Annotated in this window: 48 protein-coding genes, 1 tRNA gene and 1 other annotated feature (1 of these 50 running past the window's edge); of the genes, 22 read left to right on the top strand and 27 right to left on the bottom strand. The window is 62.9% G+C overall.

Annotated features, from left to right (window positions below; all coding sequences use genetic code 11):
• From GGD90_RS11980 to GGD90_RS11965, 4 genes are all read left to right on the top strand, one after another.
• Window positions 1-25, top strand: the end of a protein-coding gene (locus tag GGD90_RS11980; protein WP_153116842.1) for a reverse transcriptase family protein. Its footprint begins 1,157 nt before the window's first position; the window shows 25 of its 1,182 coding nt (coding positions 1,158-1,182); its start codon lies off the left edge, out of view; it ends in the stop codon at window positions 23-25.
• A 6-nt stretch (window positions 26-31) separates the two neighbouring features.
• Window positions 32-253: a cold shock domain-containing protein gene (locus GGD90_RS11975; RefSeq protein ID WP_153116843.1), complete on the top strand. Its 222-nt coding sequence runs from the start codon at window positions 32-34 to the stop codon at window positions 251-253.
• A gap of 1,609 nt (window positions 254-1,862) precedes the next feature.
• Window positions 1,863-2,615 carry a hypothetical protein gene (locus GGD90_RS11970; protein WP_153116844.1) on the top strand — a complete coding sequence of 251 codons (753 nt, stop codon included), beginning with the start codon at window positions 1,863-1,865 and terminating at the stop codon, window positions 2,613-2,615.
• A 545-nt stretch (window positions 2,616-3,160) separates the two neighbouring features.
• Complete coding sequence (locus GGD90_RS11965) at window positions 3,161-3,547, top strand: hypothetical protein (protein ID WP_153116845.1); 387 nt, start codon at window positions 3,161-3,163, stop codon at window positions 3,545-3,547.
• Window positions 3,548-3,730: 183 nt separating this feature from the next.
• On the opposite strand, the gene GGD90_RS11960 is transcribed toward GGD90_RS11965, so the two are convergent.
• Window positions 3,731-4,711: an IS5 family transposase gene (locus tag GGD90_RS11960; RefSeq protein ID WP_153116846.1), complete on the bottom strand. Its 981-nt coding sequence runs from the start codon at window positions 4,709-4,711 to the stop codon at window positions 3,731-3,733.
• A 244-nt stretch (window positions 4,712-4,955) separates the two neighbouring features.
• On the opposite strand from GGD90_RS11960, the gene GGD90_RS11955 reads away from it, so the two are divergent.
• From GGD90_RS11955 to msrA, 4 genes are all read left to right on the top strand, one after another.
• Window positions 4,956-5,897 carry an IS1595 family transposase gene (locus tag GGD90_RS11955; RefSeq protein ID WP_233448575.1) on the top strand — a complete coding sequence of 314 codons (942 nt, stop codon included), beginning with the start codon at window positions 4,956-4,958 and terminating at the stop codon, window positions 5,895-5,897.
• 1,443 nt (window positions 5,898-7,340) lie between these two features.
• Complete coding sequence (locus GGD90_RS11950; protein WP_153116848.1) at window positions 7,341-7,967, top strand: outer membrane protein; 627 nt, start codon at window positions 7,341-7,343, stop codon at window positions 7,965-7,967.
• A 300-nt stretch (window positions 7,968-8,267) separates the two neighbouring features.
• Window positions 8,268-9,077: a M48 family metallopeptidase gene (locus tag GGD90_RS11945; RefSeq protein ID WP_153116849.1), complete on the top strand. Its 810-nt coding sequence runs from the start codon at window positions 8,268-8,270 to the stop codon at window positions 9,075-9,077.
• A 288-nt stretch (window positions 9,078-9,365) separates the two neighbouring features.
• Window positions 9,366-10,694 (top strand): peptide-methionine (S)-S-oxide reductase MsrA, encoded by a 1,329-nt coding sequence (gene msrA / locus GGD90_RS11940; protein ID WP_153116850.1) that lies wholly within the window; start codon window positions 9,366-9,368, stop codon window positions 10,692-10,694.
• 3 nt (window positions 10,695-10,697) lie between these two features.
• Here the strand turns inward: msrA and GGD90_RS11935 are convergent, their stop codons facing one another.
• The 4 genes from GGD90_RS11935 to GGD90_RS11920 all read right to left on the bottom strand — a co-directional run bounded on the left by GGD90_RS11935 (window position 10,698) and on the right by GGD90_RS11920 (window position 14,299).
• Window positions 10,698-11,234, bottom strand: coding sequence for a DNA-deoxyinosine glycosylase (locus GGD90_RS11935; RefSeq protein WP_153116851.1), 537 nt, complete (start codon window positions 11,232-11,234; stop codon window positions 10,698-10,700).
• A gap of 25 nt (window positions 11,235-11,259) precedes the next feature.
• Window positions 11,260-13,188 (bottom strand): molecular chaperone HtpG, encoded by a 1,929-nt coding sequence (htpG, locus tag GGD90_RS11930; protein WP_153116852.1) that lies wholly within the window; start codon window positions 13,186-13,188, stop codon window positions 11,260-11,262.
• Between the two features lie 136 nt (window positions 13,189-13,324).
• A complete protein-coding gene (gene greB / locus GGD90_RS11925) occupies window positions 13,325-13,894 on the bottom strand; it encodes a transcription elongation factor GreB (RefSeq protein WP_153116853.1) in 570 nt (189 codons plus the stop codon).
• Between the two features lie 84 nt (window positions 13,895-13,978).
• Window positions 13,979-14,299, bottom strand: a complete 321-nt coding sequence (locus GGD90_RS11920; RefSeq protein WP_153116854.1) for a hypothetical protein — start codon at window positions 14,297-14,299, stop codon at window positions 13,979-13,981.
• A 125-nt stretch (window positions 14,300-14,424) separates the two neighbouring features.
• Between GGD90_RS11920 and mfd the strand changes: the two genes are divergently transcribed.
• From mfd to prmB, 6 genes are all read left to right on the top strand, one after another.
• Window positions 14,425-17,910 (top strand): transcription-repair coupling factor, encoded by a 3,486-nt coding sequence (gene mfd, locus GGD90_RS11915; RefSeq protein ID WP_153116855.1) that lies wholly within the window; start codon window positions 14,425-14,427, stop codon window positions 17,908-17,910.
• Between the two features lie 125 nt (window positions 17,911-18,035).
• Window positions 18,036-19,241 (top strand): succinyldiaminopimelate transaminase, encoded by a 1,206-nt coding sequence (gene dapC / locus GGD90_RS11910; protein WP_153116856.1) that lies wholly within the window; start codon window positions 18,036-18,038, stop codon window positions 19,239-19,241.
• Between the two features lie 4 nt (window positions 19,242-19,245).
• Window positions 19,246-20,085, top strand: a complete 840-nt coding sequence (gene dapD, locus GGD90_RS11905; RefSeq protein ID WP_153116857.1) for a 2,3,4,5-tetrahydropyridine-2,6-dicarboxylate N-succinyltransferase — start codon at window positions 19,246-19,248, stop codon at window positions 20,083-20,085.
• Between the two features lie 51 nt (window positions 20,086-20,136).
• On the top strand, window positions 20,137-21,312 hold the full coding sequence (locus GGD90_RS11900) for a PilT/PilU family type 4a pilus ATPase (protein WP_153116858.1): 1,176 nt from the start codon (window positions 20,137-20,139) through the stop codon (window positions 21,310-21,312).
• Between the two features lie 6 nt (window positions 21,313-21,318).
• The gene (dapE, locus tag GGD90_RS11895) at window positions 21,319-22,470 is read left to right on the top strand and encodes a succinyl-diaminopimelate desuccinylase (RefSeq protein ID WP_153116859.1); all 1,152 of its coding nucleotides are present in this window, start codon (window positions 21,319-21,321) and stop codon (window positions 22,468-22,470) included.
• Window positions 22,463-23,365, top strand: a complete 903-nt coding sequence (prmB, locus tag GGD90_RS11890) for a 50S ribosomal protein L3 N(5)-glutamine methyltransferase (RefSeq protein WP_153116860.1) — start codon at window positions 22,463-22,465, stop codon at window positions 23,363-23,365. The genes dapE and prmB overlap by 8 nt, the downstream gene beginning before the upstream one ends.
• Before the next feature lie 48 nt (window positions 23,366-23,413).
• Here prmB and GGD90_RS11885 read toward each other — a convergent pair whose 3' ends face one another.
• The gene (locus tag GGD90_RS11885) at window positions 23,414-23,812 is read right to left on the bottom strand and encodes a hypothetical protein (RefSeq protein WP_153116861.1); all 399 of its coding nucleotides are present in this window, start codon (window positions 23,810-23,812) and stop codon (window positions 23,414-23,416) included.
• 280 nt (window positions 23,813-24,092) lie between these two features.
• On the opposite strand from GGD90_RS11885, the gene ompR reads away from it, so the two are divergent.
• Both ompR and GGD90_RS11875 read left to right on the top strand, forming a co-directional pair.
• Window positions 24,093-24,809, top strand: a complete 717-nt coding sequence (ompR, locus tag GGD90_RS11880; protein ID WP_153116862.1) for an osmolarity response regulator transcription factor OmpR — start codon at window positions 24,093-24,095, stop codon at window positions 24,807-24,809.
• Window positions 24,806-26,167, top strand: a complete 1,362-nt coding sequence (locus tag GGD90_RS11875) for an ATP-binding protein (protein WP_153116863.1) — start codon at window positions 24,806-24,808, stop codon at window positions 26,165-26,167. Before ompR ends, GGD90_RS11875 begins: the two co-directional genes overlap by 4 nt.
• 16 nt (window positions 26,168-26,183) lie before the next feature.
• Here the strand turns inward: GGD90_RS11875 and GGD90_RS11870 are convergent, their stop codons facing one another.
• From GGD90_RS11870 to ispD, 3 genes are read right to left on the bottom strand one after another with little or no spacing between them, the layout of a single operon-like run.
• Window positions 26,184-27,395: an HD-GYP domain-containing protein gene (locus GGD90_RS11870; RefSeq protein ID WP_153116864.1), complete on the bottom strand. Its 1,212-nt coding sequence runs from the start codon at window positions 27,393-27,395 to the stop codon at window positions 26,184-26,186.
• Between the two features lie 44 nt (window positions 27,396-27,439).
• On the bottom strand, window positions 27,440-27,940 hold the full coding sequence (ispF, locus tag GGD90_RS11865) for a 2-C-methyl-D-erythritol 2,4-cyclodiphosphate synthase (protein ID WP_153116865.1): 501 nt from the start codon (window positions 27,938-27,940) through the stop codon (window positions 27,440-27,442).
• Window positions 27,937-28,638: a 2-C-methyl-D-erythritol 4-phosphate cytidylyltransferase gene (gene ispD, locus GGD90_RS11860; protein WP_153116866.1), complete on the bottom strand. Its 702-nt coding sequence runs from the start codon at window positions 28,636-28,638 to the stop codon at window positions 27,937-27,939. The genes ispF and ispD overlap by 4 nt, the downstream gene beginning before the upstream one ends.
• An 18-nt stretch (window positions 28,639-28,656) precedes the next feature.
• On the opposite strand from ispD, the gene GGD90_RS11855 reads away from it, so the two are divergent.
• The 3 genes from GGD90_RS11855 (at window position 28,657) to GGD90_RS11845 (ending at window position 31,191) form a co-directional block, all read left to right on the top strand.
• Window positions 28,657-29,925, top strand: a complete 1,269-nt coding sequence (locus tag GGD90_RS11855) for an MgtC/SapB family protein (protein WP_153116867.1) — start codon at window positions 28,657-28,659, stop codon at window positions 29,923-29,925.
• Between the two features lie 15 nt (window positions 29,926-29,940).
• Window positions 29,941-30,738, top strand: coding sequence for a hypothetical protein (locus GGD90_RS11850; protein ID WP_153116868.1), 798 nt, complete (start codon window positions 29,941-29,943; stop codon window positions 30,736-30,738).
• A 240-nt stretch (window positions 30,739-30,978) separates the two neighbouring features.
• Window positions 30,979-31,191, top strand: coding sequence for a DUF465 domain-containing protein (locus tag GGD90_RS11845; RefSeq protein WP_153116869.1), 213 nt, complete (start codon window positions 30,979-30,981; stop codon window positions 31,189-31,191).
• Between the two features lie 108 nt (window positions 31,192-31,299).
• On the opposite strand, the gene GGD90_RS11840 is transcribed toward GGD90_RS11845, so the two are convergent.
• The 11 genes from GGD90_RS11840 to GGD90_RS11790 form a co-directional block, all read right to left on the bottom strand.
• On the bottom strand, window positions 31,300-32,175 hold the full coding sequence (locus GGD90_RS11840) for a DMT family transporter (protein ID WP_153116870.1): 876 nt from the start codon (window positions 32,173-32,175) through the stop codon (window positions 31,300-31,302).
• A gap of 130 nt (window positions 32,176-32,305) precedes the next feature.
• Complete coding sequence (locus GGD90_RS11835) at window positions 32,306-33,316, bottom strand: inorganic phosphate transporter (RefSeq protein ID WP_184415141.1); 1,011 nt, start codon at window positions 33,314-33,316, stop codon at window positions 32,306-32,308.
• Between the two features lie 12 nt (window positions 33,317-33,328).
• Window positions 33,329-33,967: a DUF47 domain-containing protein gene (locus GGD90_RS11830; protein ID WP_153116872.1), complete on the bottom strand. Its 639-nt coding sequence runs from the start codon at window positions 33,965-33,967 to the stop codon at window positions 33,329-33,331.
• Between the two features lie 272 nt (window positions 33,968-34,239).
• Complete coding sequence (locus GGD90_RS11825) at window positions 34,240-35,367, bottom strand: MFS transporter (protein WP_153116873.1); 1,128 nt, start codon at window positions 35,365-35,367, stop codon at window positions 34,240-34,242.
• Window positions 35,368-35,371: 4 nt separating this feature from the next.
• On the bottom strand, window positions 35,372-37,003 hold the full coding sequence (locus tag GGD90_RS11820; protein ID WP_153116874.1) for a PepSY-associated TM helix domain-containing protein: 1,632 nt from the start codon (window positions 37,001-37,003) through the stop codon (window positions 35,372-35,374).
• Between the two features lie 25 nt (window positions 37,004-37,028).
• The gene (locus GGD90_RS11815; protein ID WP_153116875.1) at window positions 37,029-37,316 is read right to left on the bottom strand and encodes a hypothetical protein; all 288 of its coding nucleotides are present in this window, start codon (window positions 37,314-37,316) and stop codon (window positions 37,029-37,031) included.
• Entirely contained in the window at window positions 37,317-37,577 is a 261-nt protein-coding gene (locus GGD90_RS11810; RefSeq protein ID WP_153116876.1) for a hypothetical protein, read from the bottom strand.
• Window positions 37,578-37,590: 13 nt separating this feature from the next.
• A complete protein-coding gene (locus GGD90_RS11805) occupies window positions 37,591-39,999 on the bottom strand; it encodes a TonB-dependent receptor (protein WP_153116877.1) in 2,409 nt (802 codons plus the stop codon).
• A gap of 104 nt (window positions 40,000-40,103) precedes the next feature.
• Window positions 40,104-41,219: a FecR family protein gene (locus tag GGD90_RS11800; RefSeq protein ID WP_153116878.1), complete on the bottom strand. Its 1,116-nt coding sequence runs from the start codon at window positions 41,217-41,219 to the stop codon at window positions 40,104-40,106.
• A gap of 97 nt (window positions 41,220-41,316) precedes the next feature.
• On the bottom strand, window positions 41,317-41,871 hold the full coding sequence (locus tag GGD90_RS11795; RefSeq protein WP_153116879.1) for an RNA polymerase sigma factor: 555 nt from the start codon (window positions 41,869-41,871) through the stop codon (window positions 41,317-41,319).
• A 354-nt stretch (window positions 41,872-42,225) separates the two neighbouring features.
• Window positions 42,226-42,318 (bottom strand) — tRNA-Ser (locus GGD90_RS11790).
• Window positions 42,319-42,353: 35 nt separating this feature from the next.
• Between GGD90_RS11790 and mltF the strand changes: the two genes are divergently transcribed.
• Window positions 42,354-43,745 carry a membrane-bound lytic murein transglycosylase MltF gene (mltF, locus tag GGD90_RS11785; protein WP_184415139.1) on the top strand — a complete coding sequence of 464 codons (1,392 nt, stop codon included), beginning with the start codon at window positions 42,354-42,356 and terminating at the stop codon, window positions 43,743-43,745.
• Window positions 43,746-43,839: 94 nt separating this feature from the next.
• On the opposite strand, the gene serS is transcribed toward mltF, so the two are convergent.
• The 5 genes from serS to GGD90_RS11760 form a co-directional block, all read right to left on the bottom strand.
• On the bottom strand, window positions 43,840-45,153 hold the full coding sequence (serS, locus tag GGD90_RS11780) for a serine--tRNA ligase (RefSeq protein ID WP_153116881.1): 1,314 nt from the start codon (window positions 45,151-45,153) through the stop codon (window positions 43,840-43,842).
• Window positions 45,154-45,155: 2 nt separating this feature from the next.
• A complete protein-coding gene (locus GGD90_RS11775) occupies window positions 45,156-46,439 on the bottom strand; it encodes a replication-associated recombination protein A (RefSeq protein ID WP_153116996.1) in 1,284 nt (427 codons plus the stop codon).
• 94 nt (window positions 46,440-46,533) lie between these two features.
• Window positions 46,534-47,163, bottom strand: a complete 630-nt coding sequence (lolA, locus tag GGD90_RS11770) for an outer membrane lipoprotein chaperone LolA (protein ID WP_153116882.1) — start codon at window positions 47,161-47,163, stop codon at window positions 46,534-46,536.
• A complete protein-coding gene (locus GGD90_RS11765; protein WP_153116883.1) occupies window positions 47,163-49,496 on the bottom strand; it encodes a DNA translocase FtsK in 2,334 nt (777 codons plus the stop codon). Before GGD90_RS11765 ends, lolA begins: the two co-directional genes overlap by 1 nt.
• A gap of 133 nt (window positions 49,497-49,629) precedes the next feature.
• Window positions 49,630-50,304: a Crp/Fnr family transcriptional regulator gene (locus tag GGD90_RS11760; RefSeq protein WP_200383657.1), complete on the bottom strand. Its 675-nt coding sequence runs from the start codon at window positions 50,302-50,304 to the stop codon at window positions 49,630-49,632.
• Between the two features lie 291 nt (window positions 50,305-50,595).
• On the opposite strand from GGD90_RS11760, the gene GGD90_RS11755 reads away from it, so the two are divergent.
• Both GGD90_RS11755 and GGD90_RS11750 read left to right on the top strand, forming a co-directional pair.
• Window positions 50,596-51,684, top strand: a complete 1,089-nt coding sequence (locus GGD90_RS11755; RefSeq protein ID WP_153116884.1) for a tyrosine-type recombinase/integrase — start codon at window positions 50,596-50,598, stop codon at window positions 51,682-51,684.
• A 258-nt stretch (window positions 51,685-51,942) separates the two neighbouring features.
• Complete coding sequence (locus GGD90_RS11750) at window positions 51,943-53,172, top strand: IS3 family transposase (protein WP_153116998.1); 1,230 nt, start codon at window positions 51,943-51,945, stop codon at window positions 53,170-53,172.
• Window positions 52,228-52,344, top strand: a sequence feature (AL1L pseudoknot). Its footprint overlaps the gene before it by 117 nt.
• Window positions 53,173-53,442: 270 nt before the next feature.
• Here the strand turns inward: GGD90_RS11750 and GGD90_RS11745 are convergent.
• Both GGD90_RS11745 and GGD90_RS11740 read right to left on the bottom strand, forming a co-directional pair.
• Window positions 53,443-54,804, bottom strand: a complete 1,362-nt coding sequence (locus tag GGD90_RS11745) for an HlyD family type I secretion periplasmic adaptor subunit (protein ID WP_153116885.1) — start codon at window positions 54,802-54,804, stop codon at window positions 53,443-53,445.
• Between the two features lie 67 nt (window positions 54,805-54,871).
• Window positions 54,872-57,671, bottom strand: a 2,800-nt coding sequence (locus GGD90_RS11740) for a calcium-binding protein (RefSeq protein ID WP_325065988.1), incomplete at its 5' end; no start/stop codon positions are given.

Raw genomic sequence — 57,671 nt, 5'->3', positions numbered from 1 at the left:
CCTAAGAGAGCTTTCCGAGGAATAGTCTGCAATGCACGAACAACCGAGAGAGGCTGGCGTTGTTAAAGTCTTCTACCCTCTTAAAGGATTTGGATTTATAACCCGAGAAAAGGGACGGGATATATTTTTTCATTTCCTAGATATTGTTCTTGACGATCGCGACGCTTCTTTGTTTGAAGGCGATAAGGTTGAATTTTCCATAGGAGAGCGAAACGGAAAGCCGAAAGCGCTTATGGTAAAAAAAATCGGATAGGAAACGATACTCTTGCACCTAGACTAGCCAATGGCACACCGTTATTTCACAATGAATGAAACTGCTGTAACGGCGAGAGGATGGCTTTCGTCGAAGTCGGCTGGTCGCGGGCGATCTATTTAAGGCGTGACTCCAGGATTTAAGGCTCGCCGAGCGTAGTGCACGCAAAACAAACACCCCTCCGAAAAGGGGTTTTTGAGAGAAACTGCCGAGAGTTCGGCACCAATGAATATTTTCTCAGGAGCGAAGCCAATCAATCCTTGCTAAGGACCGACGGCATCGCCGAGAGCAGTACCACTGCTCTCTGAAAAACACGCGAGTCTCCTCGCATGCAGTGTCGACCAACCCCCGCCAAGGGGTTGTCGAAGCTCATCTCGCCGCCAAGCGGATGAGTTTTGCTTGCTGCCGACGGTGCCACCGTCAGCCGTCCTACTTTACGTTGTGTCGTCTTCACAACTCGATCCGGGATTGACCCCAGACGTCACAGTCGAAAAGACTCGCTCATACACTCTCAGGATTTTTCGGAGTCGTTACCTCCGCACCGTCGGGTACCACCCCAACGATCCCCCGAGCGCATTTCGCACCGCTTAGACGATTTCTTACGTACATGCAGACCGCTGCCGACTCACCTCATGCGTTCAAGTTACGGGCTGGTTACCGTGTTTCGGGCGGGAGAACCGGGGAGGCCCTGCCTTACTCCTGCACTTGAATGATTGCATGCGGCTTCCATCGTGTTCCAGGCACTGTAGGCCCTAAACAGCTCTTGCACTTTCTGGAAGCTCCCGTTATTCACGGGTTCATTTACAGGTTTAAGCTCTCAGCGCGGCTTGTGGCTCGACGGGTGCCCCCGTTTCACCAACACGCTCGCCCGGCCGGTCTGGCGCACTTGCACCATCCTGCCGAGGCATGCCTTACGGTCATGCGGTATCGCAGCCATCCTGTCCAGCATCGGTTACGCGGTTGCCCGCGTCACCCGAGAAGAGACTCTCACTCTTTTATCATATCGTCAGGACCTGGAGGCATTTCCGCCCCCGATCCGGCTCGCGTTCGCACCGGCCTCCCCAACCTTCTGATCGGGGCGGTATGGGATAAATCAGCGAGATTGGCCGGAAAGAATCTTCCGGGATTAGTTCGCTGACTCCCCCTCGCACCGCACGAGCTCCATTACGAGCATGCGGCGCCACACAACTAGCCTTTTGGCAAAGGCTCTTCGCACTGCGAAGATAGAACGAGACAGCGAGGGCGTTGGCGCGCCCCTGCTGTCAAGCAAGCTTGACTCGGTGTTGGCGCACCGTCGCCGCACTTTTGTCTCTCACAAAAGTGTGACCTTGCGAGCGTATAGCGCGTTTGGCGCCGACCTGTCGCGTCGCGGTCGCGACGGGTGAGGAGTCGGCGCCGGTCGCGCCGACCGGCGGTCGTGTCTCACGCTACAACCCAGTTCATTGTTCACTGAGACGCCAGTCGCATTGAATTGGCGCCATCGGTGTTCCAGCCGCCGTGAAAGGCGTCGTCGCCACGCCCGACTCATGCCAAAGCCATTGTCGCGCGCCAGCGCTGATCTCTCGCGCTATACGTCTGCACGAGCAACGACACGCTGGAGTTTCCACTGATGGACAAGCCAATCCGTATTCCCCGAAATCAGACGGCGCTGATGCAGCACATCCAGCGTCAGGTGCGTCACGGCCATTTCTTCTGGTGCGCTGACCGGATTCCACGGGAAAAGCTCGCCCGCTTCATTCTGAAATGGTCAGACTACGCCCTGCGTGCCGACGCGCCGGCGCGGGCGTATCGCAAGCAGTGCGGCCGTGCCAGCGTGCATCTGTGCCTGAGTCCGGCGCCGCGGCAGGTAGAGGCGGCGGCACTCGACAGCGAGGAGGCCGCAGGTGGCGCTGCCGACACGATGACGACTGCGCAGCCCGTCGCGTGGTGGATGCTGTCGACGGCTGGCAAGGCGGGCTTGGCCGAAGGGACGGCGGCCCCTGCTGCCGTGTTCGACAGCCGAACCGCACGAGGACGGCTGCGCTATCTCCACTATGAACTGGTGCAACTGGCGAAGGTGGTGAAATCCGGCGGGAAGTCGAAGACGGTGACGACATCGACCTGGCGCCTGACGCCGGAACGGTATCTTGCCTGGGAGGCGCTGCTGATTGAGCGGGCGAAGCAGCGCGACACCCAAGGGCTGATGCAGGCGGTCGATTGCCTGCGAGCGATGCCCATGTTCAGCGGGATCCGCGCACAGGTGGTGAAGCTCATCGCTGAAGCCGACAAGATGCTCGGGAAGCTCGGATGTGCGCCGCTGGCGGTGCAGACCTTGCCGGTGATGCGGATGATTGCGCTTTGGGATGAGCGGGCAGAGGTCTGAACTGGTGTCGCACGGGAGACACTTCACGCGATTGTCATGATATCGATACGCGTGGTCGTCGAACCGCTTGGCGACATGGCCGCGATGAAGCGCTGCGGGAGTGACTAGCGCCTCGCCGACGAACAACCGCGATGCAGCGCTTGTGGCCGTTGGGCTAGAATATCATATTGACAAGTGTTGGCCGAACGACGGGCGCCCGCCTCCGCGATGGTCGTTCGAGCTCAATTACGTCGCCACTCGTGGTGCGGCATAGCTGGCGCCATGAAGTCTGGTCAGCACGAGAACCAATAGAAGTTAGCGTCGTTCGACGCTTAAGCCGTGAAGGAAACGATAGCTCCACCTTACGCAACTGGCCGAGAACTTTGGTGGAGTTTAGATGAGCTGATCAACTTTTGATCGTCACTTTTCACGGATAGAATCCGGGGTTTTGTCGCGCATTGGCGCCTCCGTCCGAATAGTCTTGAAAATATTATTATATATTTCCAAAGCCCATGGGGTAAAAATTGAGATACGAATACCGGCACCAAACCAAGACGCGCAAGATATTGACCATTAAAAAAATCCAGGGATTGCCTAAAGATGTCCTCCTGAAGTTTTCAAATCTGCACATTCGATTTTACAAATCAGCGAAATTCCCAGGGTACTTTTGGTGCGGACTGGCCATACCCAAACTTAAGGACGATGAGGGCTATGTCCTTGAATTGCAATTTGACCCCATCCATTCCGATGAAAATGATTTAGATTTTTCAGTTTACGAAACCCCTTTTCAAGAAAGATCAATAGACAACATCACGGATCACATTTTATGTAAGTTTGAAGAAAGAACAGAAATGGGAAGGCGAATGATTTTATTGAACATGTCGATAAAAGGAACGCCTTTTTATGGTTACGTTCTCTTGGGAAGCGATCTATACAACCAAAAAGTTTTATAATAAATAACTCGATGAGATTTCGTGGTTTTACATCTAGGGAAGTGCTGAACAAATGCTCAATCTGAGCAGGTCAGCCACGCGGATAGCGCAGCCGCCTGTTTTCTATGCAATTTCTCGGTCAATCTGCTGATTCTTGACCGCGACTCCATGCTTTCCTGGCCCATTTCTCCCAATTTCCCGCACTCAGGACGCAAGGGCACCGTTGATCGCCATCAGCCGCTTCTTGACGATGAGCAGGTTGGCCAAGCCGAACAGCGAATACAGTTGCGCCGTGCTCTTCTCCAGGCCGCGGTAGCGCGTTTTCCGATGGCGGAAGAGATTCTTCACGATATGGAAGGGATGTTCCACTTTTGCACGGATGCTTGCCTTGGCTTTCTCGATTTCGTTGCACAGGCGGCCGAACGGCGAGTCCGGCAGCATCCGGCGCTTGCCGGGCTTCATGGCGATCTGCCAGCGCACCGACTTGCCCTGGTTCTCCTCACGCTTCTCGACACCGGTATAGCCGGCATCCGCATGCACCGCCGTCTCTTCCCCGTGCAGCAGCGCGTGCGCCTGGGTGACGTCATTGACGTTGGCCGCCGTACCGACCAGCGTATGCACGACGCCACTGTCGGCATCAGCGCCAATGTGCGCCTTCATGCCGAAGTGCCACTGATTGCCCTTCTTCGTCTGGTGCATCTGCGGGTCGCGTGCCTGTTCCCGGTTCTTCACCGAGGGCGGTGCGGCGATGATCGTCGCGTCAACGACACTGCCTTCCTTGAGCAGCAGTCCCTTTTGGGCCAGGTGGCCGTTGATGGTGGCGAAGATCGTCTGGGTGAGATTCCGCGTTTCGAGCAGCCGGCGGAACTTGAGCAGCGTCGTCGCATCGGGGGCCGACTCGCGCGCCAGGTCGATGCCGACAAAGCGGCGGATCGCCTGGCTGTCGTAGAGGGCGTCTTCAGCCCCCTCGTCGGAAAGCCCGAAGCATTGCTGGGCCACGTACAGTCGCAGCATCCGCTCCAGGCCAATCGGCGGACGACCCCGCTCTCCTTTCGGATAGAACGGTGTCAGCGCAGCAAGCAGTTCTGGCCACGGCGTCAACGCCTCGATCTCAGCCAGAAACCGGTCGCGGCGCGTCTGTCTCTTCTTGGCTGCGTATTCAAGTTCGGAGAACGTCGTTTGCATGGGCGTTCAAGCTCTGGGGCGATGATGGCATTGTCTCAAAGGCGGACTGCCGAGGGCAGGCGGCGGCGCGGGGTGGTTAAATCAGTGTTTCCCTAGCAAAACAGAGCATCTAACAGCCTCGCTGCACTTCTGTTGTTCGAATAAGGTTTTATATTGGCTCTGTTCGCATCGCCTGTTGAAGGCTCACGCCACGAGCCTCGTGAAGAGGAAGCTGTTGCCTGTATCGAAAGAACAGGAGACGGCGATGCGAACAGGGGAATGGCGGGAATGGGTGCAGCGGATCGGTCGGCTGAGCCGGGAAGATCGATTGGCGCTCAGGGGCGAACTGGCTGCACGGGACTCACTCGACGTAGCACTTGAAGTGATCGAAGCCCCCGGAACACGGTGTTGCCTGCACTGTACGGGCACGCAGGTCGTGCGCAACGGCCACGCCAATGGTTTGCAACGCTACCGTTGCCACGACTGTCGGAAGACCTTCAATGCCTTGACCGGAACAGCACTGGCCCGGCGGCATCATCGGAGCAAGTGGCTGAATCAGTCCGTTGCGCTTACCCAGGGGCAGAGTTTGCGACAGGTCGCCCGACAACTCGGGATTGCCCTGAGCACAGCGCATCGCTGGCGTCATCGCTTCCTGCGTCAGCCCGGCGTAGAGCGCATCGCCGCGCTGCACGGCATTGCCGAAGTGGACGAGACCTATTTCCTGCACTCCTACAAGGGGCAGAAGCGATTACCTCGCAAAGCCCGCCACCGCGGCGGGAAGGCCTGCACCCGCGGTCTGGCGCCGGATCTCGTGCCGGTCCTGGTCGCCCGTGACCGATCCGGGCAGACCGCCAATCTCATTTTGCCCTCGACCCGGGCGGCCGACATGGCCTCCGCTTTACGTCCGCTCCTACCCACCGACACGGTGCTTTGCACCGACGGCAGCAGTGCCCTGGCAGCGGCCGCGCGTTCGCTGGGTGTTGAGCACCATGCCATCAACGTGTCGGCAGGCAGTCGGGTGCGCGACGCCTGGCACATCCAGAACGTCAATGCCTTCGACAGCCGCCTCAAGGGCTGGATGGCGCGCTTCAAGGGCATCGCCACCCGCTATCTCGCGCACTATCTTGGCTGGTTCCGCGCCCTCGACCGCTCCGGCTGCCTCGCCTCGACTCCCGCTCTGTTCCTGACTTTAGCGGTGCAGCATTGAGCGATCAGCAGCCGATGCGAACAGAGCCTTTATATTGCCTCAGTCAGAAAAATGACATCGACGAAGCAGGTGGACAAACAGGTCTCTTGGTTCGACGCCTACGCTATAGCTCTCCTGTCGCGCCGTTCCGTAGCCACCCTAACATCGAAACCTGCAACTGCGGTAAAGCAACGCCGATCCCATTTCGACTGAGTATGGAAGACATAAGAATCACATGAACGACTGGCTAGTGCTTTTTGTCGCAATTGCCGTCTCTTTCTTTCTCTGGGGGAGGCCTTTCCTAAAACGGCAACGGAAGGTCCGTGATACATACGAGGCCGCATGGAAACTGTACGAGAAGGAGTGTGGTTTCCTGCCGATTTCGGAACCATTCAGCCAAGGGGAGAATCGCGGCGTCTGGGTTACGCGGATCGCACTGGAGCTTCGACATAATAATGGTCGATTAGGAGTTGCGGTAAGCAACGGTAGTCGCAATGGATTGGCAGTCCACGAACTAAACAAAGACGGCAGCTTCTCGAAAAGAGGACCGTACTTTACGAAAGCTTTTGGCCGGTGGACACAGACGGGCAACCGGCATGTAGTAAGGTTCATACGAGCCAAAGGGGGTTACTTCAAATCTTCCAACCCAAACCAAGGAGGCGGGGAGATACATGAACAAGCGCTAAATTTGATTGAACCTAATACCCAGAGAAAGCAAAAATTTCATAGCGTGTTCGATTTTGCAAAGAGGTGCGATCCAACAATACTCGACGAGTATCGGCGTAGGACTGCTCACTACAAGCAAGTCAGCGGCATCCCCAACTCAGGCAGTTGATCCTTTTGCGCAGAAAGACGAGCTGTCTTTGCGTCTAAGCCCCTACACTCTGCGTTCGGTAATGCGTCGTTCCGCATCTGTGCGAACCTTTTATAGTGTTGGCAGTGGACTACGATGGACGTAGATCCCGCTGAGGCACCAAGTCCGCCCCTCAGCGATTCGCTCCTCGAACTGGCCTCCCCCCGACTTTTTTGCTATCATCATTGTCGGCGAGAGGGCAGACAAAGAGGGTACAAACGACCCGCTGACGAGTGCCGCATAGCTGTTGATTTTAAACGTATTTTTAACAGTGCCGCGGTTTCCCGTCCACTCCGCCAAAATCTTGCAAGCCATTGATTATCAATCGATAAAATGGCAGCAAGTATCCAAAGGGTACAGAGAAATGGTACAAACCGCGGTCCGCAAGGACAAGCGATGCGGCCCTGTGTCACCCGCAAGGACAACACCCACTATTCCCGTCAGGCCGTACTGGTCGAGCCCTACTCCCGCGAAGGCATCCGGCACGTCCCGCTGACCGCGCTCACGTTCGAAATCGAGCACCAGTGCAGCTTGCTGCATACCATATACATAATTTACGATTCGGTCCGCAGAAACTCCTGCGCTGACTTATTAAAACCCAAGGAAACGCAATGAAACAGTTCCACCGCCTCCACCTCGCCAGCCTGTCTCTCATGATTTTCAGCGTCTCGCCGGCCATCGCTGGCGATGCCAACTTCACCGGTTTCACACTTGGCGCGACGGCCGGACTGGCGCATAACGAAATCAGCTACTCAGGCTATATCGACGGCAAGTCCAGTTCCAAGAACGACTGGGTCGCCGGGCTGAATGCAGCCTACGGCTTCGCTCTGGGAGAGTCGGTGGTGTTGTCCGCCGGAGCATCATATGCAATCAACGACACGAAGTTCGGGCAGGTGACTTATCCGGACGGTGCGCAAACGGTGAGCGTAAACGGCAAGCTCAAAGACCACTGGACGGTATTCGTCGCGCCGGGATATCGTTTCGCGCCGCAATGGCTCGGCTATGCGAAGGTGGCCTATCACGAGGCCAAAAGCGACTTCACCGACACGCTGATGGGGTCGGGAACGACGAAGCACCACGGAGTCGGTTATGGCGTTGGCGCGGCCTACGCTGTGTCACGCAATATCGAAGTCAGCGCTGAGGCGCAGCAAGTTCGCCTGAGCAGCGCCAGTTTCGCTCTCTCCAGCGGCAAGCCTACGGTCACGGAGTTCAATCTCGGCGTGAACTATCGCTTCTGATCCAAGTTTTCGCTGCACGGGTGGCACCACGACCCGCCCCTCCCCGTCAATCCCCGCCTTGATGCACGGAAAAAGCCCGTAATGACGGGGACGGGCGCCTAGAGAGTCAACTGGTAGCAGGAAGGGCTCGGTACAGGCATTGAAACGCTCTGCGGAGCGCCAGACGCGTGCGGGAACTTGCCTGGAACACCGCAACAAGCAGATCCGCTGCTTGCCATACGCAAAAACGACGACAACAATGCGCGTTCATTTTTTTGCGAAGGCGCCAGTCGCATTCGCGCAACTCGTCGGGATCGCCAGATGAATTTCCGTCCACTTTCAACAGGCAGCCTGTTCGTCGCAGCCTGCTTTCTGGCTATTCCCTGTTTCGCTCAGGAAGGAGTAGACGTCGGCAAACCGTCCGCCCTGCGCAAGCTGGTACCGGCAGCGCAGCTGGAACGTCAGGCAGCCCAGGAATACGATCAGCTCAAGCGGCAGGCAGCTGAAAAAGGTGCGCTGGCGCCGGACAACCACCCGCAGCTGATCCGTCTGCGCGGCATCGCCAAGCGCATCCTGCCGTATTCGACGCGTTTCAATCCGCAGGCCAGGGACTGGCGCTGGGAAGTCAATCTGATCGGCTCGAAGCAGCTCAACGCCTTCTGCATGCCGGGCGGCAAGATTGCCTTCTACTCGGGACTGATCAGCCAGCTGAAGCTGAGCGACGACGAAATCGCGGTGGTGATGGGCCACGAGATCGCGCACGCCCTGCGCGAGCACGCGCGCGAACGCATGGCCAAGGGACAGCTGACCAATCTCGGCGCGGCCCTGCTCGGCGAATTCATTGGCGGTGGCAAGTATTCCGGCGCTTTCCGTGCCGGTGGCGACCTGATGAACCTGAAGTTCTCGCGCGACGACGAAGGCGAGGCCGACATCGTCGGTCTCGAACTCGTCGCGCGCGCCGGCTACGACCCGCGCGCCGGCGTCAGCCTGTGGCAAAAGATGGCAGCAGCGAGTCGCGGCGCGCCACCGGCGTGGCTGTCGACACACCCGGCCGGCGACGACCGTATCCGCGAAATCGAGCGCCACCTGCCTGAGGTGATGCCCTTGTACGAAGCCGCGAAACGCGGCTGACGCCAGGCAGCGCTGCCAGAAACCGCTCGCTCTTCTTTCCCGCTTTCTTGCCGGAACAAGGAACCTGCCGACGCGCAAGCGGCCAAACAGCCGTTGCCGCAGCATCGCCGTCCATCCGGACGCCAGACGTTGCGCGCCAAACCGGGGCAAACGATTAGCCGCCCTGCCCTTTACAGCGGAAGCAGATTTGACGGCCGCGGCAGCAAGCTTTCCGGCGTGGCAGTCCGCGCAGTCCCCGGACTGTCGAAAGGTATCGCAATGCTCACAGGTTCAGTCCTCAGGAAAATCATGATCGCTTTCATCTCGAGTTTGCTGCTCGGCGCCTGCAACGATGGCGAGTCGGCAGCCGCAGGCGCTCCGGCCAGCGCCAAACCCGCCAACACCGACTTCGTCGTTCTCGGCATGGGCTGTTTCTGGGGCGCCGAAAAGCGCATGTCGGCGCTGCCCGGCGTGATCGACGTCGAAAGCGGCTACGCCAACGGCGATGGCGACGCCAGCTACGAAGCGGTTCTGGCACGCGAGAAGGCACTACGCAGCGGCAAGGGCGCCGGACGCAACCACGCCGAAGTGGTCAAGGTATTCTTTGATCCGGCCCGGACCGATCTCGAGAAAGTGCTGATCCAGTTCTGGGAAAACCACGACCCGACGCAGGGCGACCGCCAGGGCAACGATATCGGCAGCAACTACCGCAGCGCCATCTACACGCGCAACGACGCCCAGCAGACGCTGGCCGTGCAGACGCGCGACCGCTACCAGCGCGCGCTGAGCGCCAAGGGCCTCGGCAAGATCACCACCGACATCGCACCGCTGCGCAACTACACCGCCGCCGAGGACTACCATCAGGACTACCTGCGCAAGAACCCCAACGGCTACTGCGGCCTCGGCGGCACCGGCGTCAAATATCAGCAGGCGCAGGCCGGCGCCTCGTCGATCCAGACCGCTCAGACTGTTCTCGCGAAGGCGCCACCGCTCGACGGCAAGACCTTGAACTTCGCCCGGCAGCTGGTCGTTTTCGAAGCAGATGACTGCGCGTATTGCCGCCAGTTCAAGGCCGCCGTGCTCGACCACTGGCAGTCGCCGGTAGCGGTGGTGCGCACGCTCAGCACGAGCGCGCCAACGGGGTGGACGCTGGAAAAAAGCCTCTTTGCCACACCGACCATCGTGCTTTTCGAACAAGGCCGCGAAGTGTCACGCTATACCGGTTTCAACGGCGAGAGCGCGCGTTTCTGGCAATGGCTCGGCTACCGGCTGCTGACGCCAGAACAGCAGAAGATCGCCTTCGAGCAAGGCACCGAGCGGCCGTTCACCGGCTCGAATCTCGACGAGAAACGCCCCGGCACCTTCGTCGACCCGGTCAGCGGTGCCGCGCTGTTCCGCACCGACAGCAAGTTCGAGAGCGGCACTGGCTGGCCAAGCTTCTTCAATCCGCTGCCCGGCGCGATCACGCTGCACGAAGACGTCAGCATGGGCATGCGTCGTGTCGAAGTGCGCAGCGCCAGTTCCGGAATCCATCTCGGCCACGTCTTCGACGACGGCCCGCCGCCGACGCACAAGCGCTACTGCATCAACGGCAATGTGCTGCGCTTCGTCCCGGACGCCGGCAAGCCGGCGCGCTGAAGATCAGCCGCTGACGCGCGCGGCGTCGGCGGACTCGCTCCACGCCGCCTGCCAGCGCTCGAGCTTGAGCGCGAAGGCAAGCGTCAGCGCCGGGCTGCTCGACGGCAGCACGGCGGTCGCCAGACCCTGATCGCGAAACCATTTTTCGCCGCGCGCAGCGGTGCGGCCGTTGAACAGCACACGACGCAGACGCGGCGCCGCGTTCAGCAGTGAGTGGAAATCGTTGCGCTCGCTGTCCTGGATTGCCGCATCAAGCGCGCCTTCGCGGCGGCAATGACGATAGAGATCCCAGACGCCGATACCGTGCTCCAGCAGCAGGCGACGGCGTTCGGCCATGTCGGCGCCGGGCAGTTGCGGCGCGTCGAGAATGGCCGCGAGCAGGCGCCAGAACTGGTTTTGCGGATGCGCGTAATAGCTGCCCGCCGCGAGCGAGGCGGGCGAAGGAAAACTGCCAAGGATCAGCGTCTCGACGCTGGCGTCGACAATCGGCGGCAATCCTTGCAGAAGCGGGGCGACGGCAGCCGCTTCGACTGCTGTCACCCCGCCGTTCAGCGATGGCTGGTGCTTAGCGGCCACCGCCCGAGAGCGCGAGCATCAGCTCGTTGATGCGGCGGACGAAGCCGGCCGGATCGTCGAGCGTGCCGCCTTCGGCCAGCGTTGCCTGTTCGAACAGCAGGTTGGCCCAGTCGCCGAAGCGCGAGCCTTCGTCGCTGTTCTCGTACTTGAGACGCTGCACCGCCGGATGCTGCGGGTTGATTTCGAGGATCGGCTTGAAATCCGGCGCCTTCTGCCCGGCCGCCTTGAGAATGCGCGACAGGTTGCCGCCGACGTCGTGCTCGTCGGAAACGAGGCACGAGGGCGAATCGGTCAGGCGCAACGTGACGCGAACGTCCTTGACCTTGTCGCCGAGCGCGCCCTTGATCTTGTCGAGCAGTTCCTTGTACTCGTCGGCGGCCTTGGCAACTTCTTCCTTCTCGGCCTCGTCTTCCAGCGCACCCAGATCAACGCCGCCCTTGGCCACCGATTGCAGCTGCTTGCCTTCGAACTCGGTCAGGCTGCCGGTCACCCACTCGTCGACGCGGTCGGAGAGCAGCAGCACTTCGATTCCCTTCTTGCGGAAGATTTCGAGGTGCGGGCTGTTTTTGGCCGCGGTGAAGGTTTCGGCGGTGACGTAGTAGATCTTCTCCTGGCCTTCCTTCATGCGCGACACGTAGTCGGCGAGCGAAACGGTTTCGTCGGCGGTATCGGCATGGGTCGAGGCAAAGCGCAGCAGCTTGGCGATGCGCTCCTTGTTGGCGAAGTCTTCGCCGACGCCTTCCTTGAGCACGCGACCGAATTCCTTCCAGAATTTGGCGTACTTTTCCTTCTCGGCGGCGTCATCGCTGTCAGCCAGACCTTCGAGCAGGCCGAGCACCTTCTTCACGCAACCACCGCGGATCGCTTCGATGTCCTTGCTTTCCTGCAGGATTTCGCGCGAGACGTTGAGCGGCAGATCGTTCGAATCGACGATACCGCGTACGAAGCGCAGGTAGAGCGGCATCAGCTGCTCGGCGTCGTCCATGATGAAGACGCGCTTCACATAGAGCTTGACGCCGTGACGCGCGTTGCGGTCCCACAGATCGAAAGGCGCGCGCGCCGGGATGTAGAGCAGCTGCGTGTATTCCTGCTTGCCTTCGACGCGTGCATGCACATGCGCCAGCGGGTCTTCGAAGTCGTGCGCGACGTGCTTGTAGAACTCCGTGTACTGCTCGTCGCTGATTTCCGACTTCGGCCGCGCCCACAGGGCGGACGCCTGATTGACGGTTTCGTCCTCGTCGGTGGTGACCTGCTCGCTCTTCTCGGCGTCCCACTGCTCCTTCTTCATCAGGATCGGCAGCGTGATGTGGTCGGAATACTTGCGGATGATCGAGCGGATCTTCCAGCCGGAGAGGTATTCGTCCTCGCCGTCGCGCAGGTGCAGGATGACATCGGTACCGCGACCGGCGCGTTCGGCCGGCTCGATCGTGAAATCGCCCTCGCCGGCAGATTCCCAGCGCACGGCCTGATCAGCGGCCAGACCGGCACGCCGCGAGACGACGGTGACGCGGTCGGCGATGATGAACGACGAGTAAAAACCGACGCCGAACTGGCCAATCAGGTGTGCATCCTTGGCCTGGTCGCCGGTCAGCGCCGAGAAGAACTCGCGCGTACCCGACTTGGCGATGGTGCCGAGATGCTCGACGGCTTCGTCACGCGACAGGCCGATGCCGTTGTCGGAGATGGTCAGCGTACGCGCCGCCTTGTCGAAGGAAACGCGGATCTTCAGATCGGCGTCGTCGCCGTAGATGTCGGCATTGGCCAGCGCCTCGAAGCGCAGCTTGTCGCAGGCGTCGGACGCGTTGGAAATCAGCTCGCGCAGGAAGATTTCCTTGTTGCTGTACAGCGAGTGGATCATCAGTTGCAGCAGCTGCTTGACCTCTGTCTGAAAACCGAGGGTTTCCTTGGTGGCTCCCATGAATTGGCTCCGTTGTGCGAATGTTGGATGTAATAAAAACCGGCGCGCGAGATCGCGGACGGGCGCAACTTGGGGACGACGCGCCCGATTTCAAGAGCGCATCAACAAGGATGGAGTACAGCGGGGAGAGATCGACTCAGGAATCGATCTGCTGATAGATGACTTCGGCGACTTCCACTTCGCGCCAGCCGGCCGGACTCATGAAGCGCACGCGGTCGCCGGCGCGCGCCTTGAGCAGCGCGCGCGCGATCGGCGACACCCAGCTGATGCGCCCACGCGCGAAGTCGGTCTCATCGACGCCGACGATCTGGTAGCGCTGTTCGTCGCCCTGCTCGTCGCAGAGAACGACCGTCGCGCCAAAGAAGACCTGGTCGCAATCGGTACGCAGGCAGGGATCGACCACCTCGGCGATATCGAGGCGCTTGGTCAGGAAGCGGATGCGCCGGTCGATCTCGCGCAGACGCCGCTTGCCGTAAATGTAGTCGCCGTTTTCCGAGCGGTCGCCGTTCGACGCCGCCCAGGAGACAACCTCGACCAGCTGCGGCCGCTCGACGTCCATCAGATGCTGGAACTCGTTGAGCAGACGAGCGTAGCCGCCCGGCGTGATGTAGTTGCGCGTTCCCGGCGGCAGTGGCGAAGCGGCTTCGCCGCCATCGGCGCCGGCTTCGTCATCGTCGTCGCTCTCGCGCGTGAAAGCCTTGTTCATGGGGCGACTAATTCAGTAACGGTGCCAGAGGCATGACCAGAATCGGCGAAGCTGCCGCCGCATGCGGACACGACAGCAAGATGGTCAGTAACCGATGGTGAAACCGGCGACGTCGACACGGATCGTGTCGCGCGCCAGCGCCAGCGCCGTGTAGCGGGCAAAGCGCGCCGCCCAGTCCTTGCCGTCGATGAAGCGCTGCTCGCCGCCGTAGCGCGCGACATTGAGAATCTTGTCGATGATCAGCACCTTGCCCACCGGATTGCTCGGCTCGCATTCCAGATCGGCGAATTCACGGTCGAACCAGCGGCGCGCCTCCTCGTGACTACCCTTGGCCACTTCGGCTTCGCTCATCTTGAACTCGTATTCCCGGTCTTTGCCGAATGACACGATAACGTGGTACAGCATCTCGCTCCTCCTGATTGGTCGCACCCTTTTTGGGTTGCCTCCGTATTCTATGCGCAAACCGGCGCCGAAAGCCGCAAGTCGGCGCCCGGCGCCAATCGGCTATAATCGCTCCAGTGTCTTCCGCAATGCCCCTCCCCCTCATCAGTCTCCTGCCTGGCAAGGCTTCCGGTCAGTTTTCCGGCCAGTGCGCCGGCGGCTTGCCTACGCTCCCCGCTGCCGGCGAACGCCTGACGCTGCCGGCACTCGCCGGCTCGGCCGATGCGCTGGCGATCGCGCAACTGGCCAGTGCGGCTCCCGGCCGCCTGCTCGCCGTGCTCAGCGCCAGCGCCAGCGATGCGCAGCGCCTGCTCGAAGAAATCCCGTGGTTTGCGCCGACGCTGCGCGTCCGTCTGCTGCCCGACTGGGAAACGCTGCCCTACGACAGCCTGTCACCGCACCACGACCTCATTTCCGAACGCCTGGCGACGCTCTATGCCGTCATGCGCGGCGACTGCGACGTGCTGCTGGCACCGGCATCGACCGCCGCCTGCCGGCTGGCGCCGCCGCAATACCTCGCCGGCCACACCTTCTTCCTGAAGAAAGGCGAGAAGCTCGACCTGAAAGCGCTGCGCGCGCAGCTGACGATGGCCGGTTACACGCACGTGACGCAGGTCGTCTCGCCCGGCGAATACTCGATCCGCGGCGGACTGATCGACCTTTACCCGATGGGCTCACCGCTGCCCTACCGCATCGACCTGTTCGACGACGAGGTCGACAGCATCAAGACTTTCGACGTCGATACGCAGCGCACCATCTACCCGGCGCCGGAAATCCGCCTGCTGCCGGCGCGCGAGTTTCCGCTCGACGAACGCGGTCGCACCGGCTTCCGCCAGCGCTTCCGCGAACGTTTCGAAGGCGACCCGGCGCGCTCGCCGCTCTATCGCGACATTTCCAGCGGCGTTGCCCCCGCCGGCATCGAATACTGGCTGCCGCTGTTCTTCGAAGAAACGGCAACGCTGTTCGATTACCTGCCCGAAGAGGCGACGCTGCTCGCGCACGGCGACGTACCGCTGGCGCTACGCGAGTTCTGGCGTGACGCCGAAGCACGCTACAACATGCTCGCCGGCGACCGCACGCGGCCGCTGCTGCCGCCAGCCGAAGTCTTTCTCGCCGAAGAAGCCTTCTTCATCGCCGCCCGCCGCCACGGCCGTCTGGCGCTTGCCCGCGGCGAGGAAGGCCCGGCCACCTCACCGCCGCCGCTGGCGATCGACCGCCGCGCCGAAGACCCGCTCAGCCGCCTGAAGAGCTTCCTCGACGGCTTTCCCGGCCGCGTGCTGCTGCTCGCCGAATCGGCGGGGCGACGCGAAACGCTGGCCGAACTCTTTGCCACACACGGACTGAAGCCTGCCGCCAGTGCCGACCTCGCCGCCTTCTGCGCCGGCGACGCGCGACTGGCGCTCACCGTCGCGCCCCTGCACGAAGGCTTCGTCCTCGCCGCCGGCGACGCTGGCACGGCCCTCGCCTTCCTCACCGAAAGCGAGCTTTTCGCCGGCAGCCCGACGCGGCGAACGCGGCGTCAGGAGCGCCGGCGCGCCTCGCTCGACAACTGGCTGCGCGACCTCACCGAACTCAAGGTCGGCGACCCGGTGGTGCACGAGCAGCACGGCATCGGCCGTTACCAGGGATTGATCCACCTCGACCTCGGCGAGGGCGACACCGAATTCCTCGAACTGCACTACGCCAACGACGCCAAGCTTTACGTGCCGGTGGCGCAACTGCACCTCGTCTCGCGCTATTCGGGAACCGACCCGGAGAATGCACCGCTGCACCCGCTCGGCTCGCCGCAGTGGGACAAGGCCAAGCGCCGCGCCGCGCTGCAGGCGCGCGACACCGCCGCCGAGTTGCTGACGCTCTACGCCGCGCGTGCGGCACGCCAGGGCCACGCCTTTGCCTTCCAGACCAGCGACTACGACGCCTTCGCCGACGGTTTCGGCTTCGAGGAAACGCCCGATCAGGCAGCCGCCATCGCCGCGGTGATCGACGACATGAAGTCGGGCAAGCCGATGGACCGGCTGGTCTGCGGCGACGTCGGCTTCGGCAAGACCGAGGTCGCGCTGCGCGCCGCCTTCTGCGCCGTCGCCGGCGGCCGTCAGGTCGCCGTGCTCTGCCCGACGACGCTGCTCTGCGAACAGCACTACCGTACCTTCTGCGACCGCTTCGCCGACTGGCCGGTAAAAATCGCCGAGCTGTCGCGCTTCCGCTCGGCCAAGGAGAGCGCACAGGCGATCGCCGATCTGGCCGACGGCCGGCTCGACATCGTCATCGGCACGCACAAGCTACTGCAGAAGGACGTGCATTTCTCGCGCCTCGGCCTGGTGATCATCGACGAAGAACACCGTTTTGGCGTGCGCCAGAAAGAAGCACTGAAGGCGCTGCGCGCCGAAGTCGACGTGCTGACGCTGACGGCAACGCCGATCCCGCGCACGCTCGGGCTTTCGCTCGAAGGACTGCGCGATTTCTCGGTGATCGCCACCGCGCCGGAAAAGCGGCTGGCGATCAAGACCTTCGTCTACACGCTGTCCGACGGCATCGTGCGCGAGGCGCTGCTGCGCGAGTTCAAGCGCGGCGGTCAGGTGTACTTCCTGCACAACGAAGTCGACACCATCGACAACATGCGCGAACGCATCGCCAAGCTGGTGCCGGAAGCGCGCATCGTCGTCGGCCACGGTCAGATGGGCGAACGCGAGCTCGAACGCGTGATGCGCGATTTCACGCAGCAACGCGCCAACCTGCTGCTGTGCACGACGATCATCGAGACCGGCATCGACAACGCGCACGCCAACACCATCATCATCAACCGCGCCGAGAAGTTCGGTCTGGCGCAACTGCACCAGCTGCGCGGCCGCGTCGGGCGCTCGCACCATCAGGCATACGCCTATCTGCTGACGCACGACGAAGGCGCGCTGTCGAAGCAGGCGCGGCAGCGGCTGGAAGCGATCCAGGCGATGGAAGAACTCGGTTCGGGCTTCTATCTGGCGATGCACGATCTGGAAATCCGCGGTGCCGGCGAGGTGCTCGGCGAGAACCAGTCGGGCGAGATGCAGGAGATCGGCTTCAACCTGTTCACCGAAATGCTCAACCGTGCCGTCGCCGCCTTGAAGCAGGGCAAGGAGCCCGACCTGACGCAGCCGCTCGGGCTGGCCACCGAAATCAACCTGCACGCGCCGGCGCTCTTGCCCGACGCCTACGCGCCCGACGTGCACGAGCGGCTGACCCTGTACAAACGCCTTGCCAACTGCGACAGCGACGAGGAAATCGACGATCTGCAGGAAGAACTGATCGACCGTTTCGGCGAACTGCCGCCGCAGGCCGCCTGCCTGCTGGCGACGCACCGTATCCGCCTGCTCGGCAAGCCGCTCGGCGTAGCAAAGCTCGACGCGACGGCGTCGCAGATCGTCGTGCAGTTCGTCCCCAACCCGCCGATCGAGCCGATCCGCATCATCAACCTGATCCAGAAGAACCGGAATTTCCGCCTCGCCGGTCAGGACAAGCTGCTGCTGCAGCGCGCCAGCAGCAACCTCGGCGAAAAGGTCGGCATCATCCGCGAAATGTTCCGGCAGCTGGCAGGCTGAGCTGGTTCCGCCGGGACTCCGCAGCTATCTGCCGTTTACGGCCGCGGACGCCGTGCCGCGGGAATTTTTCCGCCTGTCGGGGATGCCCTTTATAATCGGCCGCTTCGCAAAACCTGATACGCGACGTGAATCCGAATCTTTCCCGGCTGCAGCCCTACCCTTTCGAGAAGCTCCGCCAGCTGTTCAAAGGGGTCACTCCGAACACCCGTTACCAGGAAATCAAGCTGTTCATCGGTGAGCCGCAGCATGAAACACCGCTGCTGATCAAGGATGCCCTGGCCAGCGGACTCGACGGACTGGCGCATTACCCGACGACGCTCGGCAGCCCCGAGCTGCGCCGCGTCATTGCCGAGTGGATCGAGCGTCGCTATGCGATCGACCGCGTCGACCCCGAGACGCAGGTGATCCCGGTCAACGGCTCGCGCGAAGCACTGTTCTCCTTCTGTCAGGCGGTGATCGACCCGTCGGCGACACGTGGCGGGCCACCGATCGTCGTCTGCCCCAATCCGTTCTACCAGATCTACGAAGGCGCGGCCTTCCTCGCCGGCGCCGAGCCGCGCTTTCTCAACACGCTGCCCGACGACGATTTCGCTTTCGACTTCGACACCCTGTCAGAAGCCGAATGGCAGCGCGTACAGCTCTTTTACGTCTGTTCGCCGGGCAATCCGACCGGCAAGGTGCTCGCTCTCGACGACTGGCGCCGGCTGTTCGAACTCGCCGACCGCTACGGCTTCATCATTGCCGCCGACGAGTGCTATTCCGAAATCTATTTCGATGAAGCGGCGCCGCCGCTCGGTGGCCTGCAGGCCGCGCAGTTGCTCGGCCGTGGCTGGGAGCGGCTGGTCATGTTCTCCAGCTTGTCGAAGCGTTCCAACGCACCGGGCCTGCGCTCGGGCTTCGTCGCCGGCGACGCGGCAACACTGAAAGCCTTCCTGCTCTATCGCACCTACCACGGCTGCGCGATGAACCCGGCAGTGCAGGCTGCGTCCACCGCCGCCTGGCTCGACGAGGCGCATGTGCGCCTCAATCGCCAGCGCTACCGCGAAAAGTTCGCCGCGGTGACGCCGATTCTCGGCGCAGCACTGGGCGCGGTGCAGCCCGACGCCGGTTTTTATTACTGGGCGCGCACGCCGATGGACGACGGCGAGTTCGCCCGCCGCCTGCTCGCTGAATATAATGTCATGGTGCTCCCCGGCAGCTTCCTCGCGCGCGACGCCAACGGCAGCAACCCGGGTGCCGGTTTCGTGCGCATCGCCCTTGTCGCACCGCTTGCCGAATGCCTCGACGCCGCCGAACGCATCCGCTCCTTCACCTCGAACCTCCAGGACTGACAACATGCCGCAAACCGCAGATTTCCTTGAAACCCGCCAGATCATCGAAGACGCTTGGGAAGCGCGTACCACTCTCAGCCCCGGAACGGCGCCGGCCAGGATCGGCGAAGCCGTCGCTTCGGTGCTCGCCTGCCTTGACGATGGCAGCCTGCGCGTCGCCGAAAAGATCGACGGCGAATGGTTCACGCATCAGTGGATCAAGAAGGCGGTGCTGCTCTCCTTCCGCCTCGAGGACAACAAGCTGATCGACGGCGGCGACACGCGCTACTTCGACAAGGTGCCGAGCAAGTTTGCCGACTACGACGCCGAGAAGTTCGCGCGCGGCGGCTTCCGTGTCGTGCCGCCGGCGACCGCGCGCCGCGGCAGCTATATCGCGAAGAACGTCGTGCTGATGCCGTCCTACGTGAACATCGGCGCGCGCGTCGATGAAGGCACCATGGTCGACACTTGGGCGACGGTCGGTTCGTGTGCGCAGATCGGCAAGCACGTGCACCTCTCCGGCGGCGTCGGCATCGGTGGCGTACTCGAACCGGTGCAGGCCGGTCCGGTCATCATCGAAGACAACTGCTTCATCGGCGCACGTTCGGAAGTCGTCGAAGGCGTCATCGTCGGCGAGAATTCGGTCATCTCGATGGGCGTCTACCTCGGCCAGAGCACGCCAATCTACGATCGCGCCACCGGCGAAGTCACCTATGGCCGCGTCCCGCCCGGATCGGTGGTGATCAGCGGCAGCCTGCCCAAGGCAAATGGCGCCTACAGCCTGTACGCGGCGATCATCGTCAAGAAAGTCGATGCGCAGACGCGCTCGAAGACCGGCATCAACGAACTGCTGCGCGGCGACTGACCCGCACCCGTCCGTTTCACCCAGGCACGCTCACTTCCCGGCGGAGGCACGATGATTCTCGACAAGCTTTTCCACCTGATGGCGGAAAAACAGGCGTCGGACATCTTCATTTCCGCCGGCGTGCCGATCAACATCAAGATCCAGGGCAACACCATGCCCGTGAATCAGCAGGTGATGGATCCGGCGATGGTCGAGAAGATCGCCTTCGAGCTGATGACGCCCGATCAGATCAAGACCTTCGAGGCGACGATGGAGATGAACCTCTCCTTCGGCGTGCCGCAGATCGGCAACTTCCGCATCAACCTGTTCCGCCAGCGCGGCTCGATCTCGATCGTCATCCGCTACATCCTCGGCAACATTCCGCCGCTCGACACGCTGCAGCTGCCACCGATCCTTGCCGACCTGATCATGGCCAAGCGCGGGCTGATGCTGATCGTCGGCTCGACCGGTTCGGGCAAGTCGACGACCATCGCCTCGATGCTCGACCACCGCAACGCCAACCGCAGTGGCCACATCCTGACGATCGAAGACCCGATCGAGTTCCTCTTCCGCCACAAGAAGTCGATCGTCAACCAGCGCGAACTCGGCATGGATACGCTCGGCTGGGAGCCGGCGCTGAAGAACGCGATGCGCCAGGCACCCGACTGCATCCTGATCGGTGAAATCCGCGACAAGGAAACGATGCAGGCGGCGATCGCCTACGCGCAGACCGGCCACCTCTGTCTTGGCACGCTGCACGCCAACAACAGTTACCACGCGCTCAACCGCATCATCAATTTCTTCCCGCTGGAAAGCCGTACCTCGCTCTACCTCGACCTCTCGGTCAGCCTGAAAGCGATCATTTCGCAGCGGCTGGTGAAGAAGCCCGACGGCAAGCGCACGCCAGCCGCCGAAGTCCTGCTCAACACGCGCCACGTTCAGGAGCTGATCGAGCGCGGCGAAGTCGTCGCCATCAAGGAAGCGATGGAACAAAGCCTCGCACCCGGTTCGCAGACCTTCGAGCAGGACCTGTTCCGCATGTTCCGCGACGGCATCATCACCCTCGACGAAGCCCTGGCCAACGCCGACTCGCCGACCAATCTCTCCTGGCTGATCAACAATTCGGAGTTCGGCGCCAGCCCGGATCGTGCAAAGCAGCGCAAGGACGCGGCACTTGACCTCAGCGCAAGCCAGGTCGACGGCCCGTCGTTCAAGGAATTCACGCTCAGCCTCGATAGCGGAGACTGAAGTTCGATGTCTGAATCCCGGCAAGACCCTGTACTGTCGCTCGCCGAAGCGCTGATTGCCCGCCGCTCGGTGACTCCCGAAGACGCCGGCTGCCAGCTGCTGCTCGCAGAGCGCCTCGCACGCTGCGGCTTTCACTGCGAAACGATCGAACGCTGCGGCGTCAGGAACCTGTGGGCACGCCGCGGTTCGGCCGCCCCGCTCGTCTGCCTTGCCGGCCACACCGACGTCGTTCCCAGCGGACCGGCCGAACGCTGGCAGTCCGATCCGTTCACGCCGACGCAGCGCGACGGCCGCCTTTACGGGCGCGGCGCGGCCGACATGAAAAGCTCGCTCGCCGCCTTTGTCGTCGCCGTCGAACAGTTTGTCGCCGCGTATCCGGCGCATGGTGGCTCGATCGCGCTGCTGCTCACCGCCGACGAGGAGGGTGACGCCACCGACGGCACCGTCGCCGTCGTCGATGCGCTGCGCGCACGTGGCGAGGCGATCGATTACTGCGTCGTCGGCGAACCGACGGCTGTCGCCCGGCTCGGCGACACGATCAAGAACGGCCGCCGCGGCTCGCTCACCGGCAAGCTGACGGTCAAGGGAATCCAGGGCCACGTCGCCTACCCGCAACTGGCGAAGAACCCGATCCACCTCGTCGCCCCGGCCATCGCCGAACTGGCGGCAACGGTCTGGGACGAAGGCGACGAATTCTTCCCGCCGACCACCTGGCAGGTCTCGAACATCCACGCCGGCAACGGCGCCGGCAATGTCATCCCCGGCAGCATCGAAGTCCTCTTCAACTTCCGCTTCGCCGCAGTGAGCACGCCGGCAAGCCTGCAGCAGCGACTGAACGCCATCCTCGAACGCCACGGACTCGATTTCGACATCGTATGGACGCTCGGCGCCCGCCCCTTCGGCACGCCGCGCGGCACGCTGGTCGAAGCGGCGCTGGCCGCGATCCGCGAGCAGACCGGCGTCAGCGCCGAGCTGTCGACCAGCGGCGGCACCTCCGACGGGCGTTTCCTCGCCGAAATCTGCCCGCAGGTGATCGAAATCGGCCCGGTAAACGAGAGCATCCACAAGATCGACGAGAACGTTGCCATCGCCGACCTGCCCCACCTTGCGGCGATTTACCGCCGCCTACTGGAAAAACTGCTGCCCGACCATGTTTGAACACGCCCGCCAGGAACTCCTCACGCTGCGCGACCTGCTGCGCTTTTCCGTCAGCCGTTTCAACGAAGCCGGACTCTTCTTCGGTCACGGCAGCGACAACGCCTGGGACGAAGCTGTCTATCTGCTGCTGCACACGCTGCACCTGCCGCCCGATCGTCTCGAACCCTTCCTCGATGCGCGGCTGACCAGCGACGAGCGCAGCCGCGCCCTGCTGATCATCGAAAAGCGCATCAAGGAACGCCTGCCGGCCGCCTACCTGACGCACGAAGCCTGGCTCGGCGAGCACCGCTTCTACGTTGATGAGCGCGTCATCGTGCCGCGCTCGTTCATCGCCGAACTGCTCGAAGAACAGCTCGAACCATGGATCGAAGACCCGTGGGCCGTCGCCGACGTGCTCGACCTGTGCACCGGCTCGGGCTGCCTCGCCATTCTCGCCGCGCTCGCCTTCCCGGAAGCGGCGATCGATGCCGTCGACCTGTCGCCGGACGCGCTGGCGGTGGCGCAAAGGAACGTCGCCGACTACGAACTTGGCGAGCGCGTGCAGCTGATCCATTCGGATCTGTTCAGCGCTGTCGATAAAAAGCGTCGCTACGACCTGATCATCTCCAACCCGCCCTACGTCGACGCCGCAGCGATGCGCGCACTGCCGCCGGAATATCGGTGCGAACCCGAGCTAGCGCTGGCCGCCGGCGAAGACGGACTCGATCTGGTGCGCATCATGCTGCGCCAGGCGAAAGCACGGCTCAATCCGGGCGGCATCCTTGTCGTCGAGATCGGCCACAACCGCGCAGTGCTCGAAGCGGCCTGCCCGACGCTGCCCTTCACCTGGCTCGACACGCGTGCCGGCGACGAATACGTATTCTTGCTGCGTCGGGAAGAACTGCCGGACGCCTGAGCGGCGGCCGGACGCTGATCAGCGACGGTCAGCCACGCTCGCCTGCGTTCAGCGACGGGGCGCGTAAAGGTCGCGGCCGGCTTCGTGCAGGTCGCGGCGCAACTGGCGCCGCTCTTCGGAAGAAAAGCGGCCGGGACGCGAAGCCTCCGGCGCATCGCCGGGCGAATACCCGTTATAGGCAGCGCCTTCGCGGCGCACCGGCTGCGCCCAGGAATCGCTGGCGAAGCGCGTTTCGCGCGGCTGGGCATCACGTTGCGGGAAGTCGCCGCGCTGCTCGAAGCGGCGCGCAAAGCCGCCGTCCGCAGCGACAGCCATGTCCGGCCAGACGATCATGCAGGCGAGCAAAAGTGTCAGAGACGTTCCCGCCGACCAGGCGCGCGGCAGCAGCGCGCGCTGACGCGGCTTCTGCTGCAAGCGTACTTGCCGTACCAGCACATCTTCACGCATTACTGTTCCCCTTGCCCGGACCCTGCCCGCACCGGCACGCCGGTATTGGACCGGCGCCTATTTTGCCTCGGACGGCGAGCGAGCGGAATCACGCGGAACAAAGTTTTACGCTTGCAGTACGGCTCCCGGCGGTGAATGCGTGGCCCGCATGGAGCGGAACACACCTGCACAATACTCGATGAGACATTGTCGAGCTGCGCAACGCCTTGTCACAATTTCGGGAAACGCCGGCCGATCCAGCCCCTTCCACGACGCCACTTGTTCCGGTTAGCATTCAGCCATGAGCGAAGTGAAAATTCTTGTCGTCGACGACGACCAAAGACTGCGCGAACTGCTGCAGCGTTATCTTGGTGAACAGGGCTTTGTCGTGCGCACCGCCGATGGCGGCAAGGCCATGGACCAGCGCCTCGACCGCGAGCGTTTCGACCTGATCATCCTTGATCTGATGCTGCCCGGCGAGGATGGCCTCTCGATCTGCCGCCGCCTGCGCGCAACCGATCCGCAGCAGGCGCTGATCATGCTCACCGCGCGCGGTGACGACGTCGACCGCATCGTCGGCCTCGAAATGGGCGCCGACGATTATCTGCCGAAGCCGTTCAACCCGCGCGAGCTGGTGGCACGCATCAACGCCGTGCTGCGCCGGCGCGCGGCGACGCCGCCCGGCGCACCGACCAACGAGGCAACGCGCATGGCCTTCGGCGGCGTCGCCGTCGATTTCGCCGCGCGCACGCTGCATCGCGACGACGAGACCATCACCCTGACCACCGGCGAATTCGCGGTGCTGCGCGCGCTCCTGCAGCACCCGCACCAGCCGCTGTCGCGCAACCGGCTGATGACGCTAGCGCGCGGTCGCGAACAGGGTCCGTTCGACCGCACCATCGACGTGCAGATTTCGCGTCTGCGCAAGCTGATTGAACCCGACCCGGCCAAACCGCGCTACCTGCAGACGGTATGGGGCCACGGCTACGTCTTCGTTCCCGACGCCCCGGCGGCATGAGGTTTTTCCCGCGCACGCTGCTCGCGCGCACCTTCCTGCTGATCAGCCTGCTGCTCTGTTTTGCCGTCGCCTCCTGGCTGGCGCTATTCGCGCTGGCCGAACGCGAACCACGCGCACGGCAGGTCGCGCAACTGACGGTCAGCGTCGTCAATCTCACCCGTGCCGCGCTGGTCGCTGCCGAACCGGCGCGCCGCCGCGAACTGCTGCGCGAACTCGATGCGCGTGAAGGCGTGCGCGTTTTTCCGGCCGAGCCAAGTGACCAGATCGTTCCGCCGCCCGATGGCCGCTTCCACCTGCGCATTCGCGAACTGGCGCTGGCGCAACTGGCCACCGACACGCGCTTTGCCAGCGCGGTCAATGGCCAGAGCGGACTGTGGGTCAGCTTTCATCTCGAGCCTGACGGTGATGTGGAAACCATCGGAGGAGCACACACCGACGATCCGGGCGAAGACGAATTCTGGCTGATGCTGCCCGGATCGCGCGCCGAGCATCAGTTCCCCTGGCCCTGGCTGGCGTGGGCCGGGCTGATCCTGGCACTCGCCCTGCTCGTCGCCTGGCTGATCGTCTCAAGAGTGAGCCAACCCTTGCGCGCACTCGCCGCCGCCGCCGCCGAACTCGGCCGCGGGCAGCGCCCGGAACCGCTGCCCGAACGCGGATCACTTGAACTGCAGCAACTGGCCGAAGCCTTCAACCGCATGTCGGAAGACCTGCGACGCATCGACAGCGAACGCGCCGAGACGCTTGCCGGCATCTCGCACGACCTGCGCACGCCGCTGGCGCGCCTGCGCCTGGAAGCCGAGATGTCGATTGTCGACGCCGATGCGCGTGCCGCCGTTGCCGCCGACATCGAGCAGATGAACGCCGTCATCGCGCAGTTTCTCGACTTCGCTCGTGGCGAGAGCGGTGCGCCGACGGCTGAAACCGATATTGACGTGATCGCCGGCGAGAGTGTCGCGCGTTCGCTACGCTCCGGCACCGCCATCCGCTTTTCGCCCGGCACGCTGCCGCCAACGCACGCGCGCCCGCAGGCGCTGGCGCGCGCCATCGACAACCTGCTCGACAACGCACGCAAGTACGCGGAAAACGGAATCGAACTCGTCACCCGCGTCGACGCCAACGGCGACCGGTTGATCGAAGTTCTGGACCGCGGACCGGGAATACCGGCGGAGGAAACCGAGCGCCTGAAACGCCCGTTCACCCGCCTGCAGAACGCGCGCTCGGATGCCGGCGGCGCCGGGCTTGGCCTGGCCATCGTCGAGCGCATTGCGCGCCTGCACGGCGGCAGCCTGGAGCTGCTGCCGCGCCCCGGCGGCGGCCTGATTGCCCGTCTGCGTTTGCCAGCCTGCGGCATCGAGTGACGCCGCGGCGACACGCTCAGAGAAAGCGGTCGAGCTCTATTTTCCAGGTCGCCGGCGATTCGTGGCCGACGATGCGATCGCCGCCGCCGGCACCGAGCGGACGCGACAGATCGACGTTTTCCGGCGGAATGTAGTAGTTGCGTCGGGCATCGAAGATGACGCGTACCACCGGCGTCAGCAGACTGCTTTCGCGCTGCTCGACGACGATGCCGAGACGGCCGCTCTCCAACCGCACCAGTGTGCCGACCGGATAGATGCCGACGCTGCGCACGAAGCGCTGCACCAGTTGCGAATCGAAATGGTGATGGCTCCATTCGAAAAGCTTGCGGATCGCCTCAGCCGGGCTGATCGCTGCCTGATAGCAGCGTTCGGAGGTGATCGAGTCGTACACGTCAACGATGGCCGCCATCCGCCCGGCGACGCTGATCTGCTCGCCGGACAAGGCCTGCGGATAGCCGGTGCCGTCGAAACGCTCGTGATGCAGTTCTAGTACGGCGAAAGCCAGCGGCGGCACGCCCGGCATCTGGCGCAGCATGTCGGCGCCGAGAACGACGTGCGACTTGACGTGGATGAATTCCTTTTCCGTCAGACGCTTGGGCTTGTTGAGTATTGCCGCGCTGACGCGCGCCTTGCCGATGTCGTGCAGAAGACCACCGAGGGCCATGCTGTGGATATCGGCGAGCTCCATGTCGAGCTCGCGGGCGAAAGCGGCCAGCATGGTGCATACCGCCACCGAATGCAGGTAGGTGTAGTCGTCGAGGTGCTTCAGCCGACGCATGCTCATCATCGCGTTGCTGTTGCGGATGATCGAAGCGGCAATCTTTTCGACCACCGGCGACATTGCCTCGATTTCAAGCTGGCGACCGAGCCGGGCGTCCTCCATGACCGTACGGATCGCGCGCGTGCCTTCGGCGAAAACGCTTTTCGCGCGCGTCAACTCATCGGCAAGCGCCACGCGCACAGCGCTTCGCGGAGCCGTATCGAGCGCCAGCAAGCTGACTTCAGTAGCGGCAGCGGCTTCTTCCCGCGTCGGCGCGTCGGCGACATCGACACCGCGCGCGGTGTCGATGAAAATCTCGCGGATGCCGCTGGCGGCGAGCTTGTGCAACTCTTCGTCGCTGGCGATCTTCATGCGGTTGCGCGCAAACGGATGATCGAGCCAGCCGGCATTGAAGTCATGTACGTACATGCCGACGCGAACCTGCTCGACGCGGATCTTCTTGATCATTGCCATGATCCCGTCAGGCGCTGACGCGCCCGGGAAAGTCGTTCTCAGACAGCGGGGGCATGTTCGATCAGCGCGATCGCCTCGACGGCGACGCCTTCGCCACGACCGACGAAGCCCAGACGTTCGGCAGTCTTCGCCTTGATGTTCACGTCAGTCGGGGCGACGCCAAGGTCGGCAGCGATGTTGGCGATCATCGCCGGCACGTGCGGCGCCATTTTCGGCTGCTGGATGATCACGGTTGCGTCGACATTGAGCACGCGCCAGCCGGCTGCCGCCAGCAGGTCGACCGCCGCACGCAGCAATACGCGGCTGTCGGCACCGCGGTAGCGTTCGTCGGTATCGGGAAAGTGGCGGCCGATATCGCCAAGGCCGGCGGCACCGATCAGCGCATCAGTAATCGCGTGCAGCAGCGCGTCAGCGTCGGAATGACCGAGCAGGCCAAGCGCGTACGGAATATGCACACCGCCGAGGATCAGCGGCCGGCCGGGAACGAGCGCGTGGCTGTCGAAACCCTGGCCGACACGCAAACGGGGAGACTGGCTCATACGGGGATTTCCTCGCGACGGCTTTTCAGGATGGCCTCGGCCAGCGCCAGATCGGCCGGGAAAGTGACTTTCAGGTTGGAGGCGTCGGCGCGAACGAGACGCGGCTGATAGCCTGCCGCCTCGACGGCGCCGGCTTCGTCGGTCACCTGCGGACAGGCGCTCAGCGCCCGACGTAACAGACCGTAGCGGAACATCTGCGGCGTCTGCGCCTGCCACAGGCCATCGCGCGGCTCGGTCGCGAGGACGCGTTGCCCGGCGTCGGCGCGTTTCAGCGTGTCGGCAACCGGAGCGGCGAGCAGGCCGCCGACCGGATCGTCAGCGAGTTCGTTGCACAGGCTGCGCAGCATCGCCTGCGAGATGCACGGACGCGCCGCGTCGTGTACCAGCGCCCAGTCGTCGTCGGCCGCTGCCGTCTGCGCGGCGACCAGTCCGTTGCTGACGCTCTCGGCGCGCGTCGCGCCACCGCAGTACACGGTTTCGAGCTTCGGCCCGAGAACGGTCCAGTCCCAACGCGGCCAGTAGCTGTCGCCGGGAGACAGGACGACCCACACGCGCTCGATCAGCGGGCACTGGCAGAGCGCCGCCAGCGTGTGATGGATCAAGGGGCGGCCGGCGAGTGGCAGGTATTGTTTCGGCATTTCGGCGCCAAAGCGCGAGCCGCTGCCGGCGGCGGGGACGATTGCATAGTGTCTGGGCATCGCGTAATTTTAACGGAAATGAACGGCGAACTCCTCGACAAGGCCGGGCTCGACATCCTGCCCGACCTGCTCATCAGCCTCGGCGTCGGCCTGCTGATCGGGCTCGAACGCGAACGCAACCCCGCCTCGCGTGCCGGGCTGCGCACTTTCGGGCTGGTCGGCAGCTTCGGCGCCATTTGCGCACTGCTTGCCGGACAGCTCGCTTCGCCGTGGATCATCGCTGCCGGCCTGCTCATCGTCGGCGCCATGATGATCGCCGCCTACCGCATGCACCCTGACGAAGTCGATCCCGGCACCACTTCGGTGGTGGCGCTGCTGCTCTGCTTTGCCTACGGCGCGATGATCACGCTCGGCTATCGCGAGCCGGCGGTGATCATGGCCATCCTGACCACGCTGCTGCTCTATTTCAAGCCCGAACTGCAATCGCTGTCGCGCAGCATGACGCGTGCCGACCTCAACTCGATCCTGCAGTTTGCCGTACTCTCGCTGGTGATCCTGCCGATCCTGCCGAACAAGGACATGGGCCCCTATGCGGCGCTCAACCCGGCACAGATCTGGTGGATGGTGGTACTCATTTCCGGCGTCAGCCTCTGCGGTTATGCCGCGCTGCGCTTCTTCGGCCAGCAGCGCGGCGCGCCACTGCTCGGTTTTTTTGGCGGACTCGCTTCAAGTACGGCAACGACGCTGATTTTCTCGCGCCACGCACGCAGCCAGGCCGGACTCGCGCCGCTGGCACTGGTCGTCATCCTCATCGCCAACATGATCGTCCCATTGCGTCTGGGCATGCTCACTGCCGTCGTGCAACCGGGCGCCCTGCCGGCGGTGTTGCCGGTGCTCGGTGGCGGTCTGCTCGCCGGCGCGATCATCAGCTTCGTTGCCTGGCGTCAGCTCGGCAGCAGGGATGGGCTGCCCGAACTCGAGCTGCGCAACCCGACCGAACTGCGCACCGCGATTACCTTCGGACTGGTCTATGGCGTCGTCCTGCTCTGCTCGGCGGCGCTTTCCGACTATGCCGGCACAGCAGGCCTCTATGTGGTCGCGCTGATCTCGGGGCTCACCGATGTCGATGCGATCACACTCTCCAGCCTGCACCTGTTCGGTCAGGACAAGCTATCGGCCGGCGAAGCAGCGACGGCAATCCTCATTGCCATGCTCGCCAATCTGGGCTTCAAGCTCGGCATCATCAGCGTTGTCGGCGGGCGGGCGCTGATGCGCGGTGCGCTTGCCGGCTTCCTTGGCCTTGCCGGCGGCTCGCTCGCCGGCTGGGTGTTGCTGCGCATACTGTAGAAAACCGGTGCCGCGATGACGACGCAGAACCCGACAGCGACCGAGCGGCAGGACAGCGCCAGTAGCGCCGACGAAGCTCTGTCGCCCGCACTCACCGGCGGAGCCGAGCCTGCAGCGGATGGCGGAACAAGCCTCAAGGAAGCGCCTGACTGGCCTGACGAGCCGCCTTCTGACCGAGCAGCAAGCGCCCCGCCACTGCTGCCGGGCCGGCTGTCGCTGCCCGGGCAAGCCCGAGCGCTGATCATCCTCGCGGCCACCGATGCCATGTTCAGTCAGGAGCTTCTGCAGCTCGCCGGCGCACTCAACGCAGCCGGCATGGCGACAGTGATCGAGGAAGTGCTGACGCCGGACGAAGCGCGCTTTGCCAACCTGCACCACAACACGCCGCTGCTGACGCAGCGGCTGCTCGATTTGCTGGCCTTGATCGAGCAGCGCTATGTCGAAGGCGGTCTGCCAGTGCTGCCGATCGGCATCTATGCCGTCGGTGACGTATCGCCCGCCGCCGTCCGTGCCGCCGCCCAGCGCGATCGCGACGTTGGCGCACTGGTCTGCCGCAGCGGCATGATTGATCTCGCCGGCTTGCTCTACCTGCGCACGCTCGCCGCTCCGCTGCTACACATTGTCGGCGAACAGGCCGAGAGCCAGAGGCCGGCGCGGCGCGCGCTGGCACGCGTTGAAGCGCCCAACGAGCTGTGCCCGCTAGCCGATGGCGATGCACAAACGCTGCCGGCAACTGCCTTCGCCGCACTGACGTCGCTGACGCTCGGCTGGTTCATCAGCCACCTGCAGCAGCCAGGCCAGCAGCCGTCATGAGTGCTGCGTCCGGCGCGCCAAGGCAGCACAGCGACGGCGTTCGCGAGGGCGTGGCAGTGCATCTGCAAGCGTTGTCTTTCGCCGCCTGCACGCCTAACATAGCCTAGCGATTTGGCAGTTTGCCGCGCGCGCCAGAACTGCGAGGCGGGTCCACTCACTGACCAGTCAGCGTTTTGAGCCTTGCCTAGTGGCGGACCTGTTAACTGTTGCTGAGCTGACCTGAAACCGGAATTCTCCCCGATGACGCTGAACGACGAAGACGAGAGCTTCATCCGCGCGCAACTGCACGCGCTGCAGGTCGAACACCGTGATCTCGACTCGGTCATCGAGCACCTGCTGCTCAATCCCCCGCCTGACCACCTGCTCGTTCGACGCCTGAAAAAGCGCAAGCTGCTGCTCAAGGACCGCATCGACCAGCTTGAGCGGATGCTCACCCCGGACATTCCTGCCTGAACGGCAGACTCGCCTGCCCACCTGGCTCTGGCCGCGCTGCAGCCTTCGTTGCCGACCGCGTTCCTGCGGCATTCGCTGTCACCGCCGCGTCAAACCCACGCAGGCCGCTCAGGCGCTTGTTTTCGGCAAGCGGGTCAGGACGAGTACGGCGGCGAGGATCACCGCACCACCGAGCAACTGGCGCAAGCCGATCGCTTCGCCGAGAAAAATCGCCGCCAGCACGATGGTGATGACCGGCTCTAGCGTCGATAGCGTCGCCGCGTCGGCGGCACCAAGCCGTTTCATTGCGGCCAGGAAAGCAGCAATCGCCGCCGCCGTCGACAGCACGGCAATCCCCGCCACCGCCGCCCAGCCGGCGCCCGTATGCGGCAGCGTCATTCCCTGCGCAAGGGCAATGCCGCCATAGACGGCAGCGGCGGAGAGCATCACCACCGTCGCCCCCGGAATCGCGCCAGCAGAATCGGTGACGCGCGCGCCAACCAGAATGTAGACCGAATAGATCAGCGCCGCGCCAACGCCCAGAATGATGCCGAGCGGACTGCCGCCGATGCTGTCCCCCACCGCCAGGGCGGCGCCGAACAAGGCAGCCAATACCGCGGCAAGGCGCAAGCCGGACAAGCGCCGGCGCGCCAGCACTGCGGCAAGAATGGTGACGATCGCCGGGTACAGATAGAGCAGCAGCGTCGTCAACCCGGCCGTCGCGTAGCGCAGGGCGGCGAAATAGCAGTATGCCTGACCGACATAACCGAGCGCGCCCATGCCGATCAGCAGCCACAGGTCGCGTCCGCGTGGCCAGCGCAGGCGCCAGAGCAGCATCACCAGAGTCATCAGTGCCGCTGCGATGGCAAAACGCAGGAAGAGCATCGTTGCCAGATCGACGCCCTCGGCGTAGGCGAAGCGGGCAAAAATCGGCATCGCACCAAAACCGCCAGCGGCGATGACCACGAACAGATAGCCGTTCAGGCGAGCGGAACGGGCAGTCATGAAGGAAGGCTGTCAGCAGGCACGAAAACGCCGAGAGGGGCACGAGACGGAAAGCAACGCGCCCGAAAGCACAAGCTTGCCGGCGCGAAAGCGGAGGACGACCGCCGGCTGGCGGTCATCAGCGCTGCACTCAGAGGAAGAAGCGGCCGAGGTACCAGAAGATCGCTGCAATCAGCGCACTACAGGGAATGGTCAGGATCCACGCCCAGACGATGGTGCCGGCGATTCCCCAGCGCACCGCCGACAGCTTGCGCGTCGCACCGACTCCGACGATGGCGCCGGTGATGGTGTGCGTCGTCGATACCGGAATACCGAAGGCAGTGGCGATGAACAGTGTCGCCGCGCCACCGGTCTGCGCACAGAAACCGCCGACCGGACGCAGGCGCGTGATCTTCTGCCCCATCAGCTTGATGATGCGCCAGCCACCAAAGGCCGTTCCCAGGCCGATCGCCGTGTAACAGCTGATGATCACCCACATCGGCGGTGCGGAAGGATCACTGCCGTTCATGCCGGCGGCGATGAGCAGCATCCAGATGATGCCGATCGTCTTCTGCGCGTCATTGCCGCCGTGCCCGAGCGCGTACGCCGACGCGGAGATCAGTTGCAGACGGCGCGACCACTTGTCGACGCGCCGTGGCGTACTGCTGCGGAATACCCAGGAGACGATGATCATCATCAGCGTACCGAGCAGCATGCCGAGCAGCGGCGAGATGAGGATGAAGGCAACGGTCTTGATCACGCCGGCACTGATCAGCGAACCCGGCCCAGCCTTGGCCAGCGCGGCGCCGATGAGGCCGCCGATCAGCGCGTGCGATGATGACGAAGGGATGCCGTAGTACCAGGTGATCAGGTTCCAGGCGATGCCGCCGACCAGCGCGCCGAAAACGACATAGTGGTCGATGATTGCCGGATCAATGGTGCCCTTGCCAACGGTCGCTGCCACATGCAGCTGGAAGATGAAGATGGCGGCGATATTGCACATCGCCGCCATCATCACCGCCGTATGCGGCTTCATGACGCGCGTCGACACCACCGTCGCGATCGCGTTGGCCGCGTCGTGGAAGCCGTTCATGAAGTCGAAGGCAAGCGCCAGGACGACAAGGAACGCCACGGCGCCAAAGCCGATATTTACGGATTCCATTGACGACGCCGGTCAGGAGTTTTCGAGGACGATGCCTTCGATGATGTTCGCCGCATCCTCGCAACGATCCGTCACCGTCTCCAGCAGTTCATATACCGCTTTCAGCTTGATCAACTGGCGTACGTCAGGCTCTTCACGGAATAGTCGCGACATCGCACCGCGCATGACACGATCGGCATCCGACTCGAGGCGGTCGATTTCCTCGCAGGTCTTCAGGATTGCCGGACCATTGTCCATCGACGGCAACAGGCGTACCGCCGAACGGACGCGATCACAGCTGGAGAGAATGATTTCGGCCAGGTTGGTGGCCTCGGGTGTCGCGCGCCGGATGTCGTAAAGCGTGAGAATCTGCGCCGCTCCCTTGATCAGATCGATGATGTCGTCGAGACAGCTGATCAACTTGTGAATCTCGTCGCGGTCGAGCGGCGTGATGAAGGTTTTGTGCAGCAGCGCCATCGTTTCGTGAGTGACGCTGTCAGCGCGATCTTCGGCCGCATCGATCGCTTCGAAATACTCGGCCGACTCGCCGTTCGGCTTGTTCAGCGCAGCCATCAGCGCGACCAAGGCCTCGGCGCCCAGCATGATCTGCTCGGTGTGCGCGTTGAAAAGGTCGAAAAACCTGCCCTCCTGGGGCAACAGACGTCCGAACATATCTTTGTTTCAGAAATTTGACAGGCGGCAGTTTACCACCGGCGGACGCTCGGCAACGCAGCCATCAGCAAAATGAGCTGCAGCTGAAAGACACTGATCCACTTGGCATCAGCACTCGAACACGCGCGCCGCTTACGCGACGACAAGCAGTGCCATCAGACTTCGCGAGGATGGCCACGCCTGACGCCGACCTGCGATCGAAATAGGGTCACCCGGCTGGCTCGGGTAGTTCCGAGTTTCGCTCAAACCGTCTTCGCAGGCTTGAGCGAAACTCAGGAAACCGGCAGCCTGCGCACACGCAACAGCCAGGGAACGCTGGCAGCGGCAAAGATGGCAGCGGCGGTAAACGCCCAGCCACCGCCGCCGAGGCTCCACAAAGCGCCGCTCGCAAGACTGCCAGCCAGAGCACCGGCTCCGCAGGCCGAGGCGTAAGCCGCCTGGACGCCATTCTGCCGCCCCGTCGCGCTGGCATCCGCCAGAGCACCGACGATCGCTGCATGACATAGCCCGAAACTCAGCGCATGCATCAACTGGGCGAGCACGAGAAGCCCGGGCGATGAAACACCCCAGGCCGTCAGCAGGAAGCGGACAGTGGCAGCGAAGAAGCAGAGTGCGATCAGCTTGCGCCTGGCACAGCGCTGAAAGATGGCCGCCGAGAAGGACAGGACGACGATCTCCGACAAGGCCCCCAAGGCCCATAGGACGCCGATGATCTTCGTTGAATAGCCATGGTCGGAGAGGTAGATCGAAAACAGCAGGTTGTAGGCGCCATGCACCAGACACATCAGGAAACCGATCAGCAACAGGGCGCGAACGCGAGGCGTGCGCAGCAGCGAAGGCGGTGTGCAAGAGCGCGGCAAGGGTGAGCCTTCTTCCTGACAAGGCAAGGTCAGGGATACGCCGAGCAGCAGACAGGCAAGGCCGATGCAGGCAAAGACAAGGCCGTCTCCGGCGACATCGACGGTGGCTCCGATCAGGCTCACCGAGATCAGGAAGCCGGCGGAACCCCACTTGCGGATACGCCCGTAATCATCGCGCCGCGCACTGAGATGATCGAGCACCAAGGCTTCCAGTAGCGGCAGATTGCCACTCCAGAAAAAAGAAAAAACAAGGATCGCGCAAAACGCCCGCAGCAGTCCGGGCGAATCAAGACAGGCCAGCAAGCCGCCGATGCTGCCGATCAGCGTCAGCGGAACCGCCCATCGTCGTGGCAAGCCCATGTCCGCCGCCCAGCCCCACAAGAGAGGAAACAGCAGGCGCCCAGCCAGCAAGGTGCTCATCAGGATGGTCACTTCCTGCGGCGCGAAATCCGCCTTGTGCAAGTAGAGCGCGAAGTAAGGAGAAAATCCTCCGATCAGCGCAAAATGCAGGAAATAGAAAGCGGCGAAACGGACATGCATGCGCTCACGACACCGTGTCACGATTCCGCATCTGCGTATCCGACCAGACGCTGTCCTGCGGTCCGATTCGCGCACGCCGCGCCGTCTCGCGCGCCATCCAGGCCAGGGCCAGACTGCCCAGCAGCGCGGTAACATCGACGCCGAGCGATGCCGTACTGAGGTTGACCCACAGCCCCAGTGCCGGCCACAGCAGCGCCAGCAACGAACTCAACGGAATCGCCAGCGTGGCGCCAGCCGACAGCCACAGCAGATCAACCGCGGCGCGCGCAGCGCCACGGTTGAATGCCCAGCCGATGGCGGCAAAGAAGCAAGCGTAATAGACGTACCAGAGCCAGGCGTTCAGGTCGTCGACGCGTCCGTGCAGCCCCTTGGCAGCGACGATCGCGAACGAGATGCCGCTGATACAGCCGAGGCAGGTGCCGATGGTCAGCGCGCCGAGCAGACGGAAGTCACGCCGTTGTTCCGGCGCGGCGTTCTCCGCGCGCTGCTTGCGCCGCCGGCTCTCGATCCACAGCAGGTTGCCGGAATAGAACAGCCATGCACCCGCGAGCCCGAGCAGGAAGTACATCCAGCGCACGGGCGTACCGCCGAAAGTGGCGAAATGCAGTGCGAAGAAACTGCTCACCGTGGTGCTGGCCGCGTCCTGCTTGCCAGGCAGGTAGTCGGTGCTGAGCAGGCGCCCGCCATAGGGATCGACGACGGCGAAGCCACCGGGCGCTCGTGGTGAAATCGCCTGCGGATCGTGCCCCCAGACGCGAACCACCGGGCGCGGCCCCGTCGCCTGCAGGTATTGCAGCGTGTCGGGGACGAAGTCCGGCACCACCGCCTGCACACGCGCCACCAGTTCGGCCGGTGGCAGCATCGTCGCGGGATCGAAGGACCTGGCCTGCGGCTTCGCGCCACCGACCGGCCGCAGCATCTCCTTGATCCGGCCGTCGTAGAGCAGGTGATCCTGCAGCGCATAGAGACCATCGTGAAACGCGAACACTGCGGCAGTCAACGCGAAGACGACGTGAAAAGGCAGACTGATGAAGCCGACGACATTGTGCGCGTCGAGCCACATGCGCTTGAGGTTCTTGCCCACACGCAGCGCGAAGAGGTCCTTGACCAGCGACGGCAGCAGGACGATCACGCCGGAGATCAGCGCCAGGGCGTACAGCACGGCGATGACGCCCATCAGCCAGCGGTTCGGGTCGTTGTCGAAAGGCAGGCCGACGACGCGGTGCAGGATGTCGATCAGCTCGCCCAGCTGGCTGGGCTGCGTCTCGCTGACCGCCGGCAAGCCGGCGGCATCGAGTGTGGCAAGGTAGTGGCGCCCGGCGAGCGAATCGTGTTCGTCGGCATCCGGCGGCTTGATCGACCAGCTCATCGGCGCCGGCAGGTGCTCTGCCGGCTGCAGATGCAGCTTGAAATCACGGGCCGCCTCGGGGTGTTCGGCGAGCGTCCTGGCGATCAGTTCGTGCGCCTGCGCCAGATCGGTCGCGGCGATCGCGGCCGGTGGCGCCGCCCAGCGCACGATCTCTTCCTTGAACACGGTCAGCGCCCCAGCGTAAAAGGCGATGAACAGCGCCAACCCGCTCAGGATACCGGTCCAGGTGTGCACTGACTTGTAAATGCGGATGAATTCGGTGCGCATCAGGGACTTTCCGGGAAGCTGCCGCTCACAGCAAGCGGACAGATGCGAGAGCGCCAACGAGAAGGATCGCGGCGGCGCCGAGCCACAGCCAGGCGCGTGCGCCGCTGTGAAAGAAGTAGCTGCCGCCGAGAACGCCGAGCCAGACCGGCATCACCAGCCACATCGCCAGTTGCACGCGCACGCTCGACCCAATGCCGGAAGCGAAATGGACAAACAGCCCGCTGCCGGCGAGCGCCAGTACGAGGCCAAGCAGCAGGCCCGCCAGCGTCTTGGCAACCCAGTCGCGGCGGATCGAGCTGATCGGTTTCGTCATTCAGCGCCCCCGATAGACATGAAAAAGCGCGCTCAGAAAAGGCAACAGCGTCAGCGCGAGCATTACGCCCAGGCTCCAGGTAAACACGGCGGCGACGCCCTGCATTCCATGCTGCAGTTGATACAGCGCGAGTGCGAGCAGGAGCGCGCCGGCCGTCCGGCCCGGCATCCCGGCCAGCGGCCGGGCGCGCCAGCGCTGATTGGGCGAGGCCAGATAGATCAGCAGGCAGCCGCCGAGCAACAGCGCAAGACCCGCGCCCATGCCATGCACCACCCTAGAAATCCACCGTCGCCGAGAGGCTCAGCGTGCGCGGCGCGCCGATCGTCGTGTAGCCCTCGCCGTGATACGGACCCGCCCAGTAGTTGCGGTCGAACAGGTTGCTGATATTGGCGTTAAAAACGGTCGCCCGGCCGGCGATCACCGTCTTGAAGCGGGCGCCGACGTCGTAGCGCGTCCAGCTCGGAATCTCGCGCGTATTGGCGTAGTTGAGATACTGCGAATCGGTGTGGATCGCCCGTCCGCTCAGCGTCAGACCGGGCAGCCAGGGCGTATCCCATTCCAGTCCGAGATTGCCCTGCCAGTCAGGAATACCGTAGGCGTCCTTGCCGTCATTGACGCCGTTGGTGGTTTTCTTCTGCTCGCTGCGAGCGAGCGTCACACCGCCGAGCAGACGAACATTGCGGGTCAGTTGCCCCATCACCGACCATTCGAGGCCGCGCACCTGCTTTTCGCCGTCAACGCTGTAGACGCGCGCGCTATCCGGGCCGTTGTAGACCAGCATCGGTTCGGCGATCTCGTACAGTGCCAGCGTGTGCGCGTACTGGCCGGCATCCCACTTGGCACCGACTTCGCGCTGCTTGGTGACGTAGGGTGCGAACACCGCGTTGGCGTTGACCACCGTGACGCCGCCGGAACTGGCCGGCGCGACGCCGCCCTGCGCCAGCCCCTCGACGTAGTTGGCGTAGAACGCCAGATTCGGCGACCACGGCTTGATCACGATGCCGACCGCCGGCGTCGTCACCGTCTTGTCGTACTGCGAGGTCAGCGCGCCACTCGTAGCGTTGAAACCCTTGTCCTTGATCGTCTGCTGGCGCAAGCCGAGCGTCAGCGCCAGCCGGTCGCCCCAGAAGCTCAGCGTGTCGGCCAGCGCGACGCCGTCCAGTTTGGTTTCCTGAAGCTTCGGGCTGCCCGGCAGGGCGCTCAATGCCGGCGTCGCCGGATTGTAGATGTTGGACGCCACCCCGGCCGCCGCGAGATCGCCGCGGCCGGATTCCATTTCGAGGCTGCTCGCGGCAAGAACCACCTCATGCCGGACCGGACCGGTGGCGAACTTGGCGCGCATGCCGGCTTCGTAAGCATCGCTGTCGACGTAGCCGTTCTGATGTGTCGGCCGCACCGTGAAAGCGCCGCTCTGGCTGACGTTATCGGCGCGCGTGCCATTGATGTAGCCGCGCTGACGGTTCTCGCGGTGCGCCACGCCGGCGAAGGCGGTGAGGTGTTCGTTGAGGTCGAATTCCCCCTTCAGGGCGACGCCGCGGTTCTCCATCTCACCGTAGACGCCCTTGAAGATGTTGGTCCGCGCATCCGGCGGCGCGATTACTGCGGTGGCGAAGGAGATCATCAGCGGGCTGCCGGTCGAGCGTTCGCGGCTGTCGTAGATGTCGAAGTCGGCACGCAGTCGCTCGCCGCGGTAGTCGACGCCGAGCGAGCCGAAACGGCGGTTCTTGGTCTGATCGTCGAGTTCGGTGTCGCCGTCGCGGTAGGCGCCGTTGAAGCGCACGCCCCACTCCTTGCGTTCGCCGAAGCGGCGCCCGAGGTCGAGCGTCGTGCCGACCTGGCCGGCGGAAATGAAATCGACGCCAACTCGGGTCAAGGGCGCGTCGCCAGCCTTCTTGGTGACGATGTTCACCGTGCCGCCGACCGCGCCTTTCGGCGCCATGCCGTTGAGCAGCGCGCTCGGCCCCTTGAGGATCTCGACGCGCTCGATGAACTCGGTCGGGATGTGGCCGTAGGGCGCGACACCGTACATGCCGTTCATCGCCATGTTGTCGGCAGTCACCAGGAAGCCGCGGATGTAGTAGTTCTCGACCTGGTGGCCGGCCGGTGTGGTGAAGCGTACCGACGGATCGTTGCTGAGCACCTCCGCCACCGTGCGCGCGTTCTGGTTCTCGATCAGTTCGCTGGTGTAGCTGGTCGTTGCGAACGGCGTGTCGAGAATGTCCTTGTTGCCGAGGATGCCGAGCTTGCTGCCACGCGCAGTCTGTCCGCCGGCGTAGGGCTTCGGCAGGTTACCGGGCAGATCGGCAGCGCCGGTGACGGTGACCGTTCCGAGCGTCGCCTCTTCGCCAGCGGAACGGGCTCGAATGACGACCGTTGCACCGTCAATGCTTCCCGAAAGTCCGCTACCCGCCAGCAGCCGATCAAGCGCCTGGCGTGGCGTCAGGTTTCCCGAGAGCGCCGGCGCCTGCTTGCCGGCGAGCAGGGACTGCGGCACGACGAGTTGCATTCCGAACTGTCGGGCCCAGTCGTTCAGCGCCTGGGCAAGCGGCTGGGAGGCGATCGAGACGCTGCGTACCTGATCCGGAGCATCCGGATCTGCGGCGTATGCCGGAGCAGCAACGGCACCCAGTGCCAGTCCGACGGCCAGCGCGCCCCGCGCCAGCTGGAAAGTACGACGATTCATGCGAACTCCTCTCAATTGCGTTGATAACAACTATCAATTGTGAAGACGCAAGACCTCGTCAAAATACGGTAAGCGCGTCGAAAAAAATCAGCGCCCGGGAAAATTCAGCGCGCCGGAACGATTTCAGCAGCACCCTCCACGCTCACCAGACGCACCGGCAGGGCATGCGGCAGCAGCCGCTTCAGGGCATCCATCTGACGCGGATCAAAGCTTCCGGAAATGCGCAACTCGGCGACACGCGCGTCGCGAATGACGAGGCCGGTATCGACATAGCGTCCCAACTCCGCCAGCGCCTGTCCGAGCGGCGTATCAAGGAAGCTGATCCGGTAGTTGCGCCAGGGCGCAACTGCTTCGGGCGGTATCGAACGGATGGGGCCAGGTTCGCCATCGAGCAGCGAAACCACCTGCTGCCCCGCGACGAGTTCCGCAGCCGGCGGGCCTCCGATGCTCGCGGATAGCCAGCGACCGAAGGTGTCGGGATTGGCGGAAACACGCACCCTCCCTCTCTCGACGGCGATCTGAACAGCCTCCATGCCCACCTGTTGCGGCGTATTCCGCACAGAGAAACGCGTACCGACGACAGTCACCCGCGTCTGGCCAGCCGCCACCCGAAAAGGCCTGGCAGCGTCCGACTGCACCGAGAACATCGCCTGCCCCTTCCGGAGCACCAGTTCGCGACGCTGGCGATAGAAGACCACGTCGATTTCAGTCTCCGTATCCAGTTGGACATGTGAACCATCGGGCAAGGGCACATCCATCAGCTCGCCGCGCGCGGATGCGTAGGACTGAGCGAATACCGGCTGCGCATATTGGTGATGCCAGGCCAGGCCGATGAACACGATCATGAACAGGAGCAGCGCAAACAAACGCCGCGAATGGACGGTGAGTGCCCTGGCGGGGGCCGTCGCAGCACTTGCTGCGGGAACCACACCACTCGATAGCGGCTCACCCCCCTCGGCCGACACGCCGGCACGAGCCTTGTCAATGGCGAGACGGCCACGCAAGTGGGCAACCGACTCCGCGGGCAGCAAGGACACGGTTCGCGCAAGCGCTTCGCAGCGGACATAGGCGTCGCGATGCAGCGGATCGACGCTCAGCCAGGCCAGAAAAGCGCGCTCCTCTTCTGCCCGCCATTCCGCGCGCTGGCGGCGTACGTACCAAGCCCGCGCATCCTGCTGAATGGACGAGAGATGATCAGGATTGTCGGCGGGCGCGCTCATGCTTTCGGGATGGCTTTTCCGGGTAGACGTTTGAGCACCGGATTTCCGCCTCGGCGAGAAAAAATTCTTCGGTTGAGCCGTTCCCCCCCGCCCAGGACTAGCGCACGGGCGCCTTGCCCGAGCGCCGCCCCCGCGAACGGCGGCTGACTTGCGGGTCACCCAGACGCTCCAGGCAATCCCAGCAAGCGGCCATCGCTATCTGAAGCTGCATTTCCACCGTGCGCACCGAAATCCCCATGCGCTCGCCGATCTCCGCATAACTGAGACCGTCAAACTTGAAGAGTATGAAGACCTCGCGACAGCGGATCGGCAGAGCATCGATGGTGGTCAACAGCGCCGCCACTCCCTGCGCGGACATTGCTGCAGCCTCCGGCTCCCAGGCAGAAGGCGCATAACTGCTGCCCTCCTGTCCGGCGCCGTCATCATCATCCAGGGCGACTTCATTGTGCGTCACTGCCCGACGGTGGCGATCAATGATCAGGTTGTTGGCGACGCGGTAAAGCAAAGCCCGCGGATCGGCTATCTGCTCGCCGCCCTGCTTCATTGCAAGAACACGGAGGAAGCATTCCTGAGCCAGATCGGCGGCTAGCTCACGGTCTTTCAGCCGCCCGGTAAGGAAATTGTGCAGTTCGCGGTAATGACGTTCAAACATGGCCAGGACGAAAAATCAGATCCAACGTGCGTCCTGGCGGCGGCTTGGTTACACGTCAAGGGAGAGGTTGGGGATTCTAACGCATTGCTGCGTGCTGCTTGCACGCATGATGGTGAGGACAGCCACGACAAGACCGTGCTGAAGTCTGGCGGCCGTTATTCCGACGGACACATCTGTCTTCTGGCCCCACCCTGCGCAGCAGGCATTCAAGACACAGACCACGAGGCAGGTCTGTTACGATGCTGCCACTGCCTCCGGAGAAAGCAGCCGATGGGGTTGATCGCGAAAGCAATTGAAAAGCCCCGCAGCTCGCAAGCTATTAGATAGCAGGGAACTTCGGAGCTTGAATTGGGGTGGCGGAGAGGGTGGGATTCGAACCCACGTGCCGGAATTACCCGACCATCCGATTTCGAGTCGGCGCCGTTATGGCCACTTCGGTACCTCTCCGTCAGGGGCGAGATTCTAGCACAGGGTTCGCAAATTTGAAGCGTCTTCTCCTCCTGTTCGCGATTACATTTCTTGGTGCCTGCGGCGACAGCGAGAACGCTCCCTTACGCCATGCGCACGAACTGCGCGTACTGACGCATGAAGGACCGACCACGCATATGGCCGACGACGGCCTCGGCACCGCCGGTTTTGAACACGATCTGGCGCAGATGTTTGCCGAAGAAGCAGGAATACCCTTGCGCCTCATCGTCGCCAGCGACGAAGCCGATGTCCGGCGCCGGCTGCAGCAGGACGAAGCGCATCTGGCGGCAGCCTGGCTCACCCCCGACGATGACGGCAGCTTGCGCGCCAGCCGCCCCTACGCCGAGAGTGTGAGCATTCTGGTGACGCACGAAGCCTCGCTGCCGATTTCCGACATTGCATCGCTCAACGGCAAGACGGTGCACGTTCTCGCCGATTCACGCCAGGCAGTCATCCTGCGCGAATTGAAGGCAACGCTGCCGAAGCTGACGGTCCGCGAAGACACTTCGGCGAGCGCTCTCGATCTCCTGGAAGCCGTTGCCGGACGACGTTACGCCGCCGTGCTCGTCGATCGCGCGGCGTATGACATCGCCGCCAATTTCTACCCTGAGCTGATCGGCGACCTGGAACTGGGCAGCGAACGACCGATTTCCTGGCTGTTCGCCCCTGGTACCGATGCCAAGCTGATCGCCAAGGTCGACGCCTTTCTTGCACGCATCACGGAAGACGGCACACTCGACCGCTTGAAAGACCGCTACTTCGGCCATGTCGAGCGCCTCGATCAGAAAGACATTCAGCATTTCATCGAAAGCATCCGCTCCGTTCTGCCCGAGTACCGGGGACTCTTTCAGGAAGCGCAGGCACGCTCAGGCATCGACTGGCGCTTGCTCGCCGCGCTGGCGTATCAGGAATCGCAATGGAACCCTCTCGCCACCAGCCCGACCGGCGTGCGCGGCATGATGATGCTGACGACGGACACCGCCGACCGCCTGCGCGTGAGCAACCGGCTCAATGCCCGGCAGAGCATCTTCGCCGGCGCACGCTACCTCGCCGAATTGCGCGACGCCTTGCCGCGCTCGATACGCGAACCAGATCGGCTGTGGCTGGCGATTGCCGCCTACAACCTCGGCGCCGGCCATCTCAACGGCGCGCGCAGTCTGGCGCCGGGCATGAACGCCGACCCTGATTCCTGGTACGAAATGAAGAAGGTACTGCCGCAGCTGTCGCGCCCGGAAATTTACCGCCGTTTGAAGTCGGGCAAGGCGCGCGGCGGCGAGGCGGTGATTCTGGTCGAGAACGTTCGCATTTACGCCGACATCCTCGCCCGTCACGAACGTCCGTCGCGCTCGCTCGACATGCCGGAAGCCGAACTCGACAGCGACGGCCCGACGCTGCGCGTGCCCTAGGCTTCAGCCCGGAGCCGCTGTCGCTGCCGGCGGAACGCCGCTGCGCCGACGCTGATCAGCGATCCCCGTCGGCGCGCAAGCGCAAACGGACAACTCAGGCGCCGATACGCTCGCAGCCGCCGAGATAGGGACGCAAGGCAGCCGGCACGCTGATGCTGCCGTCGGCGTTCTGGCAGTTCTCGAGAATCGCCACCAGCGTGCGACCGACGGCCAGCCCCGAACCGTTGAGCGTGTGCACCAGTTCCGGCTTGCTCTTCTCGCTGCGGAAACGCGCCTGCATGCGCCGCGCCTGGAAGGAATCGAAGCTCGAGCACGAGGAAATCTCGCGGTAGGTGTTCTGCGCCGGCAGCCAGACTTCGAGATCGTAGGTTTTCGCCGACGAGAAACCCATGTCGCCGGTGCACAGCAGGACACGGCGGTAAGGCAGCTCAAGGCGCTCGAGGATGATCTCGGCGTGGCGGGTCAGTGCCTCGTGCGCTGCTTCCGACTGCTCGGGAGTCACCACCTGCACCAGCTCGACCTTGTCGAACTGGTGCTGACGGATCATGCCGCGCGTATCGCGGCCATAGGAACCGGCTTCGGAGCGAAAGCACGGCGTGTGGCAGACGAACTTCAGCGGCAGCGCTTCGCGTGCGAGGATTTCGCCACGCACGATGTTCGTCACCGGCACTTCCGCCGTCGGGATGAGATAGAGCGGTTCGCCCTCGCCTGCCTCTTCGCCCTCAGCTCCCGCCGCCTTCTGCCGCGGCACGCGGAACAGATCCTCCTCGAACTTGGGCAGCTGACCGGTTCCGAACAGGCTGGCGGAATTCACCAGATACGGCGCGTAGAGCTCAGTATAGCCATGCTCCTGCGTGTGCACGTCAAGCATGAACTGCGCGAGCGCGCGGTGCAGACGCGCCAGCGGTCCCTTGAGCAGCGAGAAGCGCGCACCGGTGATCTTCACCGCCGTGGCGAAGTCGAGCTGGCCGAGCGCTTCGCCGAGATCGACGTGATCCTTGACCGGAAAATCGAAGGCGCGCGGCGTTCCCCAGCGATGCACTTCGACGTTGTCCTGCTCGCTGCGGCCGACCGGAACGCTCGGATGCGGCAGATTGGGAATGGCGGCGACGATGGCGTCGAGCTGCGGCAGCAGTTCAGTGAGGCGCGCTTCGCTGGCTTCGAGCTCGGCTTTCAGCGCCGCCACTTCGGCCATCAATGCCGACGCGTCGCCGCCCTTGGCCTTGCACTGGCCGATCTCCTTGGAAATCGCGTTACGCCGCGCCTGCAGCTCCTGTGTGCGTGCCTGCAGCGACTTGCGCTCGTTTTCGAGGGCGACGAAGTCGCTGAAATCCCAGTCCTTGCCGCGGGTTGCCAGACGGGAGGCAACCTCGTCGAGCTTGTTTCTGAGCAGTTGAATGTCGAGCATGATCAGTCCTTGTGTCTTGCCTGCCGGTCGAGTTCGCGCAGCTGCACGAGTTTCTCGCCGATACGTATTTCCAGCCCGCGATCGCTCGGGCGATACCATTCGCTCGGCGGCATGCCTTCGGGGAAGTAGTTTTCGCCAGCGGCATAGGCGTCCGCCTCGTCGTGCGCGTAGCGGTAGTCCTTGCCGTAGCCGAGATCCTTCATCAGCCGCGTCGGTGCGTTGCGCAGGTGCAGCGGCACCGGTCGCGAACCGTCCTTGCCGATGAAGGCGCGGGCGGCATTATAAGCGACGTAGGCCGCATTCGATTTCGCCGCCATCGCCAGATAGATGACCACCTCGGCCAGCGCCAGCTCGCCCTCGGGCGAGCCGAGGCGCTCGTAGGTCTCGGCGGCGGCAAGCGCCAGCTGCGCTGCGCGCGGATCGGCCAGACCGATATCTTCCCAGGCCATGCGTACCAGCCGGCGCGCGAGGTAACGCGGGTCGGCGCCACCGTCGAGCATGCGGCAGAACCAGTACAGCGCCGCATCTGGGTTCGAACCGCGCACCGATTTATGCAGTGCCGAGATCTGGTCGTAGAACGCCTCGCCGCCCTTGTCGAAGCGACGCAGGCTCTGCGCCAGCGTGTTGTCGACGAAAGCGCCGTCAATCTTGTTGATGGCCGCCGTCTGCGCCGCCGTCCGCGTCTGTTCGAGCACGTTGATCAGGCGGCGCGCATCGCCGTCGGCGAAACCGATCAGACGGGAACGCGCCTCTTCGGCAAATACCAATCCGGGCAAGGCAAGACGACAGGCGCGCGAGAAAAGCTCGCCGAGTTCGTCCTCTGACAGAGGATTGAGCACATAGACGGCAGCCCGTGACAACAAGGCGGAATTGACCTCGAACGAGGGGTTCTCGGTTGTCGCGCCGACGAATGTGATAAGCCCGGCCTCGACGTAGGGTAGAAAAGCGTCCTGCTGCCCCTTGTTGAAGCGATGCACTTCGTCGACAAACAGGATCGTTCGCCGTCCGCTGCGCGCACGCGCCGTCTCGGCCGCCACCAGCGCCTCGCGGATATCCTTGACGCCGGAAAAAACCGCCGACAGCGCGATGAAATCGGCTTCGAAGGACTTGGCCATCAGCCGCGCCAACGTCGTCTTGCCGACCCCCGGCGGTCCCCACAGGATCAGCGAATGCGGCTTGCCCGAACTGAAGGCGAGACGCAAGGGCTTGCCCGGGCCGAGCAGATGCTGCTGACCGATCACCTCGTCGAGCGTCTGCGGACGCAGCAACTCGGCGAGCGGCGCCAGCTCGGGAGATTTTTCCGCAGCAACGCCCGCCGCGGCGGCCTTGGCCGCCGCCGGTGACTGCCCGAAGAGGTCGCTGGCTTCGTCGCTCAAGGCTTCAGTCGCCGATGACGTCGTTGCCCGGCGGCGCGCTGAAGCGGAACAGCGTCGGCGCCAGCGCCGGATTGCGTTCAAAGCGGAAGAAGCGCAGTTGTGTCGTCTGCCCGAAGTTGTCGAACAGCTCCATCGCGCGCAGATCGTTGCCGGCAAAGCCGATGCGCAGGCGGTCGAAACCGCTGTCGGCGGCGAGCGGTGTCGCTTCGACCCATTCCAGTCCATCCGTCGTGCCAGCTTCCTTGAGCGCAAAGCGCTTCTCCAGCACGCCCTCACCTGCGAGCAGCGCCGCCGGTGTGCTGCCGAGCGCGTCGCCCATGCGGCGGACGGTCACCTGCCGCAGATCGGGGTCGTGCATCCAGACGCGCGTGCCGTCGCCGACGAGCAATTGGGCATAGGGCTTGTCGATCTGCCAGCGGAACTTGCCCGGCCGCGCAAACATCATCACGCCCGACGACTGCTGCCGGCTGCGGCCATCACGCGAGACGACCTGCTGTGTGAAATCCGCACGCATGCTTTTCGTCGAATCGAGAAACTGGTGCAACTTGTCGATTGCCGCGGCCTGTGCACCGGCGGCAAAACCGAGCAGGCCGGCGGCGAACACGCCAAGGGCCAGAAATCTGCGCAACTGCATTACTCCTCCGTTCTGCGCGCCAGCACTTCGCGGCCGCCGCGCCCATCCATTGCCGACACCAGGCCGGCCTTTTCCATCGCTTCGATCAACCGCGCCGAACGGTTGTAACCGATGCGCAGATGCCGCTGCACCAGCGAAATCGACGCCCGCCGGTTCTTCAGCACCACCTCGACCGCCTGGTCGTAAAGCGGGTCAGCCTCGGCATCACCGGCATCGCCGCCCCCGGTGCCGCCCTCGCCGCCCTCGCCATCGTCGTCGAGTCCGGCGCCGTTGAGCACGCCGTCAACGTAATCGGGCGGTCCGGCCTTCTTCAGGTAATCGACGACGTGATGCACCTCCTCGTCGGCGACGAAGGCGCCATGCACGCGCGTCGGATAGCCGGTTCCCGGCGCCAGATAGAGCATGTCACCCTGACCGAGCAGCGCCTCGGCACCCATCTGATCGAGGATGGTGCGCGAATCGATCTTCGACGACACCTGGAAGGAAATCCGCGTCGGAATATTGGCCTTGATCAGGCCGGTGATGACGTCGACCGACGGCCGCTGCGTTGCCAGCACGAGGTGAATACCCGAGGCGCGGGCCTTCTGCGCCAGCCGGGCGATCAGTTCCTCGACCTTCTTGCCGGCGACCATCATCAGGTCGGCCAGTTCGTCGATGACGACGACGATGAACGGCATCGCCGTCAGCGGCTCGGGCGTTTCCGGCGTCAGCGACAGCGGGTTGGGCAGCTTTTCGCCAGCCTTCTCCGCCTCGCGAATGCGCAGGTTGAGGCCGGCGATATTGCGCACGCCCATCGCCGACATCAGTTTGTAGCGCCGCTCCATCTCGGCCACGCACCACGACAGCGCGTTGGCTGCCTGCTTCATGTCGACAACCACCGGCGCCAGCAGGTGCGGGATGCCCTCGTAGATCGACAGTTCGAGCATCTTCGGGTCGACCAGGATCAGACGGACGCGGTCGGGTTCGGACTTGTAAAGCAAGGACAGGATCATCGCGTTGATGCCGACCGACTTGCCCGAGCCGGTGGTGCCGGCGACCAGTACGTGCGGCATCTTGGCCAGATCGACAACCACCGGCTGGCCGCCGATGTCCTTGCCGAGCGTGATCGTCAGTGGCGACACCTGATCGTGGTAAGCCTTGCTCGAGATGATTTCCGACAGACGGACCATCTGCCGGCGCGGATTGGGCAGTTCGAGCGCCATGCACGACTTGCCCGGCACCGTCTCGACGACGCGGATCGACACCAGCGACAGCGAACGCGCCAGATCCTTGGCCAGGTTGACGATCTGCGCGCCCTTCACGCCGACCGCGGGATCAATCTCGTAACGCGTGATCACCGGCCCCGGATACGCGGCCAGCACCTGCACGATGACGCCGAAGTCGGCCAGTTTGCGCTCGATCAGCCGCGAAGTGAATTCGAGCGTATCGGCCCCCGGGCGTTCGGTCTGCGCCGGCGCCGGTTCGAGCAGATGCAGCGGCGGCAGCAGACCTCCGATGATCGCCTCGGGGAACAGCGGCACCTGCCGCTCACGTTCGATACGCTTCTCGACCTTGGCCGAAACCGGCGGCGGTGGCGGCGGCGTGCTGTCGATATAGACCGGCTCGTGAGTCTCGACGCGCTTCTTCTCGACTTCGACGACGGCTTCGCGGCTGCGCGCCGTTTCGCGGCCGATACGCCGGTCGCGCCAGCGTTCGATCGCGTCGCGAATACCAAAGAAGCCCAATTCGAGCAGCGCGCCGAAACGCTCGGCGGCGTTGAGCCAGGACATGCCGGTGAATAGGCTCCAGCTGACGAAGAAAGCTGCAACCAGCGCCAGGGTGGCGCCGGTATAGCCCAGATAATGGGCTGCCGCAGTGCCCACCTCGATCCCGAGCATGCCGCCGGGCGCCAGCGGCAGCGCCACCTGCAGCGAGTGGAAACGCAGCGACTCAAGCGCGCAGCTGGCGACGAGAACGACGGCAAAGCCTCCCAGTGCGATCAGCAACGGCCGCCGGTCGGCGCTGCGCAAACCGTCGAGGCGGCGGTAGCCTCGCCAGACCAGCACGACAAACAGGAAGATCCACCACCAGGCGGAAACACCGAACAGGTAGAGCAGCAGGTCGGCCAGCCAGGCACCGGCACGTCCTGTCGGATTGTGCAGGCTCGTCAGCGGCGCCGCGTGCGACCAGCCCGGATCGCCGCGGTCGTAACCCCACAGGGCGAGCGCGATGAAGGCAGCCAGCGCCACCAGCGCCAGCCAGCGCGACTCCTGCAGCACCAGCACGATCTTCTCCGGCAACGGGCTGGGAGGTGCCGCTTCGGTACGCTTTGAATTCCTTGAGGACGAAGCCATCGGCAGCTTAGATCGGGGTTCCCGGAAAAAGACAAGGAGGCAGTAGGCCGCTCGCCGGAGCGCAACGACAACCGGCAACTGCCTACACCAACAAGGAACCGATTATAGCCGGCCGATCCCGGCCGGTCTGCGCTCAGTCGGCGTTGAGAACGATACGCCCCGGTTCGACGCGGATATAGCCGGCGATCTCCAGATCCTTCATCACCCGACTGACCATCTCGCGTGAAGCGCCGATCATCTTCGCCATATCCTGCTTGGTCACCTTGCGCCGGATGACGCGAACACCGGACTCCAGCTCTGAAAAATCAAGCAGCAACTTGGCAACACGGCCGTAAACGTCCATCAGCGCCAGACTCTCGATCTTGCGATCCGCCTGCCGCAAGCGACGCACCAGGCTTTTCATGATGTTCAGCGCGATATCCGAATCGGCGGCAAGACAGCGCTTGAAATCCGCCTTGGCGATGACCAGCAACTCGCAGGGCTGTTCGGCGACGACATCGGCAGAACGCGGACTGTCGTCGATCAGACCCATTTCGCCGAAGAATTCGCCGGGGCCCAGCAGCGTCAGGATGACTTCGCGCCCTTCGGCGTCGCTGTTGCACACCTTCGCGCCACCACTGACGAGCACATACAAGGCATCGGTGGCCTCGCCGGCGCGAACGATGATCGTACTGCGCGGCACCTTGCGCTGCCGGGCAATGCGCGCAATCTCTGCCAGTTGTGCATCGGCAACACCGTTGAAGATCGGGATATTGCGCAACAGCGTCAAACTCGGTGCCACACGGCGAAACTCGTTGTCAGCTTGCATCAACCGCCTCGCATCGGAACATGCCGGATTGATCGAAAAGGCTGCGCGATTATAACCGGACCACCGCGCACCGCCGCATGCCGCGCGACAGGGAAGGGCGAAAAAAACCCCGCAGCCGTGAGGCTGCGGGGTCAGGCTTGGGGCGACATACCGGGATCGAACCGGTGACACCTGGAATCACAATAAAAAATACCAAACAATTAAATCACCAGCATTTGCAACGCTTAAACGGTGATTTATAATAAATAAAACGGCACTCCGGGACAAAACGGGGACACTAGGAAAACGACGATGGCGACCTTCGAGCAGCGAGAATCGGGGTATTGGCAGGCAAAAATACGCCGAAAAGGACACCCAACGCAGAGTCGGACATTTGCCACCAAGAAAGATGCTGAGGCATGGGCTCGCGATGTCGAGTCGAAGATGGATAGATCTGTTTTCGTCGACATGCGCGAAGCCGAAGAGATGACGCTGCACGCGGCACTCGACCGCTACGAACGCGAAGTGACCGTCACAAAACGCGGGAAGGACGTCGAGGCGTACCGCATTGCGGCCTGGCAGGCACAGAAGTTGGCCTGCAAAAGCCTTGCAGCCTTGCGGGGATCCGACTTCGCAGCGTACCGCGACGCCCGCCTGAAAGCTGGCGTCGCGGCGTCGACGGTCCAGATAGAGCTAGCCTTGGTCTCCCACCTATTCACAACAGCACGGCGGGAATGGGGGATGGAAGGCTTGCAAAACCCGCTCTCAGCGGTGCGCAAGCCCGTCGCTGCTAATGCCAGGGACAGGTCGTTTATTGACGACGAGGAGGCGCGATTGCTCGCCGCGTGCGCGCCACAAGCACGGACCGCCGGCAAGTTCGCCGGTGGCGCGCAGTCCCAGTTCTTGCGTCCGGCCGTCGAATTTGCACTGGCGACCGCGATGCGCCAGGGCGAAATTGCTGATCTCCTCTGGGAAAATGTCGATCTGCAAAACCGTGTCGCTCGGCTGCCGCTGACGAAAAACGGCAGCGCCAGAGCAGTCCCGCTGTCCAGTGCTGCTGTCGCGATTTTGCGGGCGCTCAAGGAGGGCTCCAGCGACGACGGGAGCAACGTCAAGCCACTACCGAAAGGTCCGGTTTTCCGCACATCGGCCAACGCACTGAAAATTGGATTCATCCGCGCGGTGAAACGCGCCAGGGCGATGTACGAAAAGGAGTGCGCGGAGCGCCGCGAGCATCCGGATCCGCGGATGCTGGTCGACCTGCATTTTCACGACTTATGTAATCCTATAAAAATGTTGCGCATTGCCTCTATTCCCATATTCAGGATGTTCGACGACACGCAACATTTTTACTGTGGCGTATTGATGAAAAATCGCGTCGGCCTGACCGGATCAAATTGATCCACTCCTTGACTCGACACAGGTTTTGGCAACTGGTAGGTCGTCGGCCAAAGCAGTCACTCACAGCAGCAACTGAGGGAGTCCGCTTTAGGCAGAACTCAGTCAGTTTCGATCGGGGGGCTAAATGGTGGTGACCAACGAAGACCGGTCATTGCAGTGCGACGGCCAGTGCCGAAAGTTTCAGCCTTGACACCGGTCATTCGATTGAATCGCCCCGGGTTTTGCGGAGGCTCCAGTCTTTGAGAAGATGGAGCCATGATGAGACAGAAACCGACGAAGTACTCCCCAGAAGTTCGTGAGCGCGCCGTGCGCATGGTGTTCGAGTCGCGAGGCGATTACGGGTCACAGTGGGCGGCCATCGAATCGATCGCTGCCAAGATTGGTTGCAGCGCGCAAACGCAGTGCAACTGGGTGCGCCAGTTCGAGCGTGATACTGGCCAGCGCGACGGTGTGACCAGCGCCGACGCGGCGCGCATCAAGGCACTGGAACGCGAGAATCGCGAGCTGAAGAAGGCCAACAAGATCCTGCCTGCGGCTGGCAAGCGCGTTTTTCGCCCAGGCGGAGCTCGACCGCCGCTTCGAATCGTGAGGGCCTTCATCGACGAACACCGGGAACGTCTCGGGGTCGAGCCGATCTGCAAAGCCTTGCAGGTTGCCCCGTCCGCGTATCGGCGCCATGCCGCACGACGACGCCATCCGGAACTTCGCTGCGTGCGGGACCGGCGTGACGAAGTGTTGGGTGAACAGGTCGAACGTGTCTGGCAGGTCAACCTTCAGGTCTATGGCGCCGACAAGGTGTGGCGGCAACTCAATCGCGAAGGCATCCCGGTCGCCCGCTGCACGGTCGAGCGGCTCATGCGTCGGCAAGGCTTGCGTGGCGCGATGCGGGGCAAGCCGGTGCGCACCACGCGCCCCGACCCGTCTGCTCCGTGCCCACTGGATCGGGTCAATCGCCAGTTCGCTGCCGTCCGGCCCAACCCGTTGTGGGTTTCCGATTTCACCTACGTCTCGACCTGGCAGGGCTTCGTCTATGTCGCCTTCGTCATCGATGTGTTCGCGCGCTTCATCGTCGGCTGGCGGGTCAGCTGCAGCATGCACACCGATTTCGTTCTCGATGCGCTGGAGCAGGCGCTGTATGCCCGACAGCCGGACCGCAACACGCTGATCCACCACAGCGACCGCGGCGCGCAGTACGTCTCGATCCGCTACTCCGAGCGCCTGGCGCAAGCCGGCATCGAACCTTCGGTGGGCAGCAAGGGCGACAGCTACGACAACGCGCTGGCCGAGACCATCAACGGCCTGTACAAGGCCGAGGTGATTCACCGCCGTGGGCCATGGAAGAACAAGGAATCCGTCGAGCTCGCCACGCTCGAATGGGTCTCATGGTTCAATCATCATCGATTGCTTGAGCCCATCGGCTATATCCCTCCTGCCGAAGCTGAGGCACTCTACTACCGCAGTCACCGCGAGCAGGCCATCACCGCCTGACTCAAACCAAATGGCCTCCGCGATTTCCGGGGCGACTCAATCTAACGCATCAAGTTGAAAAGTGCAGAATCGCACTGACCAGACCACCAATTCTCATCGGGGTTGACCAGGCAATCGCATTCGACCTGACCGGGCGAGCTCCAGGGACATCGTCGTTGGAAACTTTATAGTTGGGTTCCAATCAGTACTTTCCGTGGTCTCGGATCGGCGAAGCCGAACGAGCCAGGCGACGAGCGGAGCGCGGCAGAGTTAGATCGATCTTGAGTTGAACTACCGCTCCCGCCCCGCCTCATGCCAAGCCTTCCTCACCGGTGAGAGCAGATACTCCATCACCGTCCGGTCACCCAGTTTGATCTCAGCATTGGTCTGCATCCCGGCCGAGAGAGAGAAAAGCTTCTCGTCCATCTCCAGACTCATCTGCTTGAGCGCAACGAGCGCCTTGTAGTGTAGCGGGTTCTTCTTCGCGGGATCGGTCTGGGTGTTGCCGTTGCCGGTATTGTTGTCGGCCGCATCGGCACTGACATGTTCGACCGTGCCTTCGACCATGCCGTATTTCTGGAACGGGAAAGCCGCGAACTTAAGTTTGACCGGCTGCCCCTGGCGTACAAAGCCGATGTCTTCATTACTGACCCAAACCTCGGCGCGCAGGATTTCATCTTGCGGTACCAGTGTCAGCAATACGGTACCGGGTTGGACGACGGTACCGGTAGTATGGGTGGCGAGATCCTTCACCACCCCAGCCTGTGGTGCCTTGAGTTCAAGCAAATCCTGCTTGTGCGCCTGCTTGGTTACTTCCTGCGCCAGTTTGTCGAATTGCCCTTGAATGTCATTGCGCTCAGCATGAAGTTGCCGGCGATAGTCGGAATCGATCTGGGCCAACTTCTTCTCCGATTGGAGCATGCTGGCTCTGGCCGACTCGATGACGAAGGCTTGAGTTTGCAGTTCCTGTTCTTTTTCGACTCGTTCGCGTTTCTTGTCGCTGCCCATCAGTGAACTGGCATAGCCATCCTTGACTAGCTTCTCGTAGGCTTTGTCCTGCTCCCGGTAATGCGGCAAGGTGTCTTCGAGTTTGCGTTTGATCTGCTCGGCAGCGGCCAATTCCTGTTTGGCCTTGCTCAGCCGGGAGCGCTCTTCGGCGAGGGCCGCCTCGAAGGATGTACGATTGGCCCGGTATTGGGCATTGATCTCTTGGGCCAGGTCGGATGGGTCGCTGGCTTCCGTCTTGAACGGGGTGCCCGACAATTCAGCCTGTATCCGACGTAGTGCCAGGCGCTTGCGCTGGTAGTCGGCATCGATGGATTTGGTATCGGCTTCGCTGATCAATGCATCCATGCGCATTAATACCTGACCGGCTTTGACGCTTTGCCCTTCCCGGACCAGGATGTCCTTGACGATACCCGATTCGGCCGGCTGGACGATCTTGACGTAGCTTTCGGGGATGAGCTTGCCTTCGGCGACGGCCACGATGTCGAGGCGGCCGAGAAAGGCCCAGAGTAACAACGCAGCCAGGAGGCTGAGCAGTAGCCACAACACCTTGCGGCCGAGGGGATTGGGCGGGGCGTCCTGAAGACGCAACAGGGGTGGCGAGAAATCGAGGGGATCGACTTCGTTCGTGGGGAACATCGATTTCATCGGATGTGTTTCAAATGAGTGAAGGACAAGGGCGGCGCTGCCGCCGCCCTTGTCCTAGGCGCAGCTCTTACGACAGACGTACCGAGCCGGTCTGCAAGCCTGCCAGCGGAGTCAGGGGCTGGGCGTTGGTGCTCAGATTGGCATCCGACAAGGTGGCCAGAGCGGGTGTCACCCCGATACCGGCCAGCGTCCCGCTCTTGCCGTACTGGTAAGCCAGATCGCCACCCAGCGCAGTTGTATCGGAACCAGCCAACTGGAAGCTGGCCAAGGCATTGGTCAGCGCCCAACTGGTCAGGCTGGGAGTGGCAGCCAAAGCGGCGTCGAAGGCGACTGCCAGACCGGCAAAGTCGAAGTTCTCGACCTTCTGGTCTTTCAAAGGATCGCTACCGCCTTGCACAAATCCAGCCATGGCTTCGGCCATCACCTGCAGCTTGGCAACCGGCTTCGACGGGGTCGCCGCATACCAGTCCTTGAAGGTAATCTGGTCGGTCGAGCCGATCTTGAGCACGAGATCGTTGGTGGCCTTGGTGAAGGTCAGATCGGCATAGGTGATGCCGCCGCCCAGGGAGATGACGTCGCTACCGGTGCCGCCCGTGGCAAAGGAGTCTTGGCCATCGCCCTTGTTGAACAGGATGATGTCGTTGCCGCCAGCCGTGGTGTAGATATCGTTGCCTTGGCCACCAAGGAAGATTTCCGCGCTAGCACCGCCGGTCATGGTATCCGCACCCCAACCACCATTGAACAAGGCTGTCCCGGACGTATCGGTGAGAATGTCATTGCCATCGCCACCTTCGAGAATGTCGTTACCGGCGCCACCTGTCAGGGTATTAGCGTAGTTATTGCCACGGATCAGGTTGCCTAGATCGTTGCCATTGCCATTAAGACTGCCATATCCATTGGTCAGCACGAGTGCCTCTGCATTGGCTGCCAGAGTCAGCGTCACGGTCGTATTGACGACATCGACCCCCTCTCCTGCCAATTCAGTCACGATATCGGATGTGCTATCGACGTAGTAAATGTCGTCACCGGCACCGCCGATCATTGTGTCGTAGCCGCTGCCGCCATTGAGGGTGTCGTTTCCGGCGCCACCCGTCAGTACGTTGTTATAGCTGTTGCCGGTCAACACATTGTCCAGGGTATTACCGGTACCGTTGATGGCGCTGTAACCGGTCAGCGTAAGATTCTCGACATTGTTACAGAGAACGTAGCTGATACTCGACTGAACGATATCGACGCCTTCACCGGCGTTTTCGACAACGACATCCCCTGCGTTATCGACCACATAAGTGTCATTGCCGACACCACCGATCAAGTTGTCCGCGCCTGTGCCGCCATCAAGGGTATCGTTGCCGCTGCCCCCGCTGAACGTATTGGCCAGTGCGTTGCCGACAAGCACGTTGTCCAGTGCATTGCCGGTTCCATTGGTGGCAACGGTGCCAGTCAGGGTCAGGTTCTCAAGGTTGCTCGCCAGAACATACGAGAACGATGCCTTGATGATATCTATTCCTTCTCCGGCATTCTCGATCACGACATCAGCATCAGCGGGGACGTCGAGGATATAGGTGTCGTTCCCGGCACCGCCGATCAGCGTGTCGGCTCCGGCTCCACCATCCAGCGTATCGTTGCCTGTGCCGCCCGAAAGGGTATTCGCACCGGCATTCCCGGTGAGGATGTTGTCCAGCGCGTTGCCGGAGCCGTTCAAGTTGGCTGAGCCAGTCAGCAACAGATTCTCGACGTTGGCGCCCAAGGTATAGTCGAAACCGACTTGCACCCAATCCGAGCCAGCCCCTGAGTTTTCCACGATGACATCGCCAACGTTGTCGACCAGGTAGGTATCGTCTCCACCGCCGCCCGCCATCGTATCGGCGCCTGTGCCGCCATTCAGAATGTTGGCGTAGCTGTTGCCGGTCAGGATGTTAGCCAGGGCATTGCCTGTCCCATTGATGGATGATGTTCCGGTCAGGGTCAGGTTTTCCAGGTTGTCGCCAAGCGTGTAGGTGATGCTGGATTGCACGGTGTCCGTTCCTTCTCCAGCATTTTCAACAACAATATCGCCGACATTTTCGACCATGTAGGCGTCGTTACCTATGCCACCAAGCAGGTTGTCAGCACCTGCACCACCGTCGAGGGTGTCGTTGCCCACTCCGCCGGTTAGCGTGTTACCCGAGGCGTTACCGATCAGGATGTTATCCAGCGAATTGCCAGTACCATTGATTGCATCAGTGCCAATCAGGGTCAGGTTTTCCAGGTTGTCACACAGGGTGTAGGTGATGCTGGATTGAACGGTATCCGTACCTTCACCGGCATTTTCAACAACGACATCGCCAATGTTGTCGACCACATAGGTGTCGTTACCGGTTCCGCCCACTAGGGTATCGGAACCTAGCCAGCCATCGAGGGTATCGTTGCCGGCCAGGCCGGTCAGGGTATTGGCTGCGCTGTTGCCGGTCAGAACGTTGTCACCCGCAGTTCCGGTTCCGGTGGTCGCTTCCGTGCCTGTGAGAGTGAGGTTTTCCAGTGTGCTGGTCAGTGTGTAGGAAATACTGGAGCGGACTTCGTCTGCTCCTTCGTTGGCATTCTCGGCCACGAGGTCACCGGCGTTATCCACTACATAAACATCATTGCCCGCACCACCGGTCATGGTATCGGCACCTTCGAGGCCGTTGAGCCAATCGATGCCGGTCGTGCCCTGCATCGTGTCGGCGTTCATAGTACCAAGGACAGGTGCCAGGGTTAGCATCGGTGCCTTGAGCATCACGCTGGTGTCCCAGACGGTGCCGTCGGCGAACTCAATGCGCTCGACGCGAACAGCCGTGTTGCTCACCCAGCTCTGTACCCGGATGCTGTCTGTCGTACCGTTGATCGAC

This window comes from Rhodocyclus tenuis, from assembly GCF_014197755.1.
In the GTDB taxonomy this organism is placed as follows: Bacteria; Pseudomonadota; Gammaproteobacteria; order Burkholderiales; family Rhodocyclaceae; genus Rhodocyclus; species Rhodocyclus tenuis.
The sequence above is the reverse complement of the archived record's forward strand: the minus strand, read 5'-3'. Positions and strand labels throughout refer to the sequence as shown.

Excerpts from the sequence above, each read along its gene's own strand:
- lolA (WP_153116882.1), bottom strand. The coding sequence starts at position 47,163 with ATGCAGTTGCGCAGATTTCTGGCCCTTGGCGTGTTCGCCGCCGGCCTG.
- GGD90_RS11855 (WP_153116867.1), top strand. The coding sequence starts at position 28,657 with ATGAACGGCGAACTCCTCGACAAGGCCGGGCTCGACATCCTGCCCGAC.
- GGD90_RS11755 (WP_153116884.1), top strand. The coding sequence starts at position 50,596 with ATGGCGACCTTCGAGCAGCGAGAATCGGGGTATTGGCAGGCAAAAATA.
- GGD90_RS11825 (WP_153116873.1), bottom strand. The coding sequence starts at position 35,367 with ATGCATGTCCGTTTCGCCGCTTTCTATTTCCTGCATTTTGCGCTGATC.
- GGD90_RS11950 (WP_153116848.1), top strand. The coding sequence starts at position 7,341 with ATGAAACAGTTCCACCGCCTCCACCTCGCCAGCCTGTCTCTCATGATT.
- GGD90_RS11900 (WP_153116858.1), top strand. The coding sequence starts at position 20,137 with ATGATTCTCGACAAGCTTTTCCACCTGATGGCGGAAAAACAGGCGTCG.
- GGD90_RS11975 (WP_153116843.1), top strand. The coding sequence starts at position 32 with ATGCACGAACAACCGAGAGAGGCTGGCGTTGTTAAAGTCTTCTACCCT.
- GGD90_RS11840 (WP_153116870.1), bottom strand. The coding sequence starts at position 32,175 with ATGACTGCCCGTTCCGCTCGCCTGAACGGCTATCTGTTCGTGGTCATC.
- GGD90_RS11850 (WP_153116868.1), top strand. The coding sequence starts at position 29,941 with ATGACGACGCAGAACCCGACAGCGACCGAGCGGCAGGACAGCGCCAGT.
- greB (WP_153116853.1), bottom strand. The coding sequence starts at position 13,894 with ATGAACAAGGCTTTCACGCGCGAGAGCGACGACGATGACGAAGCCGGC.
- GGD90_RS11760 (WP_200383657.1), bottom strand. The coding sequence starts at position 50,304 with ATGCAAGCTGACAACGAGTTTCGCCGTGTGGCACCGAGTTTGACGCTG.
- GGD90_RS11835 (WP_184415141.1), bottom strand. The coding sequence starts at position 33,316 with ATGGAATCCGTAAATATCGGCTTTGGCGCCGTGGCGTTCCTTGTCGTC.
- GGD90_RS11960 (WP_153116846.1), bottom strand. The coding sequence starts at position 4,711 with ATGCAAACGACGTTCTCCGAACTTGAATACGCAGCCAAGAAGAGACAG.
- GGD90_RS11830 (WP_153116872.1), bottom strand. The coding sequence starts at position 33,967 with ATGTTCGGACGTCTGTTGCCCCAGGAGGGCAGGTTTTTCGACCTTTTC.
- GGD90_RS11815 (WP_153116875.1), bottom strand. The coding sequence starts at position 37,316 with ATGACGAAACCGATCAGCTCGATCCGCCGCGACTGGGTTGCCAAGACG.
- GGD90_RS11765 (WP_153116883.1), bottom strand. The coding sequence starts at position 49,496 with ATGGCTTCGTCCTCAAGGAATTCAAAGCGTACCGAAGCGGCACCTCCC.
- mfd (WP_153116855.1), top strand. The coding sequence starts at position 14,425 with ATGCCCCTCCCCCTCATCAGTCTCCTGCCTGGCAAGGCTTCCGGTCAG.
- GGD90_RS11875 (WP_153116863.1), top strand. The coding sequence starts at position 24,806 with ATGAGGTTTTTCCCGCGCACGCTGCTCGCGCGCACCTTCCTGCTGATC.
- GGD90_RS11955 (WP_233448575.1), top strand. The coding sequence starts at position 4,956 with ATGCGAACAGGGGAATGGCGGGAATGGGTGCAGCGGATCGGTCGGCTG.
- GGD90_RS11845 (WP_153116869.1), top strand. The coding sequence starts at position 30,979 with ATGACGCTGAACGACGAAGACGAGAGCTTCATCCGCGCGCAACTGCAC.
- GGD90_RS11745 (WP_153116885.1), bottom strand. The coding sequence starts at position 54,804 with ATGAAATCGATGTTCCCCACGAACGAAGTCGATCCCCTCGATTTCTCG.
- ispD (WP_153116866.1), bottom strand. The coding sequence starts at position 28,638 with ATGCCCAGACACTATGCAATCGTCCCCGCCGCCGGCAGCGGCTCGCGC.
- htpG (WP_153116852.1), bottom strand. The coding sequence starts at position 13,188 with ATGGGAGCCACCAAGGAAACCCTCGGTTTTCAGACAGAGGTCAAGCAG.
- GGD90_RS11920 (WP_153116854.1), bottom strand. The coding sequence starts at position 14,299 with ATGCTGTACCACGTTATCGTGTCATTCGGCAAAGACCGGGAATACGAG.
- dapD (WP_153116857.1), top strand. The coding sequence starts at position 19,246 with ATGCCGCAAACCGCAGATTTCCTTGAAACCCGCCAGATCATCGAAGAC.
- prmB (WP_153116860.1), top strand. The coding sequence starts at position 22,463 with ATGTTTGAACACGCCCGCCAGGAACTCCTCACGCTGCGCGACCTGCTG.
- ompR (WP_153116862.1), top strand. The coding sequence starts at position 24,093 with ATGAGCGAAGTGAAAATTCTTGTCGTCGACGACGACCAAAGACTGCGC.
- dapE (WP_153116859.1), top strand. The coding sequence starts at position 21,319 with ATGTCTGAATCCCGGCAAGACCCTGTACTGTCGCTCGCCGAAGCGCTG.
- GGD90_RS11810 (WP_153116876.1), bottom strand. The coding sequence starts at position 37,577 with ATGGGCGCGGGTCTTGCGCTGTTGCTCGGCGGCTGCCTGCTGATCTAT.
- GGD90_RS11945 (WP_153116849.1), top strand. The coding sequence starts at position 8,268 with ATGAATTTCCGTCCACTTTCAACAGGCAGCCTGTTCGTCGCAGCCTGC.
- GGD90_RS11820 (WP_153116874.1), bottom strand. The coding sequence starts at position 37,003 with ATGCGCACCGAATTCATCCGCATTTACAAGTCAGTGCACACCTGGACC.
- GGD90_RS11750 (WP_153116998.1), top strand. The coding sequence starts at position 51,943 with ATGAGACAGAAACCGACGAAGTACTCCCCAGAAGTTCGTGAGCGCGCC.
- GGD90_RS11870 (WP_153116864.1), bottom strand. The coding sequence starts at position 27,395 with ATGATCAAGAAGATCCGCGTCGAGCAGGTTCGCGTCGGCATGTACGTA.
- GGD90_RS11885 (WP_153116861.1), bottom strand. The coding sequence starts at position 23,812 with ATGCGTGAAGATGTGCTGGTACGGCAAGTACGCTTGCAGCAGAAGCCG.
- GGD90_RS11805 (WP_153116877.1), bottom strand. The coding sequence starts at position 39,999 with ATGAATCGTCGTACTTTCCAGCTGGCGCGGGGCGCGCTGGCCGTCGGA.
- GGD90_RS11970 (WP_153116844.1), top strand. The coding sequence starts at position 1,863 with ATGGACAAGCCAATCCGTATTCCCCGAAATCAGACGGCGCTGATGCAG.
- serS (WP_153116881.1), bottom strand. The coding sequence starts at position 45,153 with ATGCTCGACATTCAACTGCTCAGAAACAAGCTCGACGAGGTTGCCTCC.
- GGD90_RS11800 (WP_153116878.1), bottom strand. The coding sequence starts at position 41,219 with ATGAGCGCGCCCGCCGACAATCCTGATCATCTCTCGTCCATTCAGCAG.
- msrA (WP_153116850.1), top strand. The coding sequence starts at position 9,366 with ATGATCGCTTTCATCTCGAGTTTGCTGCTCGGCGCCTGCAACGATGGC.
- GGD90_RS11795 (WP_153116879.1), bottom strand. The coding sequence starts at position 41,871 with ATGTTTGAACGTCATTACCGCGAACTGCACAATTTCCTTACCGGGCGG.
- ispF (WP_153116865.1), bottom strand. The coding sequence starts at position 27,940 with ATGAGCCAGTCTCCCCGTTTGCGTGTCGGCCAGGGTTTCGACAGCCAC.